Genomic DNA, 54,766 nt, shown 5'->3' with positions numbered 1-54,766 from the left:
CTCAGGCATACGTGGGCCTTGTGAAGTCCCCCTTGCGCATGGAGGAGATCGTGCGGGAGGAGTTGTTCGAGCAAGGCACGGTCGACCACGTCCGCCTGCACGACGCCGCAGCGTCCCGAGCGGTGGTCTTCTCCACGGCCCCGCACGTGGTCTACCAATGGGGCCCGCGCAGCCTCTGGGACGAGGTCGAGGAGGCGCTGGACCGCTGGCGAAAGCACGGAAGTCCCGGCCTGCCCGATCTCGGCCTCGAAATCACCCGGAACGGGCTCCGCGCGGTCAACCACCGCGCCCCAGGCGACAGCTGGACACTGTCCGCACCCACAGGCTCCCCCGCCTCCCCGCGGCCACGGGCATCGTCGCGAAGCACACGTGGGCAGGCGCTGAGAACCTCTCGTCGCGGATGACAGGAACTCCCGGTCCGGCCGACAGGCCCGGACGACTGCTATTTCCGTTCGCACGGACCACAAGGAAGGTGGCCGAGATTCGCGTGCGCCTGGCCGGGCGGGCGTGCAAGCTCGTGCAAGTTCCGTGCGCTGACGGTGCCTTCGGTGCCAAGCTGTTGAGGAGAGATCGTCGGCTTCGAACGAGGAGGACCAGATGGCCCTGCGGATGCTCGGCAAGGACCCGGAGAGCAAGTCGGGCGGCTCACCTACGATTTACCTGGACGAGGCCAAGGACTCCTATCTGGTCCAGGGGCTGAAGGTCGCCGACCAGGAGCGGCTGAGCCAGCTCGACCTTCCCGCACACGAGGATGTCGTGGAGATTCCCCGGCGGATGGTCCAGTTCTTCCAGGAGATGCCAGGGGATGCCGGTGCCGACGTTTGAGGAGCTGCTGGGCTCGGCCAAGGTCTCGGCCGTGCACCTGGAGATGCGCGACGGCTACATGCCCTCCGACCCGGCGTTCGCCGCCTGGAAGCAGGGCGCGCTGACCGACCCGGTGGGTGATGACGCCGACTTCCAGAACTGGCTGCGATGGGTTTCCGACGCCACCGGCCGCGGGGTCGCCATCCGCCGTGCCCGGGTGGTCTCCGTGCCCGAGTCGGACAACATCCGCTTCGAGCACTACGTGTCGGACGCCAACGTGAAGGCCGGCGAGAACATCCGCTGGCTGCCCCGCCGCCGCGCCACCGGCATCCCCCTGCCCGGCAACGACTTCTGGGTGTTCGACAACGAACTGGTCCTGGTCCTGCACTTCGACGGCGACGGCGAGCCGGCCCCCGACTGGATGGAACTCACCCGGGACGAGAGCGTCCTCGGCCTGTGCACGAGCGCGTTCGAGGCCGTGTGGGAGCGGGCGGTCCCCCACACACAGTACCAGCCGACCGTGTGACGAGGTAGCGACAAGAACTGTGGGAGAGTCCCCTTCCTCCGCCGTCCAGGAAGCCCGTGCTGCCCTGGGCAGCCGGCTGTGCCGGATCCGCAAGGCGGGGGGCTTCAAGACGGCACGGGCCTTCGCGGCCCGTGCCGGATGGAGTGAGTCCAAGGTCTCGCGCATCGAACGCGGCCTGACCACACCTTCCGAAGACGACCTGGGCCGGTACGCCGAGCTGTGCGGGGCGCCGAAGGAGCTGGCCGATCTCCTCGCCTCCGCGCAGAACATCGAGGAGATGTACGTCGAGTGGCGGCGCCTCAAGGGTGAGGGTCTGCGTCCGGTTCAGGAAGCGCACGTGCCGCTGTACGAGCGCACTCGCCACTTCCGCGTCTACGAGCCCGGGGTCATCCCCGGCCTGCTGCAGACGCCCGACTACGCCCGCGTGATGATGGGGCGCATCATCCGGTACTGGGGGATCCCGGACGACACCGAGGACGCGGTCGAGGTCCGCATGGGCCGCCAGCGGGTCCTGCGGGACGCGAACCGGCAGTTCGGCATCCTGCTGGAAGAAGCGGCGCTGCGCGCCCGGTTCGGGGACGCGGAGGTCATGGCTCCTCAACTCGGCCATCTCCTGACCGTCTCCGTCCTCCAGCAGGTCAGCATCGGCATCATCCCCATGACCGCGGACCGCACCATGTGGCCGCTGGAGGGATTCTGGATCTTCGACGACGAACGGGTCATCATCGAGCTGGCCACCGCGCAGGTCACCATCAAGCAGCCCAGCGAAGTCGCCATGTACAGCCGCATGTTCGCCGACCTCGCCGACCTCGCCTGCTACGGCAAAGCCGCCCGCGCGCTGATCACCGAGGCCATCGACGCCCTGGAATGAATCCGTGCAAGCGCGTGCAAATTTGTTGAGACCCGGCCGCCGGATTGCCGATGCTGTCCTCACCTCTGACGGACACGACGAACCGGTGGTGACGCGTGACCATCCCCAAGAACTCTCCCCGCTATACCGGCACGACAGCCGTGAGTATCTCCCCGACACCGATTGCGGCCCTTCACGGCAGCGGCTTCGCGGGCCCGGGTGACGGCACTGCCGCACGAGCTCTCACGGTGCACGGGTTCCAGGACCGCCGGTGAGCCGGCTCGCGGCGGCACCGCGATCCGTGATCATGCAACCGACCACACAGTGCCAGCCGCTGGACTGCACCTACTGCTATCTGCCCTTCCGCAAGCTCCGGCACCTCATGCCGCAGGCCGTGGCAGACGCTGTCGCGGCAGCGGTCAACGTCTGGGCAGCTGCCGACTCCCGGTTCGAGGTCGTATGGCACGGCGGCGAACCCCTGGCCGTCGGCCGCGACCACCTGGCGGCACTCATGGCCCCCTTCCAAGGCGCCAAGCACACGGTGCAGACCAACGCCGTTCTCCTCGACGACGCCTGGTGCGCCTTCCTCAAGGAACGGGACGTCGGTGTAGGCATCAGCATCGACGGCCCTCCGTCCATGAACACCCACCGCGTCACCCGCGCCGGGCACCCCGCGTTCCGGCTGATCATGCGGGGCGTCGAACGGCTGCGGCGCCACGGCATCCCGTTCTCCGCCATCGCCGTCGTCTCCGACCCCGACCCGGCCAGCGCGCAGGAGTTCTACGACTTCTTCGTCGAACTCGGCTGCCGCTCGCTCGGGGTCAACATCGAAGAGCACGAAGGCGTCAACACCACCGCCGACAGCCCGCCGGCACGGGCGACGGAATTCTGGGAAGCCCTCACCTGCGCGTGGCGCGCCCACCCTGTACTGGAAGTGCGGGAGATCAGCCGTGTGCTCGGGTTCGCCCGCACCGTGCTGGATGGCGGTACTGCCCCACTGTCGGCGGAGCAGGTGTGGGATCCGCTGCCCACCGTCGCCTACGACGGAGGCGTGGTTCTCCTCTCCCCCGAGCTGGCCGGCTTCCACGACGTGCGGCTCGGGGACTTCACCACCGGCAACGTCATGGACACCGGCCTGGCCGTGCTGCTGGAGCAGGCCGAGGAACGCACCCCGTGGCTGGCGGAGTTCTGGCGCGGCATCGACGCCTGCCGGGCCACCTGCCCGTACATCGCCTTCTGCGGCGGCGCCCACCCCGCCAACCGCTACTTCGAGCACGACGGGCGGATGGACGGTACCCGCACCCGCTACTGCACCGCCTCGAAGATCGCTCTATTCGAAGGAGTCACCCGCCATGCCGATACCTTCGCCCACAGCCACTGACCGCATACACGCCTCGGCCAACGCCCTCCAGGCGCTGATCGACCTGACCCCCGACCACCCCCATCTCGGGCTCGACTCCGAGTTCGACAACCGGTCCACCTGGGACAACACCACGTCAACCTTCGACAACCGTCCCACCTGGGACAACTGGAACAAGAAGCGCTAAGCAGCATCGCCGGGCGGGCCGCACCTACGCGGCCCGCCCGCCCACCACCATTGGAGACCTCCTCGTGCAGACCCGTACCTTCGGCCGCCTTCAGCTCACCCTGCCCGCACTGGACGAGCCCGGCTTGTACCTGTCCAACGTGACGAGCCTGGAATCGGGCCGCGGCCACGTCCAGGACTTCCAGTACACCGACGCCAGCCTGCGCGCCCTCGACCTCGCCGACACTCAGCTGATCACCGGCCGCATCACCAACCTGCGCGCCTCACGCGTCCAGCTCCAGTCCGTGAACCTCCACGCCGTGGACTTCGACAGCTGCGACCTCGGCTCCGTCCAGTGGAGCGAGAGCAAGCTCAGCCGTGCCGTGTTCCGCAACTGCAAGATCATGGGCGCCGACCTCGCCAGCCTGGCTCTGGACGACGTGCTGTTCGAGAACTGCAAACTCGACTACACCGCCTTCTCCCGGATCCGAGCGACAGGTCCCGTCGTCTTCACCGGCTGTTCCCTGGCCGAGGCGTCCTTCACCGGCTGCGACCTCAGCAACACCGTCATCCGCGAATGCTCCCTGCGCGAGACCGAGTTCCGCTCCGGCCGCTACCACGATCTGGACCTGCGCGACACCGACCTCTCCACAGTGCGCGGGATCACCCACCTCAAAGGGATCACCATCGGCCGCGCCCAGCAGCCGCAACTGACCCAGGCCCTGCTGACCGAACTCGCGGTCACCTACGGCGACGGCATCGACTGACACCGGAGGCGCCATGCCGCTGAACATCGCCCTCACCGACCTCGCCGCCTTACAAACCCGCTGCCAGATAGCCAACGTCCGCACGGCGTGCCGCGAACCACGATACGAAGAGCAGGCCGCCGTCCCTTCCGGCCGGTGGCGCCCGCTGCCCGCGGCCATCGGCAGGCAGCTGGCGGCCGAGCCCGGCAGCGCGAGCAGGACACTCGTGGAAATCGTGAAGCCGCCCCCGCCCGCCGGCCCCGACGCGCTGCCGGACTACGGGGCCGAGCTGGGCGGCTCAGACACCACCTACCTCGGCCAGGCCCACAGCAAGCCTGGATCCCTCACCACCACCGGCAACCCCGCGAACGGTCAACTCGTCGGCCTGCACCTGGACAACTGGGACCGGCTGCCCTACGAAGCCAAGGACACCGGCCGCCGACGGCTGTGCCTCAACCTCGGCCCCGGCACCCGCTACCTCATCCTGTGCCTGACGAACGCGAAAGCCCTGTGCCGCGCCGCCCATCCCCACGACTACACCAGCCGCTACCCGCACACAGACGATATCCGGGCCTTCATCACCGCTGGCCACCAACTGCCCTGCATTCGCATCCGCCTGGACCCCGGCGACGGCTACATCGCCCCGACCGAATACCTCCCCCACGACGGCTCCACCGAGCACCAGAACGAGCCCTCCAGCGCCGCCTTCTGGCTCGGACACTGGCCACGAAGCACCCTCCCGCCACTGATGTAGCGAGTGAGCTCTTCCTCTGGGCTCAGTGAGGCGAGGGTGCGACCAGCATTCATGGCCTCGTATCACGGGGCGCCTTGCATCTGTCTCGGCGGTTACCCGACCGCCTCCCAACCCCACGGGCGGGGACCGCGTCGGCCTCGTACGCAGTCAATGCGATATTGCGCCTGCGCAAACGCGGCCGAGTCGTAGTCTGCGGTCTGCAGGGCGAAGGTCACGAGCCGCAGCTCACGGATACCGCGCAGGGTTTCATAGCCCGGCCAGGCCATGACGTCGTACCCGTACAACTCGCAGTACGTGTGGTACTCCTCCTCGGTCAGGCTGCCGAACGTGTCGTACGCCACTGCAGTCGACGTCAAATCCCACTCCGGAGGACCCACCGACGTGCGCTCGAAGTCCAATAGCCGGGCCTCGCCCCCCGATACCGCACAGTTCCCACGCCACGCATCTCCATGGATCACGCACGCTGGACGTCCTGCTGGAAGGGCTTCCCATTCCTGCCTAAGGTCCTCCAGCCGACGAAGAAGCCACTGCCGATCGTCTTCGCCCACCGTTCGCGCTGAGGAGATTCGATTGGCAACTCGGACGAAGGGGTCCAGCTTCCCGACCGGGAAGGAAGGCTTGGGCAGGTCGTGCAACTGCCGTAACAACGGCGCGAGATCGGCCTCCGTGCCAGGTTGATGCGGTGGGAGAAGTTCCCAGAAGGTCGCGGCTCGGCCGCAGGCGTGGACAGGCTGTTCCACAGGCAGCGGCCGAACTGCTGGCACAGCGTTGTCCGCAAGCCACCGCGCGACGGCAACCTCGCGGGTTGCCACGTGCTCCTGACCGACGCGTGAAATGCGAACCACGATCTCGTCAGGCAATCGCCACAGGTCATTCTCACCAAGCCGTATGGGCTTCGCCCCGGCCGCTGGGAGTCCTGCGGCTGCGACGATGGTTTGTAGTACGGCGAAGGACTCCCTTATTCGCGAGGCGATCATGCGATGACGGTAGCGGCTATACGATCCCGCAACGTTGCCACCGCGGGGTTGCGGGCGTATCGCAGAGATGCCTTGGCGAGGCTCTTGACGTCGTGGACCGCCCGCTTCGATCGCAGTCGTCCGACTTCGTCGAGAGCTTTGTGGGCAGTAACCACGGCCGGCTGAGGGTCACCGGTCGCCATCATCAGGGTGGCCAACTTCGTTCCTGAGAGGGCGCGCGAGCGTACGTACGCATCGGTGTGCTGATCGATCGCTGTCTGGAGCCGGTGCGTGGCCATCACGGCTGACTGTCCGGGCAGGACCGCGAGGTCGAATGCAGCGTGTCCGGTGTCTCCGTGGTGCTGCGCATTGTCGTAGTACTCCATCCACACGTCGTCCTCCCCCTCCTGGGCCCGGCTGAAGATCTCGTCCGAACGGCCGATCGCGGTTGTGGCCTCCTGCGGACGTTGCATCTTCGCCCACGCCCTGGCGGTGGCGTTGTGAAGCATCGCTCGTTCGCGAGGGGTGAGGCGATCGGAGCGCACCAATCCATTTTCGGCGTGAGTCAATCCGGTGTCAGGCGCGCCGCACCAGATCGCCTGCCGTGCCAGCCAGTTGAGGGCGCTCGCCCGAAGATGCCAGTTGTCCGCCTGTTCGGCGCACTGCCGACCGAACTGCAGGAGCCGGACTGCGTCCTTATGTTCGTAAGCATCGAACGCACTCGCCCCCATGACGATGGACAGGCGTCCCACTGCGGAGAAGAGTTCCGCTTCCAGCACTGGGGGGTAATGGACTTCGAGCAGGCCCCTGGCCCACGTCAACTGGCCAACCAGAGAGCTGCGGACGATGCCGCCGCCCCCATAGAGATTGTCCCATCTGGCGAGGGTGGTTGAGGCGGCCCTTACCTGTTCGATGTCTTCAGGACGGACGAACTTGGGGAGCGGTGTCTGGCCGAGCTCTGGGACTAGGTCAGCGAATGATCCGGGGGCGACGGCGGCGAGGCTCCCGACGGTGAGGAATGATCGGCGTTCCATGGGTGACGGGCTCCGATCCAGAAGGGCGGGCTGGTCCGCGTCAAGCATGCCCATGGCCTCGGCAGCGATGCGGTCCGTCACATGAGTGGTAGGGGGGCTGTCCGCATTGGCGCGCCTCCTGTCCGCATCCTCTTCTACGAAACGCCACAGTCGCCGCAGGGCTCCGCCTGCCTCCAGCGCATCGTCCAACCTACTCGCCAGCGCGGCGTCGCAAGGACGCTCATTCTTCTCGATGCGCTCGATCGTGGTGCCGCTGAGGTGGACCTTCAGCCCTAACGCTCTTGAGGACATGCCCCTGACGTTGCGCCAGTTCCTGAGTTCCATGCCCCACCAGGCACGTACGGACTTCGTGTCGTCCAAGGGACGTGGTTTCTGCGGCATGCCTTCCCCCTTCGACGCCCTGATGCGGACAACGTTGGTGAACGCGGACTGTCCGCATCACTGCCCAGTAACGCGGGTTCTTCCTGATTCTGTTCAGCTCTAGCCCACTCAATGCCCCACGTCTAGACTTCAGTTCACCGCCTGGGCCTTGACCAGTACGGCGGGCGGGCCATCGTCGAGATCAGTGAGTCCTTGCACGCTCCGGCCCGTACCCCAGGTCAGGGCCTCAGGCCGGAGCGGCGATGTGAGGCAGGTCAGCTTTGGACGAAGCCGTTGTCGCGCAGCGCCCCGGTGAAGTCGTCCCAGGCCGCATGGGTGAAGCTCAGGCTTGGGCCTTTGGGGTTCTTCGAATCCCGCACCTTAAAGGCGTGGGGCTGGTTCGCACACTCCACGCACTCATTTTGGGGATTTCCGCTGTAGCTGCTCTTGAACCACTTGGACTTGGGGTATTCGGCCACGGATATTTCCTCGCTACTTCCGTTTATGCAGGTGCATTTTGCTGACCTCGGCGATCAATTCAGCCGAGGACGTCGTGTCCAGCGCCTCTTGGCGCAGGAAAGTGATGGCGCTTGCGTACTCTTCCAGGGCCTCCGGCTCTTCCAAGAACAGCGAGCCAATTTGGTTCTCAATGAAGACGACGTCCAACGATGGGTCCGGACCGCCGAAAACGATGAAACTGCTTAGCGCCGCGCTGTACGCGCCCGCCGAGAAGGGCAACACTTGGATGCTGATGTCCGGCTCCAAACTCCGGACCAGGAGGTGGTCGAGTTGGCCGGCCATCACCTCCGGTCCGCCTACCTCGCGACGAATCACCGACTCGTCCAGGACCACGTGATATCTGGGCGGTGAGGCGCGATCGAGGATCTGTTGGCGCTGCATACGCACGGCCAGGTAGTCCTGAAGGTCCTGCGGCGGGAGGGTATTCCCTGGCGTCGCCTTGATCGCCTGCGCATAATCCAACGTCTGGAGAAGCCCCGGGACTACGCCCACCGCGTGGTGACTGATGCGGGATGCCTCATTCTCCAGTGCGAGGAGCATCCGCATTTGATCGGGCAACTTGGCAGCGAACGGCACCCACCACGCATCGGTGGCTCTGCTGTTTTTCGCTAGGGATACCAATGCCTCGCGCTCTTCGTCCGGCGCGCCATATACGCGGCAGAGCTGGTCGACCTGATTCCACCGCACGTTGCCCTTGGCTCGTTCGTAGCGGCTAACGGTGGCCTTCGACACACCAGCTCGTTCGCCCGCTTCTTCCGCCGTCATGCCTAGCGCTTCTCGCAGCGCCAGCAAACGAACAGCAAGTTGACGCCGACGTGTTGTCGGCCCGGATGCCTCAGCGGTCTCGGCCGTCTTGGCTGGCATCGTCGGCCTTGTCGTCATGGCAATGCTCCCTTGAACGAGTGCTTCCAGTCTCCGCACGGCCTCGTAGCAGCCACAAGGAAGTTACACGGCGGAACAGCTGGGCCACCACGGCAGTACCACCCCTCCTCGCAACGCTCATGCGGACACTTGCGCCGTGAGCGTTACATGAAGAGAGGTACGAGGCCATACTCCAACTCGATTGCCACAGAGAGATGTTCAGTCGCAGCCGTGAGTGATCTCGCGCTGAGTGTGTGACGCCCCCACGACAAGGAACTTTCGCGATGGCCCAGTACCTGAGCACCCCCAAAGCGGTCCCGCATGACGACGATGCCCCCTCAGCCGACATGCCGGCAGTGTGCGGCTCTCTCGGGTCGCTGGATAACACCCTGGGTATCGGCTCCTTCGCCTCCGAGAGTGCGGAGTCGCCGCGCTCCTTCGCATCCGCCGAGGGCGGTGCGCGGTGACCGCCACCGCAGCCGCTGTCGCAGCGGCCCCGAAGCGACCGATGTCCCAGTTCTGCGGCTTCGCGGTGTCGTTCGCCCCGGACCCGGCCCGCGTCGTCCTCGTGCGCCGGACCACCGCGGCGCGCCTGCGGATGTGGGGTGTCCCCTGTGCGCTGGCCGAGGACATCGTGGTCGCCGTTTCCGAGCTGGCGACCAACGCGGTTCAGCATGGCTTCGGAGATGTCGTGCTGAAGGTTGAGCGCGTCGGCGCCGGCCTGCTGCGCATCGCCGTCAGTGATGGGAATCCGGCCCCGGCCGAACTGCGCTTGGCCGCTGAGGGCGATGTGTCGGGCCGCGGCCTGTTCCTCGTCGCCGCCTTCGCGGAGAACTGGGGCGTCAGCGACGGTGGCAAGACGACGTGGTGCATCTTCCGCCTCCCCTCAGGGAGGCCGTGATGGTCGCCGTCGACGTCGCCACCGCCACCGAACTGCTCAGGCGCCCGGTCTCTTCCCAGGACCAGGCGGTGCGCCGACTCGTTCACAGCCTGTCCCGCTCCCTCGCGGCCGACGGCATCAGCAACGACCTGATCGTCATCCTCGACGAGGTCCTGAGCGACCGGCCCGCCCCCACCGCGGAGCACGGCCATAAAGTCGACGATCTCCTGGTCCGCCTTGGTCTCCCCCTTCCCCGGCGACGGCGCCGTCCGGGGGCGACAACACCGCTGCCTCCGGAGGAGGTTGCGCGGATCACCGACCGGTTCCACCGGGCCACCCGCCAGCTCATGCAAGTGGTCCCGCACCGCGTCACGACGTACCCCGCAGAGGAACTGCGTCACCTGCTCGCCCTGCGCCACATCGAGCCGGCCCCCGCCGAGGCCCTGCCGTACCTACGCCGGTACGCCCTGGCGATCGTCACCCTCCTCGACCTGATGGGAGACGACGCATGACGCTCGCTCCCACCTCAGACGTCGGGTCTGCCCTGAGAAACGGCTCTCCACGGCAGCAGTCCCGACTCCACGCCCGGCGCCGAGAAAACGAGGCTTCAAGTGCTCTGGGAGGCCGTCGGGCCTCGGCGCCGGGCAACCCCGCAGGCCCTCCACCGGAGGGCCTGCCCCTGAACGGTCATCTCCGCGGGGTAGCACCTCCCCCGTCCCCCGCCGAGATGACCTCCAACTGGGCCCTTCGCCCGCCCAGGCCCGCGCTGTCGTGCCGCCGGGCCCGTGCCGGCGAAGGGGCGGCACCGCTGCCGGACGACCCGGCCGTCCTGTGCGACGGCTGCGGCAGCGCGCGCCCCGGCCGCCCTCGGCGGAGGGCGGCCGGCCCACACACACCCGCACCCGTACCTGCACCGCTGAGGAGATTTCCCATGTGTCTGCACCAGCCGCCCTGCCCGGCGGCATCCGCCGTGGACCGGGAGGCCGCGCACCCGGTGGCCCAGCACCCGGAACAGGGGTGGAGCCTGCTGTGCAACGGCGTCCTCCTCTTCGAGGACACCGGCGAGCTGCTGCCGGACGGGCAGGTCATCGCGCCGCACCGTCCCGCCGTCGAGGCGCAACAGGCGAGCACCGCATGAGCCCTAAGCAGTTCTACTGGCAGGAACTGCGTGTTCCGTACATCGCGCCGTGGTCCCGTGAAGTGCGGCGGCCCGGCAAGTTCGAGCGACGCTACGACGGTACCCGCGCCCGCCTCGGCTACACCGACGAGGTCACCAACGTCGATGTCCGCCACGGCGCGCTGTGGGCCCGGATGCCGGCCGTCCGCGGGACCGGCGAACCGACCTTGGACGCCGTACACGCCTTGCGCCAGCGGCAGTGCATGTCCCACATGCTCTGCCAGATCTGCGGCGGAACGACGTACGACGCCAGCTACGACCGGCAGGAGGAGCGCTTCCTGTTTCTGGTCCGCGCCCCGGACGGGCACCCGATCCGCGAGGGCGAGCGGACCACATCCCCTCCGGTGCACGCAGCGTGCGCCAAGGAGGCCGTGCGGGACTGCCCGCACCTGCGCCGGGGATACACGCTGGCGCTGGTGCGATCAGCGCCGCTGTGGGGTGTCGGCGGAATCGTGCACGACCGCACCACCCTCCGACCGCTCCCTCCCTCCGGCGGCGACCCTTTCGACCAGGTGTCCTTCGACGATCCGCGCTTCCGCTGGACTCTCGCGGTGCGCGATGTCGTCACCCTGCACGGCTGCACCACCGTCAACCTGAACAACCTCATGACTGCGGCCTAGAACCACCCGGCCGCCACCACGCGAGGCGCGCCGCCCGCCGACGAAATCACCAACACCCGATCCCAGGGGGAGCGTTGACCAAGCTCGACGATGACGAGATCGTTGTCGCCTCATGGAACTTTGAGCGCAACGGCCAGGACCACAACGGCGACAGCCACCGCCGGGAACATGGCATGCGTGTGCTCAGCGAGCTGGGCATCGACGTCCTGCTCCGCCAGGAGCTGACCGGGGCCCATTTGAAGGGGAAGCGGGCAGCGCTGGCGGAGGCGAGGGTGCTCGGCGGCGAGCACGGGCCGGCCTTCACCTCCTTCCTCGCCCCGCCGAATCCGGACTCGGGCAACGCGACCGGCATCTACACCAACCCGCTGCTGTTCGCCCCGGTCGCAGAGCCCGAGCACGCCAACGGCATGACGATTCCCCTGTGCAGCGCGCTCGTCCGCCTTGTCGGCGCCGAGAAGGAGATCTCCTTCAACTCGACGCATCTTTGCTACTACTGCGGAGACCAGCGCGCGAAGGAATCGCGACGGGTGACCACCCTGCGCTCGCCGGGCAAGGCCACCCTCGTCGCCGGCGACTTCAACTCCGGCGACAAGGGCGTTCATTTCGTCAAGTGGGACAGGGTCCACGACCGCACGCACGTCGAGCACCGCACCATCCACCGCGACGGGCAGTGGGTCACCGACACCCGGCCGGACGAAATCCTCACCCGCCCGCACAACGGGCAGCCGCTGTTCATCGACCTCGCCCGGTACGCCGCGACCGTCCTCGGCCAGCGCGAGGCGCTGGCGCCCACGGCCTCCCTGTGGCGCCGGGATCAAGGGCCGATGCTGCGGATCGACAGGATGTACGCCACACCCGAGTTCGCTGCGGCGCTGAAGCGCGTGCGTGTCGTCATCAACGAGGACGTCCTGGCGGCGTCCGACCACGCCCTCGTCCTGGCCGTCTTCAGCCGCCGCATCCTGCGCCGCGAGCTGACGCTCGCCGCCTGACGGCCGGCCCGTTCCACCACTCCCGTATCCGATCCGACCTCGCCTGACCTGGGACCTCCGTGGAAACCGAACAATGGCTCACCACCCGTTATACCAACCCGAGTTGGTGGGAGCAGACGAAACCGTTCGTGAAGGCCGCGGGCGTCGGTGCTGTTCTCACGGTCCTCACTGTCGCCCTCGGCTACGCCTACTTCACGGGCACACCGGACGCGTCCCCGGCGGTGCCCGCGCCTCGCGGAACGGCGTCGACCACCCCGCCCCCGCACCACTCCGGGCCCATCCACATCACAGGACGCCTGGGCTGACCCCGCCGCTCCAGCCGGCCAGCGTCCCTGGTGCCTCACGAGGGGAGACGACATGCCCGTCGGCCAACGGACCGATGAGCGGAGCGGCTTCGTCCGGGCGCTGAGTGTCCGCCGGAGCCGCCGTCTGTGGGCCCAGGCCGTCCTCGCGCTCACGGTGATCGGCGTGCTGTACGCGATCGGCGCGAGCGGCCCCCACCACTGACCGACGTTTCGCACCCACGAACTTTGCCACCGAAACCAACCTGTAAGGGAGACCATGTCCACCGCGCCCTCACCCGCCCTGCTTCTGAGCGCCGTTCCCGTCTTCCGCAAAAAGACGCGTCTCCACGGCGACCGGCTGCTCCAGTTCGAGGAAAGCGTTGCCGCCGCCTACCGCGGAGACCACTCCATCCGCGCCCTGGTCGCGCACACGGGCCGGTCATACGGCTGTGTACACCGGGCGCTGAGGAATTCAGGCGTCGTGATGCGAAAGCGGGGCGGCGACACACGCTCGGCTAGGCGCACGGAGGCCGCCCGATGAGCGCGAGCACCCTCAAATCAGCCCACTTTGTGGGCGATGATGCCTCAGCGCGCCTCGCCTCGGCGCTGGCGGCCCTGCGCCGGCACATCCAGGATTCCTATTCTCCGGGCGACCGCCTCCCCGGCGATACCGAGCTGGCAGTCACGCTGCGGCAGACCGCCCTGGACGTGCGCACCGCGCTGCGGACCCTGGACACCGAAGGAGTTGTGGCCACGCGTACTCCCGGCATAGCCGGCGCCCTGGTCCTGGCCCCGGACCAGTTGCACCCCCACGACCTGCTGCTCGACCAGACCATCCGTAAACGCATCATCTCCGGCTACTACCGCGCCGACGCGGCGCTGCCCGTCGGCGTCCTGGCCTGGGCGCACGGCCTGAGCAGCAAGGAAGTGATGCGTGGCTGCCGGCGGCTGCTGGACCAGCACTTCCTTCGCCACGACGAGGACGGTGCCTTTGGCCCGGGGCTCTACATCAACCGGCCCACGGCATGGGGCCACGCGACCACCGCGCCCGAACAGGACGGCCAACACCGATGACGACACCCCAAGAACTCCTGCCGGACGATGTCCAGGAAGAGCGCAGCCGTGCGTGCAAGGCGCTGGGCACCGCGCTGAGCGCAGCGGGCCTCATTCCGTTCTGGGAGCGGATCGGTTGGACCGCCGGTGAGCCCGCCGTGTCGGTGAGCTTTGCGGTGCGCGATGGTCTGCTGCCGCTTGCCCCCGATGACGCGAGCGCGTTGCCCGCGCCGGACGTGGCCGGTGCTCTGCAACGTGACCTGTTGGACCACGGCATCCGCGCGCAGGTCACCCTGATTCGCCCCTTCGACCCTGCGCTGCGGTTCGACCTGGAGTCCGCCCAGTGCGCCCACCGCCTCACGGAGCTGCTGATCCGCAGCCTGCCCGAACCGGACGCGGCAGCCCACCGCCTGCGCACCGCCCTGACGACGGCCGGCATCAGCGCGGAGAACCTGTGCATCCGCCGTGGCGAGCGCGATGTCTCGATCGGGAACATCAGCGCCACAGATGCAGTCACCCTCGTCGAGGTGCTGCACGGCGGCGACTGCGGCGTTGCCGGCCTCGACCAGGGCGGCTGGGCCGAGCTGGACACCCTGGCCGAAAGGCTGTCCCGTCTCCTGACGGAGATCGCCGGGCGCCGGGTGGGGGCCTCCGCCGACCCCGTCTGCTCGCGATGCCCCGGCGACCACGAGATCACTCTCGCCACCGTGAGCGCGGAGACAGCTCGGCTGCTGTCTGCCGCCATCGAGCGAGCGGACGAACCCCACCGCTACCTCGTCCAATTCCCCCCTGTCGCCGACGAGTCCGCGCAGGAGGACCGCACCGGTCACCACCGTGGAGTCGCCTCATGAAGCCTCCCTCCGTTGAGTTGACGCAACGGGAAAAGGACGTCCTGATCTGTCTAGCGAGTGGCTACACCATCAGGCAAATGGCGCTGTCGTTCCACGTGTCTGCCTCCGTGCTGAACAGATACACGACCACTCTCCGGCGTAAATTCGATGCCCGCAATTCTCCTGCGCTGGTGCACATTTCCCACGCGCGTGGATATCTCACCGCGGACAACGGCCCGCCCCGGTGTGACCTCCCCGAGGAGGACGTGCGGTATCTGCGGCTGATAGCGGCGGGCGAAACCATGAACACCCACGCGCGCCGCTATGGGCTGCTGAAGCGCATGGGCGCCAAGAACTCCCCCCACGCCGTACACCTCGGCTGGTGCTGGAACTACCTCAACGCCGGCCCATAGCCCGCCAGCCCATGGCCACGGGTGAACCGGCTAGCCGACCACAGACAGCGGCGAGCTTCGACCGTGCCTCCTACCTATCGGCCCTCGCGCACACCCCGTTGATTCGCCGGACCGCCGCTGTCAGACAGTCGCTCCCTGGTTCGACTCGGCAACGACAACTCGCCTGCTCTGGAAGCAGAGACAGGTCTCTAGAGAATGGAAGGCGTTCACGATGAGCGAATCAGACGAAGGTGTCCCTCGGCCGCAGCGGGCAATCGTGACCTCCGCATCCGCCGCATATATTCAACGGGGGGACGGGAAGGTGCTCCTGGTTCACCACGCGGGCACCGGGTACTGGGTTGCTCCGGGAGGCAAGACCGACGAGCACGAGACCCCGTTCCAGTGCTGTGAACGGGAGGCCCGGGAGGAGACCGGAGTGCCGGTCACCCCGGGGCGTCTGCTTGTCGTGCAGTGGCTTCCCGGCGGCCAGTTGGGCACATACAAGAACCCCTACCCGTGCCACCTGTTCCTCTTCGCCGCCACCATCGCCCCGCAGGACGTTGACCGCATCCAGGTCCCCGAACGCGAACTGCTCGGCTGGAAATGGGTCGACCCCGACCACGCCCCCGCTCTCATGGACGGCACCAACGCGGCGCTGTTCACCGCGGCCTTGAAGGTGATGTCCGGCGCCGCGGCAGCACCGGTCTACCTCGAAGGCCGCCACGCGCCCACGGCGGTGCCGGCCGTTGAGTAGCAGCCGCGCCGTCCGGCACAGGGGTGGGGGAAGACGCCTTGTGTGAAGAGCTCGCCGTCGTCGCGCAGCGTTGCTTCGCCGCGTACAGCGACGACCGGCCGGCCAGCGCCTCTTTGGTGCGGTCGAGGCTGACGAACGCGCTGACCGGCACCCCTCCCGTGCTTGCACTCGCCCGCCGTGGTGGGGAGTTGACCGGCTGGAGTGCCGGATTCAGCGGTATGTCCAGCTCTGCCCGGTCCCCCGGTACTCCTCGACAGGGATCGGGCGGACGCCGGGGCGCATCCGGTCCCGGTAGAGCGTGCCATGGAGGTGGTCGACCTCGTGGAGTACAAGGCGGCCGAGCCCGCGCTCGAAGCGTGTGAGGCGCTGGGTTCCGTCGGGTTCGGTGTGGGCGATGAGGATGCTGAGCGGTCGCGGCACCAGTCCCCGTACGTCGAAGTAGGACAGGCAGCCCTCGTACTGCTCGTCTTCGTCGGACGACGTTTCGGCGATGACGGGGTTGAGGAGCACGACGGGGTCGGCGCCGTCCTGGGGCGGGATGATGACGGCGGCGGCGCGGTCGATGCCGATCTGGCAGGCCGCAAGGCCCATGCCCTTCCCGAAGACGTGCAGCCGGCGCACCCGGTCGATGGCCTCGAAGATTTCGGCCACGACCCGCTGGGCCTCGTCTGCTTCGGCGGGGAGGGTGAACGGGCGAGCGGTGGCGTGCAGGAGCGGGTCGCCGTCCTGGACGATGCCGGCGTCGGCCATGGCGGTGCTGGGCGCCAGGGGGTTCATGGGCGCGGGCTCACTCTCTTCGGGGTCGGGGGACTTGAGTCGCCATTCCAGGCGGTACCGGGCGTGGAGTTGGGGATTGCTTGTGGTCCAGGAGAAGACCGTCCGATCCCCGTCCGCTCGTTGTGCGGGTGGCGTGCGCACCGGTACGAAGTCGGCGGTCAGGGAGGTTTCGGTGCCCCAGACGGTGGGTTCGGATGCGGCGGGGAAGGTCAGGGACACGCTCAGTTCACGGGTGGGTACGCGGACCGCGCGCTGGAACCAGGGCCCCCATTTGTCGGCGCTGACGGAATAGGAGTAGGTGATCTCTGCCTCCTGCCCGGGGTAAAGCGGGTAGCGGGCCTGGTTGTTGGCGAAGGTCAGCCACACCTCTTTGAACGCGTCGCGGTCGTGCTTGACGATCCAGCCCATCGCCTCGGGGCCGCAGTGCGCTTCGAGCTGCAGTTCCTCCCATGTCAGCGGCTGTGCCCGGTAGTGGGCGTTGGAGCGTTCGGGGTCGCCCGGGTACCGGTCGACCGCGATCCGTACGAGGTAGCGGGTGACGGGTTCGTCGCCGGTGTTGCGCAGCAGGCGCCGCATCCGCAGGTGGTACGTCGACCCGTCATATCGCAGGTCCGCGGCGTCCTCCAGGACGAGGAGGCCCGTGGGCGCCGGGAGGCCCGCGGGCTTGATCTCGGGGGCGGTGCTTGCGTCGTCGCGCTGCCAGGCTTCCCACACTGCGCCGGCCGCCGCCAGTTCGCTGTCCATGCGGCGTGCGAGGGCGGAGCTGCCGTGCTCACGGCCTGCTTCGAGGTGGCTGACATAGGACGGGTCGATGCCCAGCTTTCTGGCGAGCCCCGCCTTCGAATGACCTCGGATGGAGCGGAAGCGCTTCAGCTCAGCGGCGAACGTCTCCCGCTCGGTCTCGGACTGGTCCCCCATATATCCACTTTCTCAACGGAGTTGAAGGTGAGCGTGAGTGAGTGCCGCTCACGGATGCCTCATCCTGCCCTGTTGCGGCTCACTACTACCAGGCGGCGATGGCGCCGCGCCGGCGCTGGCCGGTCGCCGCCTCCCTTCAGCCGTGCCAACGGCTGCTCGCCCCGTAGTTCCGCTACTGCCCGGCCACCGGCCGGGATCTTGGAAAGGGCACACGATCATGAAGGAAAACCCGCCGCGTCAAGCGGTGCTCATCGCCTCGGGCGGCATGGACAGCACGGTGGCCGCCTACGAGCTCCGAAGCCGGGGCACCGCGGTGACCATGCTGTCCTTCGACTACGGACAGCGCCATCACGTCGAGCTGGACTTCGCGGCGAAGATCGCCGCGTTGCTGGAGGTGCCCCACGAGATCGTGGATCTCACCGGCGTCGGACGTCTCCTGGGCGGGTCCGCGCTGACGGACGACACGGTGCCCGTGCCCGACGGGCACTACAGCGACGAGACGATGCGGTCCACGGTCGTCGCCAACCGCAACATGATCATGCTGAGTATCGCGGCCGGAGTCGCGGTCTCCCGCGGGGCGCACTGTGTGGCCTACGGCGCGCATGCGGGCGACCACACCATCTACCCGGACTGCCGGCCCTTGTTCTACCGGCAGGCCGAGCTGGCCATCCGGGCCGGTAACGAAGGGTTCCTCGCGGACGGTTTCTGCCTGGAAGCGCCGTTCCTGGAGTGGACGAAGGCCGACATCGCCGCCCGCGGCCACCAGCTCGGCGTGCCGTTCGCCCTGACGTGGTCCTGCTACAAGGGCGGCGCCGTGCACTGCGGGCGGTGCGGGACGTGCGTGGAGCGCCGTGAGGCGTTCGCCGCTGCCGGGCTGGACGATCCGACCGCCTACGCGGCCGGCGCGGAGCGCGGTGAGGTCGCATGAGCGGCGGGAGCTGGCGGATCGGCAAGACCTTCCGTTTCGAGGCGACGCGCACGGTGGACGGGCGCTTCGACGGGCATTCGTTCGTGGCCGAGGCGGTCATGGCCTCCCCGCAGCTGTCCGAGGAAGGCTTCGTCGTCGACTTCGGCGCGCTGGCCGGTGTGAAGCGGCACATCGATGAGGTCCTCGATCACCGGTACCTCAGTGACGTCGTGCCGGACGCGAGCGACGAGGGCCTGGGGCGCTATCTGACCGAGTGGGCCCAGCGACACCTGCCCGGTGAGGTCACCGCCGTGCTCGAAGGGATACGGATCCGCACCGGCCGCCCGCCAGCACCTCCGGCCGGCGCCGCGGCGTCTTTCGAGGCGTCCCATCGTCTGGCCGGCCTGCCGGCAGATCACCCGTGCGGGCGGCTGCACGGGCACTCCTACCTGGTGACCATCCCGCCCGGGGGCGCCGATGGCGCGAGGGCTGCCGGCGTGCCGGGGCTCTTGCGCCGCTACCTCGAAACCACGCTCCACGGCGAGGTCTTGAACGACGCCGTGGAGTTCAACCCGACGTCCGAACTGCTGGCCCACCACCTTGTGCGCTGGCTGGAGGACTGGGGGGTGTTCCGCCCTGGCGGGCGCGGCGTGCGGGTGCGGGTGTCGGAGACGGAGACCAGCTGGGCCGAGTTCGAAGGACGGCGCCATGACGGACGTTGAGATCACGCTGCCCTCCGCGGCCGACACGCTGCCGGTCACCGAGAAGTTCGCCGGCACCTTCCAGGGCGAAGGCCCCAGCACGGGCGTGGGCGCCATGTTTGTGCGGTTCGCGGGCTGCAACGAGTCCTGCCGCGGCTGCGACACCCCCTACACCTGGGATGCGAGCCGTTTCGACCTGCGCCGGGAGTCGCGGCGCGAGGTGGTCGGTGAGCTGCTGGCGTGGGCGCTGGGGCGGCCGGAGAAGCTGGTGGTCCTCACCGGTGGTGAACCGCTGCTGCACCGCCACGTGGTTCCGCTCACCCTGGGCCTCAGGGCGGCGGGCAAGGACGTGGAGTTCGAGACCAACGGCACGCTCGTGCCGCCCCGGGAACTGGTCGACGCCGGCGTCCGGTTCAACGTGTCGCCGAAACTGTCGGTGTTCGGGGCCGGGATGCCGCACGGGAAGCGCATCGTCCCCGCGGCCCTGCGGGCGTTCCAGGAGTCTGGCCTGGCCCGGTTCAAGTTCGTTGTGAAGGACCCGTCGGTCGAGCTGGCGGAGATCTCGGCGCTGGAGACGGCGTACGGGCTCGATCCGGTCTGGGTGATGCCGGAGGGCACCACCGCCGATGCGGTGCTGGCCGGGATGCGGGCTCTGGCCGGGCCGGTGAGTGAACGCGGCTGGCACCTGAGTACCCGGCTGCACGTGCTGATCTGGGGTGACGAGCGTGGCCGGTGACCGCATGGCGTGCGAGGGGCTGGTGATCGTGGCCTGCTGCAAGGAGAAGGCCGTGACCTCCGCTCCCGTGCCTGCCCTCGACCTCTACCAGGGCTGGGTGGTCCCCCTGGTCAAGGACCGCGTCACGCGCAGCTCCGCTCATCGTTCCCGCGTTCTGGTGCTCTCCGCGCTCCACGGGCTGATCACCGCGGACACCCTCATCTCCACCTACGAGCAGCCGATGACCGCCGAGCGGGCGGCCATCGTGCGCCGCCGGGCGCCGGGCCGGCTGGCCACCCACCTCGCCCGGCACCCCGCGCGGGAGGCGCTGCTGCTCATGGAGCCGGACTACGTGGAGGCGCTGGGCCCGTTGCCGCTGCCTGTCACCCACGTCATCACCGACCCGATGGCCCGACACGACGACATCCATGCCGTCCTGACCTCCTGGAGCTGGCCGTGACTCCTTCCTCTGCCCGTGTCTTCCAAGGCCGCCGCATCTGGCAGCTGACCCGCAACGACTTCCTGTCCGCAGCCTGTCTCATCGCCCACAACGAGCGCCCTCACACCCCGGACGCGGTGGCCGGCATCGCGCGCGGCGGCGTCGAACTGGCCGAGCTGGTCGCCGAGCAGCTCCACGTCCCCGCGGTCATCGTGCGGGCCCGGCACAACACCAGCGACGAGATCCGGCAGAGCGCAACCGGCCGCGTCGCACTGGACGTTGAGCACAACGAACGCGCCCTCGCCGATCTCCCTCAACGTTGCCGGCTCCTGTTGGTCGACGACATCTGCGGCACCGGCGCGACGCTGGAGGCTCTCGTGGGCTCCCTCGCCCGACGCCCGCAAGCGCCCACGGTCCGCACCGCCGTGCTGTGCCGCAACGAGGGCGCCGCCTTCCCGGTCGATGCGTACGGCTGGGACGTGGCGGACTGGGTCCACTTCCCCTGGGAGAAGGACCCCGGCTCGCCCGCCGAGCCGCTCCCCCCGCTCGCCCGGCTCCGGTCCGCACGGCCGACCGGCCTGCCCCGCTAGGGCATTGCCCGCCCGTCCCTTCCACGGAAAATCAGGAGGCAGGCCACATGTTCGGCCTGGAACCCGGCGACCGCGTGCTCGCCGTCCCGCCCCACCCCGACGATGAAACCCTCGGTGCCGGCGGCACCATCGCCCGGCTGACCGAAGCGGGCATCGAAGTGCACGTCCTCGCCCTGGCCTGCGTCACCCTGCCCCGCTGGGGCGCCGCAACGAACACCGCCCGACGGCGCGCGGAATTCGAGATGGCCTGCGACGTCCTGGGCGTCGCCGGGCGGGACATCGCCTGGAGTGACGATCACCGGGCACGCAACCTCGGCGCGCACCTGAGCGAACTCGTCCGGCTTCTCGAAGCCGGACACGCCCTCTCCCTCGCCGAGCTGCGCCCCGAAGCCATGCTCATCCCGGCCGCCGGCGCCGTGCACCAAGACCACCAGGCCGCCCACCAGGGCTGCTACGCCGCAGCCCGCCCCACCGGCGGCCTGCGGCACGTCCCGCGCCTGGTCCTTGGTTTCCGCGGACCCGAGGACCACGCCTGGAGCCCGCACAGCCCGCACGCCAGTGTGCTGGTGGACATCACCGCCAGCTCCGCGCTCAAGGACAAGGCCCTGAACTGCTACGCCGGCGAGATGCGCGACCCCGGCCACCCCCGCTCCCTGGACCGGATCCGCGCGATCGACACCGCGACCGCCGCGGCCCTGGGCTGCGAGCGGGCAGAAGCGTTCGTCCCGTACCGGATGGCCTGGTGATGGGCGGCCCCCGCGTGCTGGTCGCCCATCAGCCCGCCTACCTGCCCTGGCCGGGGTACTTCTCCCGGCTGATGGACGGCGTGGACGAACTCGTCCTGCTCGACCACGTCCAGTTCAGCGAACGCGGCTGGCAGCACCGCAACCTCGTCCGCAACCCTGCCGGGCCCCAGCCACTGCGGCTGACCGTCCCGGTGCGCCGCCGCTTCGGCCAGAGCATCACGGACGTCGAGGTGGCCGACGAGCCCTGGGCGGCGCGGCACTGGCGCACCCTTACCCAGACCTACGCCCGTGCCCCGTACTGGGGCGATCACCGCAGCGCGCTCCAGGACCTCTACGAAAGGCCGTGGCAGCGGCTGGCGGAGCTGAACCACGCGCTGCTCCAGCTGCTGCTGGACGCCTTCCGCCTCCCCGTGCAGCTGGTCAACTCCTCCGCGCTCAGGCCGCGCGGAGGGCAGACGGCCATGCTCGTCGACCTGTGCCACCGCCGGGATGCCACCGTGCTGCGGGTGGGAACCGGCGCCGCCGCCTACCTCGACCACCCGCTGCTGGCCGAGCACCGCATCCGCGTCGAGACCGCCACCTACACCCACCCCCGCTACGGAAGCGCGCGCGGCTGGATGCCGGGCCTGAGCGCCCTGGACCTGCTGCTCCACGAAGGCCCCAACGCCCCCTCCGTCCTCCGTGCCGGAGCACGGACCAACCCGAAGGCGACCGCATGACACCTCACAGCACAGCCGCCCCCGCCCCGCGGGCACAGGTCGATGTCCCCCTCGTCGCCGGTATCTACCGGCAGTTGCTCCTCGCACTGGGCGAAGACCCCGACCGCCCTGGCCTCAAAGACACACCGGAGCGGGTGGCCGCCTGGTGGTCGGAGTTCCTCGATCACGAACCGGGGCGTACCGACACGGTCTTCGCGCAGGAGTTAACGGCCGGATCCGACCAGCTGGTCGTGGTGCGCGGCATCACCGTCTGGAGCCTGTGCGAGCACCATCTGATGCCGATGAAGCTGGAGATCACGATCGGCTACCGCCCCGCCGGCCAGGTCCTGGGGCTGTCGAAATTCGCGCGGATCGTCGCCGCCCACGCCCACCAACTGCAGGTCCAGGAGCGGATCGTGGACGGTGTCGCCGCTGACACCGGCAAGGCGACCGGTTCCCCGGACGTGGGGGTGGTCGCCGAGGGCGAGCACTTGTGCATGAGCATGCGCGGGGTCAAGCAAGGGCAGGCCCGGACCCTGAGCTACAACCTGGGCGGTGCGTTCGGCGGGGACAGCCCGCTGGGAACGCGCCTGGTGATGCTCGCGGCCCCCGGAGGCCGGGCGTGACGGGGGTTGCGCCCGGACAGGGCCGTCTTTCGCCGGCGACGAGCCCGCGTGTGCTGGTGAGCGGGCCGGTGAGGCCGCAGGGGAACGTACCTGCTGTCCGGGGCCCTTCCACGGTAGCGCCCGCCACGGACCCCGTGGAGTGGATTCGCCTACCGGGAGGGCGAGTTCCGGCCGGAGAATGGCACCGGGCCCAACCGGTTGCCGCCCTGTGGTGGTCCGCGACCCCGCTGACCACGGACGGGCTTCCCCTGACGGGCCTGCGCCTCGATGAAGCCGCCGAGCTGGCCTCCGAGCTGGGGGGACGGATCCCGACGTCGGCCGAGTGGGAATGGATGGCCGGCGGCGGCTCGCGTCGCTACCCCTGGGGCGATGCCGAGCCCGGCTCCCAGCACGCGAACCTGCGCGCGAGCGGCCCCGGGCACACCACGCCCGTGCACGCCCATCCCGCCGGCCGCACGCCACAGGGCCTGTGGGACGTGGCCGGAAACGTCTGGGAGTGGACCGCCGCCCCCTGGCGGCGCGACGGGATCGCGCTGCTGCGCGGCGGCTCCTACCACTCCCTGGCCCAGTACGCCGCCTGCGCCCACGCCAACGACGCCCCACCCGGGCTGCGTTCGCCGGGCATCGGCCTCCGCCTCGTCCGCGACACCCCGCCCGCCCCTCACTCTCCCTGTGAACGGAGCACCTCGTGAACGTCGCCTTCGTCCTGCTGACGTACAACCACGACGAGCCCGCCGGCATCGAGCGCAGCATCGCCTCGCTCACCCGCGGCCTGCGCGGCCTCGGCCACCGCGCGCTGATCATCGCGGCCGGCCCCGGCACTGGCGACGACGGTCCGGACCTGCTGCGCCTTGCCACGATCGCCCTCCCGCGCCCGGCCCGGGAGGAGGACCTGATGGCGCAGCTCGCCGATCCCGGCCCCGCCGCCACGGAAGTCCGGCAGCTTCTGGCCGCCCACGACGTCGACCTGGTGTGCTGGGTGGACGCGGTGTGGGGCCTGGGCTACCTCAGCCCCGCACCGCCCGCGGTACGCACCGCGCTGATGGTCCACGTCCCGCGCACCGACGCTCCCTTCCGCCAGAGCCTTCACCACCGGCCCGACACCGTGCTGACCGTGTCCGCGTTCATGCTCAAGGAACTGGCGGACGCGGGCGTGGACACCCGGTGCTGGCACGCCCTGCCCAACGCTCTGCTGCACACGGCCGAGGCACCGTCCCCAGCCGCGCGCGAAGAACTCCGCCGCCGCGGGCCCGTGCGGATCGTGGCCCGCGCCGAACCCCACAAGGGCATCGCCGAACTTCTCGGCGCCTTCCCCGCCGGCCTGGAGCGGCCGGTGCAGATCGTGCTGGCGGCAGCCGGATTCGAGTACTGGCCCGGCATGCAGGACCAGGTCATGGACCAGTGCCGCGCCCTGGCCGACAACCTGCCCGGCGTCGAGATCCGCCCGGCGCTTCCCTGGCAGGAGGTGCCGCCGTTCCTCGCCCAGGCGGCTGCCACCGTCATCAGCTCGACGAGCCCCGAGACATTCGGGAACGTCGCCGCCGAAGCCCTCTTGGTCGGCACCCCGGTCGTCGGCTACGGACTCGGGCACCTGCCACAACTCACCGGCGCCGCCGGACGGATGACCGCGCTGGAGGAGGGGCCCACCGCCTTGTGGCGCGCGCTGACCGAGCTGCTGGAGGACCACGACGGCTACCACGCCGCCGCCCGGCAAGCCCCGCACCAGGTCGCCGCCCACACCCCGGAGGCGGTCGCGGGCGCATTCGTGCGCGCCACCACCGCCGGGACACGATGAGCGGCGGCCTGGCCGCGCACTCCCTGATGCGGCAGGTGACAAGCGAGCGCGCACTCAAGCGCGCCGCCCGCCAGTGCATGGGCCGCACCGGCGCCCCCGGCGCCGACGGCATGTCCTGGCGGGCCTTCCGCCAGGACATGCCCGCCCGCCTCAACGCCCTCGCCGCCCGCCTGGCCGACCGATCGTGGCGCCCCTCACCGACCCGCCTCGTCGCCTTCCACGCCTGGGGCAAGGACTACCGGGTCGCCGTCCCCACCGTCGAAGACCGCATCGTGCACCGGGCCCTGCGCAACGCGGTCGAACCCGTCCTGGAACGGGACGCCTACCCACCATGGATGTTCGGCTGGCACCGGCGGGCCGGCCGCCCCCTCGCGATCAGCGCCGCCGCCCGTCACCTGGACTCCGGCCTGCCGTGGGTCGCCGACATCGACGTGGCCGCCGCCTCCCGGGGCGTCGGCCTGGAAGACGCCGTCTCCTCGGTGGCCCGCTTCGTCCACGACGGCACCCTCCTGGCCCTGCTGCGCCGCATCCTGGCCGCACTGCCGGACCCACTCGCCCCCGGCAGCGGCCTCAACCCGATGCTCACCAACCTCCGGATGACCCCCGTCGACCATCAGCTCACCGGCCTCGCCGCCGTGCGGATGACCGACAACTACACCCTGTTTTGCCCCACACCGAAGGCCGCCGACGACGCCTACCAGCACCTGACCCGCGCCCTGGCCGCCCACGGGATGAGCCCGGCACCGGGCAAGTCCAAGATCTGGCGGCCCAACCCCGAAGACCTCTACGCCGCCGGCTGACGAACAGACGAACAGGAGCACTCATGCCCCACGGCAACGCGCTGCTGTACTGCGCGGTGAACGGCATCGCGAACAACACCAACGGCATCGGCCGCCAGACCAAGACGTTCCTGGCCACCCTCGCCCACCACCACCCGCGCCTCACCCAGGCGGCCGGCCCGTTCACCCCTTATCTCGCTGTCCCGGAACCCGGACCCGCGACCTGGGGCTACAACCCGGCCGACCTCGCCCACGCCCGCCAGGTCGTCGAAGGGCTCGGCGGTCGTGTCATCGCCCTGCCCTACGACACCCACCGGCCCATGTGGCGGCCCGCCGCCTGGCAGGCCCTTTCCGAGCAGGCCGCGACCGCAGCCCGCGGCCTTGCCCGCACCCACGAGCGGGTCCTGGCCATCGGCGTCGACACCCCCTTCGCCGGACTGGCCCACAGCGTCCAGCCCGGCGAGCGGATCGACGTCCTGCTGGCCCTGTTCTCCACCGCGCAGATCACCGAACGCCCCCAACCGGACCCCGACCGCCTCGCCTGGGAACAGGACGCGCTGAGCGCCGCCTCCCGCAACACCCACATCTGGGTGGCCGGCATCGGCACCTACCTGACCCGCCACCTGCAGCAGGGCTACGGCCTCGACCCCGGCCGGCTCCTGCCCTGGCCCTCCGGCCTGCATCTGGCCTCCGCCGACCTCACCGCGCCCACCGCCTTCTATGCCGAGCAGACCGTACGCAGCTTCGGCATCCCCACCGACCGGCCGGTCATCGCCGCCGTCGGCCGCACCGACCACACCAAGGGCCTCGACCTGCTCATCGACGCGGTCGAGCCCCTGCGCGACCACGTGCACCTCGCGATGATCGTGGTGCCCACCGACGACGACCGCGCCGCACTCCTGACGCGCTACCAGGCCCGAGCCGCCGAACTTCAGCTCTCCGCCACGCTCATCGGCCGCTACAGCCGTACCTTGCCTCGCGCCCTGGCCGCGCTGCCCGCGACCCGCGTCATGGCCGTACCCAGCCGCGGGGAGACCCTCGCCAACATCGTCTTCGAAACCGGCCTGTGGGCGCAGCACCATGGCGCCATCGTCCTCGCCCCGGACCGCGACGGCTTCCCGGAACAGATCACCGACGGCCACAACGGACTCCTCTACGCGCCCGATACCCCCGGAGCCCTCACCAGCGGGCTGCGCCGCGCCCTGACCCTGCCCGACCAGCAGCGCGGGCAGATGCGGGAGAACGCCCACCGGCGGGTGCACGCCGAACGCGACGCCGCCACCCACCTCGCCACGCTTCTGACCAGCGCGTGGCGCCCGGCCGGCCAGAAGCTGGATAAACTCGTCGGTCATCCGCTACCGGATGCCCGTACGCCGCGGTCACAGGCCCCCACCAGCACGCCAGCACCCCGGGAGACCGCCTCATGACCGTGCCCCTGCTGCTCGTCGACGGCCACCACCTGCTCCACCGGGCCTGGTTCGGGTTCGCCGCCCGCATCTACAACCGCGACAAGACCATCGACCGCACCGGTGTGTTCGGATTCGCTGCCCTCCTGCGCAAGGCGCAGACGCAGCACGCGGTCGGCTTCGAGATCTTCGCCGTCTTCGACTCCGAAGACGGCGCCCTGCCGCGCGCCGCCACCGACAGCCAGTACAAGGCCGACCGGCCCGCGCCCGAGCCCGGCCTCATCGCATCGCTCGCCCTGGTCAAGGCCGCGCTCGACCACAGCGGTGTCCGCTGGATCGAGCAGGACGGGTGCGAGGCCGACGACGTCATCGCGACCCTCACCCAGGCCGCCCGCGCTGCCGGCCGGGCGGTCGACGTCATGAGCGGCGACAAGGACTTCATCCAGCTCCTGGACGACCCGGCCGTGCGGATGCTGAACACCGGCGTGAAGGACGAACGCCGCTACACCACCGCCGCGCACATCCCGCCCCGCTACGGCGTCACCCCCCGGCAGTGGCCGGACTACCGGGCCCTGACCGGCGACCCGGCCGACAGCATCGCCGGCGTACGAGGCATCGGCCCCAAGACCGCCGCCCGGCTCCTCACCGGCCACCGCAGCCTGGAGTCCGTCCCCGCCGCCGAACTGCGCCCAGCCTGGGCCCAGCAGTGGGGGCGCGCGCGGCAGTGGCGCGAGATGATCAGACTCGACCGCAAGATCGACCTGCCCGACGGGCTCCTGACCGCCACTGCGACCGCCCCGCTCCCCGCGGCCCCGGCCGTTCTCGAAACGCTGGACCTGTGGTGAGCGGCCCGTTGATCGCCGTCTGGGACTTCGATGGCACCCTCGGCCACCGCCGCCACGGCACCTGGGCCGAGTGCCTCCTGGAGATCCTCGATGTCCAGCAGCCCGACCACACCTGGACCTTCCCCCAGATCTTCGAGGCCCTCGCCCGCGGGTTCCCGTGGCACGAACCCCGCCTGCCCCACCCCCACCTCAACGCGCCGGACGCGTGGTGGGACCACGTCACGCAGGTGGTCGCCACCGCGCTCACCGGCCTCGGCATGGACAACGAGGAGGCGACCACAGCCGCGCACGCCACACGTCGGACCTACACCGACCGCACCGCATGGAGCCTCTACCCCCAGGCTCTCGATGTCCTCGACACCCTCACCCAGGCCGGATGGCAGCACGCCCTGCTGACCAACCACGTCCCCGAACTCCCCGACATCCTCGACAGTTTGGGCCTCACCTCCCGTCTGCGCGCGGTCGTCAACTCGGCCGCGAGCGGGCACGAAAAGCCCCACCCCGAAGCCTTCCGCCTCGCCCGCGCCGCCGCCCCGCCCCACGCCTGCCTCGTGATGATCGGTGACAACCCCGACGCGGACATCAAGGGAGCCACCCGCGCCGGCATCGACGCCATCTGGGTCCGGCGCGACGAACACACCGACGTCCCCGACCTCGCGTCCGCCGGACGCCTCCTCCTGCGACAGGCCCTCCTGCCGCGGCAGGAGGGCCAAGATGTCCGGGAAGTGCCGCCCTTGCCCACAACTTGCCCCGCGGCCAACGTGATCCGGTAGCCTCACTCCCGTCCGCAACGCGGAAGCCCGGAAGTGCCCCGGCCTGGCGCACCGGAGCACCCGTATGCCCAGCACCGCCCAAGCCGACTGCCTGACCGCCTTCGGCGCCCTCCGCGACGGCGCTCCCGCGAGCGCCTTCGAGATCGGGGAAGGCTGCAACCGCTTCCCGCCCTCCCCGGTCCTCGGCCGCTACCTCGCCGACGTGATGTACCGCCTCGTCCAACGCGGCGCGTTCTCCAGCTACGCGGACCCTTTCCATGGAGGCACCCGGGCCGCGGTCGCCGAACTCCTCGGCGCACACCTGCACATCGGCCTGGAACCGGCCGACGTCTTCTTCCCCCGCGGCGGCACCGAAGCCATCAACCTGGCCATCGCCCACCTCGCGGCCACCGGCCACGGGCTGACCCTGCCCCTGCCGAACTACTACGCCTTCGACCAGTCCGCCGTCCGCTGGGGCGCCCCCGTCACCGGCTACTACCGGCACGACGGCACCCTCCACTCCACCGGCGCCACAGCGGAGCGCTCCTGCCTGGTCGAGGTCATGCCCAACGGCATCACCGGCGTCCGCCACAACCTGCCCGCCGGGCCCGCCCCCGACTTCACCTTGCTGGACGTCCCCTTCCAGATCAGCGCCACCGGACAACCCCCGGGCGTGAAGCTGCGAGAGCGTCTGGCCCGCCTGGACCTGCGGGCGAGCGCGCTCATCATCACCGCGTCGAAGGACCTCTCCGTCCCCGGCCTGCGCGCAGCCGCCGTCATCTCCAAGAACACCGCCCTCATGGCCCACCTCGGCCGCGACAACTTCGAACGCATCGCCACCAACAGCAGCCCTGTCGCTGAGATCGTCATGACGTTGTACGCGTCCCTTCTCCCCGTTCTGGAATCCCCCCAGGACGAGGCCATCCAGCTGGCCGTCCGTCGGGCGCAGGACACCGCGAAACGGGCCGGCCTGCCGGACCTGCCGGGTCTCCTGGACTACCAGCGGCTGCGCCGGCATCTGGCGGCGATGTCCAGCCGGTTCCGCCGCAACATGGACCGGCTCGACCGCACGGACTCGCCGGTGACAATCGTCCACCACAGCCCAACCGCCGGGGATCCGACAGCCGGGTACTCGGCGTTCGCTGAACTCCGGGAGAAACAAAGCGACTTCCTGCGCTGGGTGCGACACAGCGGCCGGCAAGGGCTCCGGCTCAACCCCGCCGTCGTCCACGGCGGCACCACCGCAGCCTGGCAAGCCCTCTACCCGGGGCGGCAACTCCTGCGGATGAACCTCTCCGAACCGCCCGCCGAACTCGACCACGGCCTGAACCTCATCCAGCAGCAGCTGCTCTCCACCCCGCAACACGCCACCACCTACTCCTGACACCCCTCGTGGACCACCACCAGACGCTCTGACGCCACACCACGACAACCAGCCCCGAGCTCGACGGAGAGACGCTTGATCATCTGCCTCAACGGGCCTTTCATCGGCGGCAAGAGCACCACACCCCTCGGACACCTCCAGCGCCTCCTGGGCAGCCACGGCGAGGTCTTCCTCGACGAGAAGGGCACCAGCCGATGACCTCCCCCGCCGAGCAGCTGTCCCTGCTCGCCCCTGCCGCGCCCGCACGCCAGCCAGCCGACGACGCCGTGCGGCTGCTGCTGTTCAACGCCCAGCACGCCTCCCCCGAACGCTCCCGCCGCCAAGCCGCCTGGCTCGCCGCACAGGACGACGCCGACATCGTCGTCCTCACCGAGGTCTCCCCCACCCACGCCGGCCACGCCCTCGTCACCGCACTCACCGACCGCGGCTACGCCACCGTGATCGCCCCGCAGCCCCACACCCCCGACTACCGCACCGTCATCGCCTGCCGCACCCGCGACGCGGAATCCGTCGAGACCCCGGTGGCGCACCTGCCCCACCGGGCCCCGGCAGCCCGCGTCACCATCGGCGACCACACTGTCGGAATCCTCGGCCTGTATGTGCCCTCACGCGGCCCCAAAGAGCGCCGCAACCAAGCCAAGCGGGCGTTCCAGGAAGCCGTCACAGAGGCGCTGCCAAAGCTGCCCGCGCTCTTCCCCCGAATGCCGTTGATCGTCGCCGGCGACCTGAACGTCATCGAACGCGGCCACCAACCCCCGCACCGGGTGTTCGGCGAGTGGGAGTACACGTTCTACGACAGCTTCAAGGACGCCGACCTGACCGACACCTTCCGCCGCCTCCACCCAGCCCAAGCAGCGCACTCCTGGTACGGACGCAGCGGAAACGGCTTCCGCTTCGACCACACCTTCATCTCCACCGCCCACACCGGCTCCCTCCTCACCTGCGGCTACCACCACGAAGCCCGCGAGGCCGGCCTCACCGACCACGCCGTCATGACACTGCACATGGACCTCACCCACCCGTCGTGAACACCCCTCACGCACGTGCGGACAACACGTCACGCCAAACCGCGAACATCGGCGTTCCGGTCACCGGCGCCCCGAAAGGCGATCCTCACCCAGCAAAGGTCGGTTCACCCAACACACATGCCCTGCCGCTCGCCTGCAAGCTCCATGCCACGTCCGAATGACACGCGTTCGAAGAAGCGAGTTCCTCGTTGAACACCCTGACACCTCCTCTCCCTCCGAAGGACGCCATGCACCCCACTCCTGATCCCACGCGCCACCCTTCTCCACGCGAACGGCGACTCGCCACGAACACATACCGGCTTGACGACGCCGGTCGCATGACCGAGCAGTCCGTGCCCCTGCCCTCACCGTTACGGCAGCCCGCCCAGCGCCTGTCTCCCGCGGAGTGGTGGTGGGGTGAGCCTCCCGCTGCCCGGGTTCCGGCCTTCGCTCGGTCCGTCGGGGTGCAGGGGTGGTGCGCATGAGGTGGTTGAGGAAGCCGGCGCCGGCGGAGAGCGCGATCTCGGATGCGGAGCGGGAGTTGTACGGCGGCAGGCTCCGCTGGGATCAGTCGTTCGTGCACCATGAGGGCGCACTGACCCGGATGGGGTTCGGGCAGATGGCCTCGGCGCTGCCGCGCATGATGGGCACGGTGCTGCGCACCGGATGGCGGGTGGACCGGCGGGCGTTGGCCGGTGTCGTGGCGGCGCAGGTCGGGCAGGGGGTGACCGCCGGGTGGGGTCTGGTGGCGGTGAACGGCATCCTGACCCAGTTGTTCGCCGAGGGGCCGACGGCGGACAAGTTGCGCGAGGCGCTGCCGTCTCTGGTGGTGCTGGCGGCGATGTCGCTGCTGGCGGCGGTGCTGACGGCGTGGTCGACGGCGATGTCCGGCCGGCTGGAGCCGCAGGTCGAGCGGGCCGTTTCCGCTCAGTACTACCGGGCCGTCACGCGGGTGGAGGTGGCGGCGACCGAGCGTCCTGAGGTGCAACGTGTCCTGGAGGCGGGGAAGTTCGGTACGGACTCCGCGCGCAACATGCTCAGGCTCTCGGTGGGGGTGGTCAACGTCCTCATCGGCATGGTGGCGGCTGCCGTCGTCCTGGCCTCGTTGCACCCGGTGCTGCTGCCGATGCTGCTGGCCATCGCGCTGCCCAAGGGGTGGGGCGCGGTGCGCTCGGCCCGCCGCGACTACACCTCGCGGCTGAACTGGGTCGATCACCGGCGCGCGGTGGCCTCGCTGCTGGCGTATCTGACCAGGCCCCATGCCGCGGGTGAGATCCGCGTGCACGCGGCCGGTACCAAGTTGCTGCGCGGGTATGAGGAGATGTCCCGGCAGTCGGAGGCCGAACAGCGGCGGCTGGCGCGGGCGCAGGCCACCACCGACCTGGTCGCCGGAGGTTTCTCGGGTCTGGCGTCCTTGGGCTGCTACGGGGTGCTGTGGTGGCTGCTGACCAGTGGTGGACTGCCGCTGGCTGTCGGTGGCACCGCGGTGGTGGCCATCCGCAACTCCACCGCACGGCTGACCTCCCTGGTCCAGCAGGTCAACCGGCTCTACGAGGAGATGCTGTTCCTCACCGACACCCGGCACGCCACCGAACTGGCCGAGAAGCACGCCATCCCGCAGTCGGGCACGCCCCTGCCGGACCTGGTGCGGGCCATCCACGCGGAGAACGTCTCCTACACCTACCCCGGGGCCTCGTCCCCCTCGCTGAAGGGGGTGAGCCTGACGGTCCGGCGGGGCGAGGTGACGGCGCTGGTCGGCGCGAACGGCTCGGGCAAGACCACCTTGACCAAGATCCTCGCCGGACTGCTGCTCCCCACCAGCGGGAACGTGTGGTGGGAAGGGGCGGACGGCGAGCGGGTCGAGATCCGCGAGGCCGACCGTGCGCAGGTCTTCGCCGCCGTCGGGCTGCTCGCGCAGGACTTCCCTCACTGGGAGATGACGGCCGCCACGAACGTGGCCATCGGCGCCGGTGACCGCCCCCGCAACATCGACCGCGTCAAGGAGGCCGCACAGGACGCCGATGTGCGCGCGCTGATCGAAGGGCTGCCGCACGCCTGGGACTCGATCGTCTTCAAAGGGTACGAGCGCGGTGTGCAGCTCTCCGGCGGGCAGTGGCAGAAACTGGGAAACGCCCGCAGCCGGTACCGCAATGCGCCCTTCTTCCTTGTCGACGAGCCCACTTCGGCGCTGGACCCCCATGCGGAGATCGAAGCGTTCGAAGGGCTGTGGGCCCTGGCCGACAGCGGTCACGCGGTCGTGCTGGTCACGCACCGGCTCGCCGCGACCGCGAAGGCGGACCGCATCCACGTACTCGACCAGGGACTCATCGTCGAACACGGCACCCACACCCACCTCATGGACCGCGCGGGCGGCCTCTACCGGGAGATGTTCCAAGCCCAGGCCGCCCAGTACGGGCTCGCCCTGCCCACGGGCGATGCGCTACCGGCGCAGCGAAGCGACGCCGACCGGTATGGGGGCGCGGCCGGCTCTGCGGCGACCATCCGGCGCCTCGCCCAGCGGTTCACCGCCCATGACGAGGCGAGGGGGTTGAGCGCGCCGGAGCAGTGGACGCTGCAGGTCCTGAAGTTGGCCGAGGAGACCGGCGAGGCCGCGCAGGCAGTCATCGGCGCGCGCGGCACCAACTCCCGCAAGCCCGCCGCTTCCTGGGACGACGTACACGCCGAGGTCGCGGACGTCGCCGTCACCGCCCTGGTCTCGCTGGCCCGGATGCGCCCCGGCGACGCCGAGCACTACCTGCACCAGCAACTCGCCCTCAAAGCAGCACCGTTCCTGTCGGACGGCGCCGCTTCACAGCCGTGAGCGCGACCGCGTCCGACCGGTATTCGAGGAACGGAGCATGATGGGCACCACCGACGCCGGGCACATCTCCGATCCCCGCGACGATGTGGACCGGCACGGTGATCCTGTGCCGGCCGCCCGTGCTGCTGCTGGTGACCAAGGTCGGCCGCCTGACAGCCATGCTCCTGGCCGGCCCCTCGAACACGCAGGAGGCAGCATGACGCCGCGAGTAGACGTGGTCGTTTTGACCATGAATGACCGTCCCGAGGAGGAAGCCCTCGCTCAGAAGACACTGCTGGCCCAGGCCGGGGTCGAAGTGCGGGTGTGCGTGGTCGGCAACGGGTGTGTTCCGCAGGTCGCGCCGCCCGGGGCGCTCACCGTCGCTCTGCCGGAGAACGTCGGCATCCCCGGCGGGCGCAATGCGGGCGTCGACGCGCTACGCGCGGCCGGCGACCCGGCCGCGTACGTGTTCTTCCTGGACAACGACGCCTGCCTGCCACGCCCCGACGTCCTCGCCCGCCTCGTCTCCGCGGCTGAGCAGCACCCCGAAGCCGCCTACATCCAGCCCCGGTTGACCGGCCCGGACGACACGACCACGCCGCGCCGCTGGGTGCCCCGGCTTCGGGCAGGCGATCCGGGGCGGCCCGGGACCATCACCACCATGACCGAGGGCGTCGTCCTCATCCGCCGAAGCGTCTTCGATGAGCTCGGCGGGTGGGAAGGCACCCTTTTTCTGTACCACGAAGGACTGGACCTGGCGTATCGGTGCTGGTCAGCGGGCTACACCGGCTGGTACGCGGCCGAGATCCGGATGCACCACCCCGTGACCAGCCCGGCGCGGCACCAGCTCTTTCACCGGCTCGCCGCCCGCAACCGCATCTCGGTCGCCTACCGCAACCTCCCCGGCCCGCTGATCCCCGTGTACCTGACCGTCTGGTCCGCCATCACCCTGGCGCGCGCCTTCCGCAGCGGCGGAGTGCGTGAGTCCCTCGTCGGTATGCGGGAGGGCTGGGCTCGCCGAACCGAGCAGCAGCGCGCGCCCATGAGCTGGCGCACTGTGTGGCGGCTGACCGCCGCCGGCCGCCCACCTGTCATCTGAACCCGGCATCAGACCGTCCGTCACCGGAAAGGGCCCCGTGACAGGCACCGGCCCGCCCCCGTTACCGAGCCCCGGCCATCCTGTCGAGCGCCGGTAGCGTCCAGGGCTGCGCGCCCTCATGCCGCTCGCCGCCGCCACGCACACGATATCCGTCACGACGAACCCGGGCTCAACTTCGGAGGAAGCATGCAGTACCCAATATCCGACGGTTCACCTCTCGTAACCCTGGTCACCTACAACACCCTTTTCGGCGGCCGGGCAGAGGAGGGCCTGGGGAACGACGACAGCTGGAAGGCTGCCGCCCCCTTCCTGAAATCCCTCAACGCCGACATGTACGCCCTGCAGGAGTGCAACTTCTGGGAGCTGCTCGGCGAACGGCGCCTTGAGCAGGCCCGTTCCGCGCTGGGCATGAACACCGGCTTCCTCGCCGAGGCGAACGAAACCACGGCCGGGCACCGCTTCCACACCGCGATGTTCTTCAACGCCCGCTGGGACATCGTCGCGAAGGGCGCCGATCGGGGCCGCTACCACCACGTTCTGGGGTGGGCCACCGCCCGCCTCGACCACCGCCCCACCCCGTGGAGCTTCCGCAACCTCCACCTCGACCCGTTCTCGCCGGGCAACCGCGCCAGGGAAGTCGAGCCGCTGGCGACCCTCGCCGCGCCCGGCCGTCTGTCGGTACTGCTCGGCGACGGCAACCTGCCCGGCATCGGCCACCCTGAAGTGGACTGGAGCCGCCTGCCCAAGCACCTGCACCGCGCCCGGGTCGTACGCGATGAAGACGGAGTGCTCAGGACCCACCAGGATGCCGCCGACGTGCTGGAGGGCGCCGGATTCGTCGACGTCGCCCACCAGATGGACGACCACCGGCCCACAGGCGGTTTCGAGTCCTGGGACATCGAGCGCCGCCAGGACCTCGTCCTGCTCAGCCCTGCCCTCGCACCCGCCATCGTCGACTACACCGTCCACGACGAGCCCATCCGCCAGGGCTGGAGCGACCACGGCGCGGTGTCCGCCGTGCTCGACTGCCGCCTGCTCCCCGAAGACCGCACCGCCGCCGCGTAACCGATAGCCCGAACACGGGCTGCCTCCATCACCTCTGCAACGAGAAGGACTGCTATGCAGATCTCGACGGGCGAACTCCCCGGAAGCGACCGCCGTCCCTCCGAAGACCGCATCGTCCACGACGCCGGCCTCGGGACCGTCGTGGTCCTCGACGGCGTCAGCACGGTGTCCGACGACACTCCCCGCGGCGGCTGGTACGCCCAGACACTCGGCAAGGAGATCCTCGCCGAACTGCGCCGAGACCCGCACCTCACCCTCAGCGCCGCGCTGCACGCGGCCCTCACCACGGTCACGACCGAGCACGGCCTGGTGGCCGGCGCCTCGCCGGCGGCTACCGTGGCGATCGTGCGGCACCGGGCGGCTGTCCACATGGTCGACGCCCTGGTCCTCGCCGACACCCCCGTGATCGCCGTCCATCGCGACGGCCGTGCCGAGGCCCTGCGCGACGACCGGCTCGAACGGCTCGTCCGGACCGCCCCTGAATGGCAGCAGTTCGAGAAGCAGCTGTGCGGCGGCTGCGGCTTCGGCGCCCCCGAGCACCAGGAACTGACCGTGCAGCTGCGCGGCCATCAGATGCAGCACATCAACAAGTTCGACGACCCGTGGGCGTACTGGGTGGCCGAGGCAACCCCAACGGCTGCGCACCAGGCCGTGGTGCGCTCGTGGCCGGTCGCCGACCTCGACCATCTGCTGGTGTTGACCGACGGGGTGAGCGCCGCGGTCGACTCGTACGGGCTGTGGCCCTCCTGGGCCGAGATGGCCAGCGCCGTCGCGGCCGGCGAGCCGCAGAAGGTGGTCGAGGCCATCCACGCCTACGAGCACGAGCAGGATCCGCACGGCATCCGCCACCCGCGGTACAAAATCAGCGACGACAAGGCACTCGCCAGCATCTCCTTCGCGGCGATCAGGCAGTCCGGTTGCGGCAGCCCATCGTGCCCCGCTGAGGAGGCGTGATGCGGGACTTCTGGGAGACCCACCGCTGGCCACCAGGCGAACGGCGCGCCCACTGGCACATCCTGTTCACCGACGAGCCGGCCGTGCACGACTACGCCCGCGCCCACGCCCCGCTGCTCGATCACCATCCGGAGCTGAACCCGGTGCCGATCGAGTGGCTGCACGCGACCCTCCAGTCCATCGGTCCGCTCTCGCCCGCCGCTGCCACGGCGGTCGCCGAGGCGGCGCGATCAGCGCTGTGCGAGACCGAGCCGTTCGAGATCGAGATCGGGCCGGCACAGGCCGTCCGCTACGGTGTCGTCCTCGCACTCTCCCCGGAGACGGCGATCTCCCAGCTCTTCTGGACCCTGCGGCGCGCTACGGAGAGCGTCATTGGCACCAAGGCGATGCCGCCCGCGCCCAAGGTCTTCCGGCCTCATATGGCCCTGGCTTACAGCGGAGCCCAGTGGGACCACGACGGCCTGTCGCACGCGCTGGTGGCACTCCGGCCGCCGCGCCCCCGGATCACGGTGACCCGCGTCGTCCTGGTCCACCAAGCACAGACCTGGCGCGACAAGTACCACTGGACCGTCATCGCCAAGATCCCGCTCGGCAGATCGCCCCGCCCATGTTCACGCCAGTAACGTGGGCCTCACCCCCTCAACCAGTCGCTTGATCGACCGGGCAGTTCCTAGGGGAGGGCGCCGGCGCGGGCATCGCCCCGGGCGACGAGGTGATCGTGCCGGCGCTGAGGTTCCACGCCACGGCCACCCCGCTCTTCCGCCTCGGTGCCTGCCCCGTGCTCGCCGATGTCGGCTCCCGCGGCCAGTTCGGCCTCGACGACGCCGCCCGCCGCATCACCCCGCGGACGAAGGCTGTTGTCGCCGTCCACCTGTGGGGCCTGCCCGAGGACGTGGACGCTCTGGCCGCCTTCTGCACCCGGCACAGCGTGATGCTGCTGGAGGACGGCTCTCATGCCCACGGCGCCACCTGGCGCGGGCAGCCGGTCGGTTCCTTCGGCCGCGCCGCTGCCTTCAGCCTGAACGGGCCCAAGCCCCTCTCCGCCGGGGAGGGCGGGTTCGTCGCCACCGACGACACAGAGCTGTACTTCCGCGTGCTGCTGCACGGCCAGTACAACAAGCGGTGCCGCCGCGAAATCCCCGCCGCCCGCGCCCTCGCCCGTACGCGGTCACCGGAATGGGTCTCAAGCTGCGGATCCACCCCCTGGCAGCCGCGCTGGCGCATGCCCAACTTCCCCGGCTGGAGGGCTATCTCGTCGGCCGAGGAGCGGTTGCCACCCGGATGCTGCGGGCTCTGTGCCACGTGCCAGGCATCGATGTGCCGCAGCCGCCGGCCCCTGCCCGTCCGGCCTGGTACGCGCTGCTGCTGCGCTACCACCCGGACCAGCTCGCCGGCCTGCCCGTCGAACGGTTCCTCGAAGCCGTCCACGCCGAGGGGGGCACGCGAAGTCGACCTGCCCGGCTCCACCCGCTCTCTCGGCGATCACCAACTGTTCCACACCCCCGGAGCCCTCCTGCCCGGCTACGCTGACCACCAGGGCCCCGCCGCCGACAGCTACGCCAACGCCCGGCGCGTGCACGGCAGTACGGTGAAGCTTCCGTTGTGGCACCGCGACCAGGACCTCCACCTCGCCGAGGCGTACACCGCGGCCATCATCAAGGTCGCCGACCACCACAAGGATCTCGTGAAGTGAACGCACCCGTCGACGCCGCCCTGCTGGGCGACCTCCTGAACGGCGCCGATGCCGAGGGCATCACCAAGCATGTCGTCGGCGCCGTCATCCCCACCGCAGAAGGCAAGGTGCTGCTGCTGCACCGCGCCGACGACGACTACCTCGGCGGCCTGTGGGAGCTCCCTTCCGGCGGCGTCGACGCGGGCGAGACCCTGGCCGAAGCCCTACACCTGGAAGTCACCGAGGAGACCGGCCTGACGATCACCACGATCGGCACCTACCTCGGCCACTTCGACTACCTCTCCAAGAGCGGCAAAGTGACCCGCCAGTTCAACTTCACCGCCACAGTCACCCACAAGAGCGACACGGTCAAGCTCACCGAACACGATGCACACCTATGGGCCGACCGTACCGAGCAGGAACGGGTCTCCAGCGCCGTACGGTCCATCCTGGCCACCTGGCGCCGGACCGTCGCGTGACGACTACAGACCCCCACGACGCGGCAACAGCCCTCGGCTCCCTACGGCCCGTTCGGGCCCGCATCACCGGACCAGGCAGCGGCAACCTCGAACTGGTGCAACGGCTCACCCGACAGGAACTCGAAGACGCCAACAGCCCGGCGGTCCCGCGCCCGCGGGAACCGAACGCCAAGGTCGACACCAGAACCGCACCCGAGTACGACCCACCTGGCACCGACACTCAACATGCCGTACTCCAGGCGGAGTTGCCTGCGACGTCTGTACGTTGACCGTTATGATTCCGTTCGCATTCGAGCATGGACAAGGGCCCTGGACCGAGGGACTCACCCTGCTTCACGCCTACGCCATCGCCGACCTCAACCGCAACCCGGAGCTCGCCGAACTCGTCGCCGGAGTCCGCGCTGCGACGGCGGGTGACCCGCTCTCGCACGTCGGGGACGACTGGTTTCACATCACGCTCTACCAGCTGTCGGAGAAGCCGGCCGAGCAGATCACCCCGTCCGAGCGGAAGGCCATCATCAACGAGCTGGAGAGACATCTGCAGAACGTAGAGCCGTTCTCCATCACCGTCGGGAGCATCCTCCCGTACCCCACAGGACTGATTTTCGACCTCTCGCCCGACGAGCCGCTGAACGCCCTTCGCACGACCGTCACTCGGGCCTTCACGGCGGCGCGGGGCGGTAAGGCCACCACCTACAAGACTGGCGTTCTCCATCTGACCGAGTCGTACGCCACAGCCAAGGTCACCCTGGAACACTGCCACGCCATCCACCGGCGCGTACGCCGAGTCCGACCCAGCCACGCACCCCTACGCGTTGATGCGGTCGAACTCGTCGATGTGACCGCCGGGCTGACCGAGAAAACGATCACGTGGGACTCCCTCGCCCGCATCCCCCTCGGCACGAACTGACAAAGAGAGAATGAAAAGCATGGCGAAGTGCAAGAAGTGCGGTGAGCACAGCCGTTGGCTTCGCTCCTGCTCCCAGTGCCGTTCCTGGCCGGACCGGGCGGACACGGTCGCGGATGCCGCCGGGCTGGCAGCAGAGGCGGGACTGTTCGGGTGGATCGGGCGGGGGCTCATGGGAGTAGCGCGGCTGGTGCTGCGTGCGCTCGATTGACCGGCCCACGCGGACTCGGTCTGCCAGGCGGGCCGTTCCGAGGAGTTCCCTGTCGGCGCCTGCACGCGAAGAGGGCCGAACCCGTTCCCCTTTGGCGTGAAATGCGCGAGCCCGCCCTTTCCCCACCGGTCCGTACGACCCGTCCGTCACCACAACGGAGGTGGACCGCCACCGGCATCCGGTAGTTGGTTCCCCCGGAAGAAGAAGCAGGGCAGCCCTTCCACCCTGAACCACGAGACGCAACTAACGCTGGGCGTGGCGCGTGGCCTCCTCGCGCAGGTCCTGGAGTTGGGCGTGCACGCCGTCGGCCAGGAGGCGGCCGTCGGGGCTGTTGCGGACATCGGGCTCGGCGAGAGCGTGGGCGACCTGAATCCACAAGAGTGCGAGGGGGGAGGCCCCGTGTCGCCGCGGCAGTTTCGGCTCCAGCCCCTGCACCAGGGCCTGCACGACATCGTCTGCTTCCGGGGCGATGGAGTTGATCAGCGCGATCTCTTCTGGATTCGGGCCGGTGTACCAGGGTGCCGCACGGCGCGCCTTGTCGGCCTCACGGTGCTTCCGGAGTTCGGGGCGAAGCCGGCGTGCGGCGTACGCGGGGTCCGCGGCGCACAGGATCAGCCGCTTGAGGAGACTGCGGCCGGCGCCGGGCCCCGCGGACTGCGCGGCAGGGGATGTCGCGGTGGCGCCGCAGCGGCAGTGCACCGTGAGCGGGTCGCCCCAGCGTCCCTCGATCAGGAGGCTTTCGTAATTGCCGCAAGTGGGACAGGTGAGGTATTCCAGCCCCACTTCGTGTTCGTAGTCGCTCGGTGAAGCTTCAAAGTCGTCAGCAACATGAGCGTTCAGCCGGGCCGCGCCCGCATCCCGCCGCAGGATCAACACGTTGCCGACGTTGATCTGCCATTCGTCGCTCTCGGCAGTCGGCGGCCCTTCGGCCGGTTCCCGCTCCAGGCAACCGCTTGGCGGCAGTACGCGGCCGTGGCCTCCGTCGCCTCCGGGGGGACTGGCCGGGGCCAGCAGCGCTGTATCCGCATCCCCGCGGCACCTCGCGGTATAGAGGATCACCGCCATCATTCGCGTCGCCGAGCATGCCGCGGTCTGCCGTTCCGCCACCGTCAGGCGCGCGCACTCCTCGTACAGCTCTCCGCCATCCCGCCAGATCGACGCCACGCGACGGAATTCCGGTGCCTCAGGCCCCGGCACGAGAAGCCCCGGTGCCGCAGCGTCCCAGAGAAACCGGGGAGGTTCGTCACGGTTGAGTTCGGCCGCCATGCCGCACACGCATTCCACCAGACGTACCGTGGTGGCTGTGTTGGCGGCGACTGTCCAAGCCAACGGTTCCGTGCACTCGCCGCATTCGGCGAGCACCGCTCCCATCAGGTCAGCGAGCAGCCCCTGGTCGACTTCCCGCCCCTCGGTATCTGTCGGCAGGCCCAACTCACCCTGCAATTGAACGGCCTCGTGACGATGCTGTGCCATCGCCGCCCCCATATCGTCGCGTCCTTCCATCCTATGGGCCCCAGCCTCTGCTCCGGCAAGAGCTCTCGGGCCGCCACGGCATGGCGAACAGGCACGGCCGTCTCGCCAACGCCCTTCTACCACTGGCTTGTTGCGACGCCCGGGAAGGCAGTTCGTGGTGCCGGCTGCTGAGCACCGGGCCTTCGCCGTCCGCCTCGTAGCGCGGCGAACGGCGGGCCCGCTTCGGCCGGCCGGCGTCGCCCTGCCCTCCTCACCCCGGGTGAAGCTCCCGTTCGGCCGCCAGGGCGCAGGGCAGAAGGGCGTCCGCGCATGCGATCTCATCGGCCGGTGCCTGAAGGTTAGGGTCCTGACATGACTGTGCACCCGCTGGCTGACCATGCTGCTGCTCTGCGGTCCGCGTCGTTGTCATTCCTTCGGTCGCCGGAATCCCGGGATTTCTGGGCATATGTGCGCCGCCACGGACACACGTGCACCATGCCGGCGAGCTGGGGCGACCTCGCACCCGCGCAGCAGAACGAACGGCTGATCAAGGCGGAGGACCGCCGGGTGGCCCGCGGCACCACGTTCGCGCTGGATGGGCCGGTGGCCGCGGCCGTGCGGACTGTTGCGCGGGACACGGAACTACGGCTGCCGGTCACCGCCGACGTTCTCCCCGCCCCCTCGGGAATGCTCGTGAGCAAGGCCCCGCTGTGCAGCATGAGCGGTGGCCCGATGGTGGCGGTGACCTGGGGGCCGCCCATGGAGGGATTCGGCCCAGGCGTCCACCTGACGTGGTGGGCCCCCATGCCCGCCGGCTCCCCAGCGCCGCTGGCCATGGACCACGACCTGCACCTGCCGTACCTGCCGCTGCTCGACGCCCGGCTGTGGGAACGGGAAGCGGACCTGCCGTCCGACCAGCGCAACTTCCAGGTCCCGCTGCGAGCCGTCGTGGCCAGCTGGTACGCCCTCTCGGGGGCCGGCACCGACCTGGCTGAACACCGTCCCGCGCCCGCCCTCGGGCGGGCCCTGGCCGGCCACAAGGCCCAGCGTCCCGGCGTCCTGGTCGCAACAGCAGCCTCCCCGGCGGTGGTCCGCGACGCCATCGCCGACCGCGCCGCAGCGGCCACCAGCCGGGTGAGTGCCCCTCTCGACGCCTTCGACGACACCTCGCCCCCGGCCCTGTCCTACGGCGTCTTCGCGCCCGAGCGCGACGCCCAACTGGACCCGGGACACCGGCCGATAGCGCACGCGTATCGCGAGGCGGCCGGGTACTGGAACCGGATGGAGACGGAAGTCCTGCAGGCATACCCCGGGGTGTTCGATCAGCTGGAACAGCTGCGGGTACGTGAGCACGGCACGTGGCCGTCGTGGTGCTGGATGCCGAGCGGCAGGGTGGCGGCGTACCTCAAGCACCTGCACGGCATTCCGACGAAGGCGGCGGCGTGGGACGGGCCACGCATCGCGGCGCTGGGCGCGTGGCGCAGCAGCGGACGGACCACCGTGATGCCGACGTCAGACGTGCTGCCGCATGCGCCCGTTGATGCTCCTCCTGCGGAACTGCCGCAGCAGATGCCGGTCATGGGGCTGGGGCTCGTGATCCCGGATGGCAGCCGCGCACCCCACCTGGTGCTCGCCTGCGGGGACTGGACCGACCCTGCAGCAGGAAAGGCAGAAATCGTTCTGCTGACCGACGGAGGCGAGCGTGTCCCATCGTTCCGATACATGACGAGGTCGACGCTGTTCCCCGTCGGCGACACACTCACCGACGCGGTGAAGTTCACGCAGGACCACTACGACCGGGCCGCCGTCCTCAACGGTGAGACGCCAGCGCCGACTACCGTCCTGGAGTGCCAACTGCAGGCAGCCTCCCTCGGCCACTACACAGGACGGCTCGCCGCCGCCTGCAGGCCAGGTGCCCGTCTCCTGGACGCCGGCTGGGTGACCGGACTCAAGGAGTCAGCAGCGCCCTGGCCGCCCGAGCCGAGTGGTCGGTCCGAGATGCAGATGTGGGTGCTGACGCAGGAGGAAGCGCCCGCGTGACCGCGGTCCGGCACCTCGTCGACGTGCTGACGCCGCGCGACGCTACGCCGTTCCGTCACGTCGGGGGGATGGTGGTGATCGACCACAGTGTCGTGGCGAGCCCGTGGATCGCTGTTTCGGTGTCCTGCAGCTGCTGGACCAGCCCGTTGGGGACGTGCTTCAGCTCCCACGCCGCCGAATCCTCCGCGGCCTGCGCCGTCCACAGCGGATCCAGCTCGTCCACAGCGGACTGAAGTTCCTCGGCGAGCCCGGCGTAGCAGGTGAGCACGAGGTCGAGCGGAGCAACCGTGCCCCGCTCCGTGCGCGGAATCATCTTTGCCGCATCCCGGAGCACCGGCGCCAGGCCCAGGAGCCAGCCGGCCCGCTGCAGCCACGACGGATGGCCGGGCTCCGCCGGGCCGGGACGGGCGGGGTAGCCGTATGCCGGTGGCGGCCCGCCGGCCAGGCCCGTGGCGCGGGCCGCCTCGTGATCGTGGACGGAGATGCGCCACTTTCCCGCGTGCAGGTCGTCCCGGGCAGCGTTGCTCACGTGCTGCGCCGCCCGCAGCGTGTCGCGCCATGTGCCCTGCTCTGAGCGCGCCTCCGGGTCGGCCCGCACCCCCCGCAGCGCGGAGCCGATACGCGCCCGCGCCGGCAGGATCCCGTAGGCAGCGGGCCCGCCATCATGAGGCCGCAGCACCCCCAGGAGCCCTCTCGCGACCTCCGCCGTTCGCCCGGAGGGCGGCAGTGCACCGTCGTGCGGGCCCAGGGACGGCAGTGGGCCATTGCCGAGGCCCCCGTCCGCCATACGCTGGCAGACCGCTATGACGTCGGCGACCGTGGTGTCGTCCACCGTACGTCCCGCCTCACGCGCCGCCCGCCACACGACCACCGCCAGCAGCGTCCGCTCCTGGACCCGGGCGGTCGGCGCCGCCTGCCCGTCGGCTTCCGGATGACGCCGCTGGTGCCACAGCTGCAGGGCTCGCGCCTGCTCCAGCGCCCGCGGCCAGGATCCGACCCCGTGATGCCGGTCCACCCGGGCCTGCCACCGCGCGGCGCCGCCGTCACTCCCCATACTCCCCATCCCGCCACGCTACCCGGGCCACCTTCCAGCACTCCGGCTGACTGGGGGCTGAGGAACATCGGAACGGAAACCGGCGCTAAGGACTCGTCACCCCTGGTGAGCGGCTGATGGGGCGTCGGCGGCGGGGCAGTTGTGAGGTCTTCCTACAGATAACGCCCTATTATCTGCGGCATCGCCGATCATGACCTGCGGCGACGCCCTCGGGCCGCTGCGCGAGGCGACCCTGTTATCTGCGGCAAGGGAGAAGCGGTGCCGACCGTCGTCCAGCTGCCGACCGGGAAGGCGCTGACTGTCCGGGCGGCGGCCGACGCCTTCCTCGGCTCGCTCGGCAACCCGAACACCTCGCGGAACTACGGCATCGTCGTCGGCAAGACGGCCGACCGCCTCGGCGAGGACCGCCCGCTGGCCGCCGTGGCGGACGACGAAGTCGGCGAGGCGCTGGAGGTGCTGTGGAGCGCCGCGGCGGCGAACACCTGGAACGCGCGCCGCGGTGCGGTGCTGTCCTGGGCAAGCTGGTGCGCCGAGCGCGGCTACGATGGGCCGACGGTGCCGGCCTGGGCGAAGCGGATGCCGCCGCCGGACTCCGACACCCCGGCCCGCTCGAAGCTGGCGATCGACCGGCTCATCGCCCGCCGCGACGTCCACCTGCGGGAGAAGACCCTGTGGCGGATGCTCTACGAGACCTGCGCCCGCTCCGAGGAGATCCTGGACGTCAACATCGAGGAGCTGGACCTCGCCGGCCGCCGGGCCCCGGTGAAGACGAAGGGCGCCCCCGCGCGGCGCCGCGGTGCGCGGGCCCGGGAGGACTTCGCGCTGGAGACCGTGTACTGGGACGCGGGCACGGCCCGGCTGCTGCCCCGGCTGCTCAAGGGCCGCACCCGCGGGCCGGTCTTCGTCACGCACCGCCGCCCCGGCACCGGCAAGGTCCTCGCGCCCCGCGACGTCTGCCCGGACACCGGCCTGGCGCGGCTGTCGTACGGGCAGGCCCGCGCCCTGCTGGACGAATACACCGCCGTGCACGGCCCCGGAACGGGCTGGGACCTCCATGAATACCGGCACCCCGGGCTCTCGCACCTCGGGGAGCAGGGCGCCTCCCTGCTGATGCTGATGGCGAAGTCCCGGCACAAGAAACCCGAAAACGTCCGCCGGTACTTCAAGCCGTCCCCGGAAGCGATCGCCGAGGTCACCAGCCTGCTCGCGCCGAACCGGTGAGGACAACCTGCGGGCTGGCGCCTGCTGAGAGACGGCCAGCCCCTCGGGGGTCATCTCTCAGCAGGAGTTGCCCACGGCGTCGCGCGTGGCGTTCACCGCGTCGGCGAGGGCGGCGCGGCGCTTGTCGTCGTCCTTGATGATCCGGCCGATCTGCACGTCGGTGACTCCCAGGGCTCGGGCGGCGCGGGTGTTTCCGCCCCACTCGGTGCCCGCCTGGTCGCGCACCAGCTCGGCGTAGGTCCGCTGCCACAGGGCGTCCTGGCGGGCGACCAGGCGGCGGCGGTGCTTGATGTGCGCGGCGGCGCGGTCCGGTTCGGCCGGCAGGGTCAGCCGGAGGATGGCCGCGTACTCGTCGAGGGCTTCCTGGTCCCGGTCGAGGGCCGAGGTGTCGCCGTCGTACTGCTCGGGGGCGTCCTGGCGGTCCTGGATGCGGTCGATTTCGTCGCTGAGCTGCTCGGCGGCGGCTTCCGGGGTGAGGTGCTCGACCGTCCAGCCCTCCTCGTTGAGAGGGGTGTTGTCCCAGGCCCACCAGATGGTGCGGCTGTCGGGGTCGAGGACGAGGTGATGGAGGTCCTCGTCGAGCAGCGCGGTCAGCTCGGGCAAGGGGGAGGCGTTCGGGCCGATGTGCCGCGCGAGGTGGACCTCGACGGCCTCCCAGTCCGGGTGGGTGGTGGTGCCGAGCAGTTCGGTGGTGGTCACGGTGATCCCCTTCGTCGTGGCGTCGCACCACGAAAGTAACGTACCCCCGTCGAAAAAATCAACGGGGGTACGTCGAAATCTTCCCGCTCGCGATGCGGGCCGGAGATCCGCACCGGGCCCCGGCGCAGCCGGTCCAGCTCCGAGACCCGGGCGCCCGGCGGCACCGTCAGCAGCGAATCCAGCACCGCCCGCTGCCCCGCGCTCAACAACCCGTACAGCGTCTCCCACAACCGCTGGTTCGCCGCCTCCCGCACCGCGGCGACCAGCCGGGCCAGCGTCGTCACCCCGGCAGCAGCACCCGCCGCTCCCGCAGCCAGCCGGCCGCCGCGTCGAACAGCGCCTTCGGGCCCTCCCCGGTCGTCCACGCCCGCGCGTCCACCCACGCCCGCAGCTCCGCTTCCACGCCCGCGAACTCCCGGTACCCCAGGGCCCGGCGCAGCTCCCGGACGTGTTCGAGGCGGGTGTTCTCCCGCTCGCCGTACGCCTTCAGCACCGACGCGTCGTCAATACCGAGCTGCTCGGCGAGGTAGTCGACTACCTCCGCCGGCACGTCGAGCGGATCGTCGAGGAACACCCCGAGATACCGCGCCGTCGTGAGCTGAGCGGCGAAGCCCAGGCGGTTGTGGGCCCGCCGCTTCCCCTCGACGAGCGCCCGGTTCGCGTCATCGAGGAAGAAGAACTTCTCCAGCTCCGCGCGGGACGGCGCCCCGCTGTACGCCGCGTACTTCGCGGCCTGCTCATCCGTCAGAAACTCAACCGGCACCCCGGACCTCCAGACAGTCGATCAACACGACCGCTGAAGATTCCGACGCCCAAGATTCCCAGGTCAAAGCCCTCCCGCCCCCGAGAAGGGCTTAGCGCCGGTTTCCGTTCCGATGTTCCTCAACCCCCTGACTGGCCCCGCGCACCGCTCCCGCCCCTGACGCCCCGCGTTGCCCCAGAGCCAGAATCAGCCAATATGTCCATATGGATGACAAGACACGCGGGTTGGATGCTTCCGTAGACCTCGCCTGCCGTCGCCTCGAACAAGCCGGCGAGGGCGCCGCGTCCGCCCCCATACCTGAAGGTCCGGGAGCGGTGGCTGCGGCGATATCGGCGGTGCGGGACCGGATAGGTGCGCCGGCGTCGTACGGCGGCGCTGTGCGCGGGCCCTGCGTGCGCTGGTTTCTCGGCGACCGCGCTCTCGTGCTGGCGAGCGGGGCCGAAGGGCTGCAGCTGGCGGTACTGGACGCAGGTCGCCTGGCGGAGGCCGACCGCGCCGCGTTCGACGTGGACGTGCATGATCTGGACTTCACCCGGTTGCCGTACGTCTGGCAGGTGGAAACGCAGGAGCCGGTATCCCGGCCTCCCGCGGCACCGTCGGTGCCCGTGGCCGCGGACTGGCTGACGCTGGAGGCATCGCTGGACGCCGTCCTGCGCAGCCTCGCCGAGCAGGTCCCCCAGCAGTTCACCACCGCGGAGCACCTGGGCTTCAACATCGCGACCGGAACCCGGAAGGTCGGGGTCGCGAGCGGCGGCGACGGACTGACGGTCATGGTGGACGACCGCAAGCCCCCGGGCCCGACCCCCGCAGAGGAGATGCGGCGGCGGGGGTGGGACCGAGACCTCGTCGGCTGGTGGGAGCACGCCGTGCTGGAGGCCGACGAGGTCGCCCACGCCGCCGGCATGCTGATCACCGAACTGCGCCACGACGGTGCGGACGCCCCGCAGGGCCTCCGCACCGACGATGTCGACTGCACCAGCGGCTATCTCCTGCTGCCCGGACTGGCCGTCGCCGGCATCTGACGACGCCCACCCGCGAAGCAGGCCGGGCACGCCGCCGGCGCCGCACTGCTCACGCCGCGCGGCCCACCGACCCAGGCGCTACCTCCCGGGCGCCGGCCATGCCCTCATCCCAGGCGACCGGGGTCTCGTCTTCGTCATCGATCCACACCAGGATCACCATGCGGCAGGCGGGGGCCGCGGCCGGGAAGAGCGTCTGGCATTCCAGGGTGACGGGGCGCCCGCCGTGGACCGCCAAGGACGCGCGGTAGCGCAGCGGGCCCCGCCCCTCGGAGACAGCCGTCCCCTCCTCCCACCGCCACGCCAGGTACGGATCGGAGAGGATCTCAGAAACGAGGGCGTTGACCTGGGGGTCCTTCTGGTGCTGGAACAGGGTGAATCTCAACATCGCGAGGTACTGCTCGGCCTGCATCTTCCAGTCAAGGATGACGTGCTTGGCCTCCTCGCTGAGCAATGCCCAGCGCATCAAATTCGCGCCGGGCTCCGTCACCCACGAAAGCCAGCTGGCCATCGCGGAATTGTAGCCGACCACGTTCCACATGGCATCGAGCAGCCAGGCAGGGTGGGGCATCTGCTGGTCCAGGACGAGCTGGAGAGAGCGGCGCGTCGGGGTGTCGAGGTCCAGGACGCCCGGCAGGATGGCACCGCCCATGCTGTGGAGGATGAGGGCCTGCAGCTCGTCGTGGTCGAGAAGGAACTTCGCGCCGATCGCGTCGCACTGGGCGCGGTGAAGGCGGACCGTCCGGCCGGCCTCGACGTCCTGGTACCAGCGCTGCGATCGGCCTGCCGCTTCGCCGACCTCCTGCTGGGTGACGGTCCGGCCCGTCCGTGCGCTCGCCCTCTCCCGCCAGGCCCGCAGCAGTCCGCCGAGTCCCATCAGAGGCCCGGGTGGCGGCACCGACTGTTCCGCACGCAGAGCCGCTGCGTCACCTGAGGGTCTCATCTTCAATTCCTTCCTGCTGCGGTCACGGTCACTGCTTTCTCCCCGAGCGACAGGCCGGCGATCGGATCGCAGCCTGCCGGTAAAGCGGCGACACCGACCTTACGTAATGCGAATTCGATCTTGACCACCACATCAAGATCATTATCGGAGCGACACCCCGCCCCGCGGGATCGCCTCCTGACGGCTTAATTTCACACGGCATCGACACGGCGAACTCCGCCTTCAGGTGCGATCCGGACATTACGAGCGGAAATTTTTTGCGCATCGGCGAATACGCAAAAAATTGCGGCTTGCCGGTTTCGACTGACACTTCACGGCGAATCACAAGCGATAAACACGCTTCCACTTCACCCCGCAGCCGCCAACGACACTATCCAGCAAGGCGATTGACGACAGAGCATGCGCGCGGACCCAACTCTAAGGGCTACATCTACGCGCGTTGAATCCGTTTTCGATCACGTTGACTACCTGGCTTCCATGCCGCTTAAATCGTCCTTACCCGCTGGTCAACGGACCCGCGGACCGGAAAGGGAGTGAGGGCGCACGTGTGGCCACCGGTGAGGTTCCCGGTAACCGCCCAGGCATCCCCGGGCTCCGCCTGTCATCGCCTTCGCGGCGTGAGATGCATTTCACATGCGAATTGGCGGTGGTGACGACTTGTGGGGAACCCTTGAGCTAAGTATGGATCTTCTCGCGGTCTCCGCATATGTTCTTGGTCGCTCGCCAGGCAGCCCGCCTGCGTGCATCGACCGAGGAGGGACATGCGGGACGCACCATCTCGCCGGACCGGATAGTCCCCGATAGGCGAACGGCGTCTGAGAGCTGCAACTCCCAGACGCCGGACGCGAATTAACCCTCCAGCCCACAGGGCCGGAGATCTCACCACCGCACCGGACCTTTAACACGGGGCACACCGGCGCGGTTTCACTGCACAGGAGAGTTTGACATGCCGACCGCCCTGCGCGAAAGGCCGAAAGTCCCGGCCTGCGCGGCAGCAGGTCCCCCCTCCCCCACGGCCACCTCGACGCCGGCAACACGTCCGACTCCGGGCCGGCGCCACGGGGGTGACGCCTGATGGCGCGCATCCGCACGATCAAACCCGAAGCGTTCGAGTCCGAGTCGCTGGCCGAGTGCTCGGTCACCGCCGAGCGGACCTTCTTCGGCCTGCTCACCCTCGCCGACGACAACGGCCGCTTCCGCGACCACCCGGCGATCATCGCCGGACGGCTGTGGGCGCTGCGCGCGGAGCACACCCCCGCGCACGTCGCCCGCGACCTCGACGAGCTGGCCGCGGCGAAGCTGATCTGCCGGTACACCGGCTGTGACGGGCGCGCCTACCTGCACATCGTCACGTGGGAGCGGCACCAGAAGATTGACCGACCCTCAGCCTCGCGTCTGCCCCGCTGCGCTGAGCACCAGGCGGAGCACAAGTGCGGAGGGTGCGCCGACGTGCACTGCCCCACCACGGTCCCGGCGCCTGCCTCGACGAACCCTCGTCGAGGGTTCGATCACCCGGTAACGCCCGATTCACCCCATGTTCCGTCGCCGCCCTCCGCCGAGCCCCCCGGCGAGCCGGACGGCACGCACGAGCCGGCGGAGCTGGAGGGGCCTGCCTCGGACGCGCCGGAGAAAACCGCAGGTGAGACGGGTTTCGTCGAAGCCTCGTCGAATCCTCGCGAGGGCTCGTCGTCTGGATCTAGGATCTTGGATCCTGGATCTGTACCTACGGGGCGCGAGGCGCCCGCGCCCGGCCCCGCCTCCGGATCGGTGTCCGCCAAGGAGCTGGTGGCCGAGTACCTGCGGGGCTGTGCCCGCCGACCGCCGAAGAACGAGATCGGGCACATCGGACGGCAGGTACGCGGCCTGCTGGACGAGGGCTTCGAGGCCGAGCCCATACAGGCGGCGCTGGAGCAGCTGCGGACCCGGGGCCTGCACCCGAGCATCCTGCCGAGCCTGGTCAACGGTGTCCTGAATGCCTCGCGCCCGTCCTCCGCCTCCGGCGCGGGGCCCTGGGCCAGCACCGGATCCACCTACACGCCGTATCTCAACCCGAGCCCCGCACCAACCACGTTTGGAGGCCGCCTGTGACCCGCGCCCGACTCGCCGATCCCCAGCCCGTGGTCTCCGGCCGGCTCCGCGCCCGCCTGGAAGCAACGCTGAGCGCACGCGGCATCGACCTCTCCGAGCCGCCGCTGCCGGAGGCCCCGGAGCCGGTCCCGGCCGTGGAAGCGGCCCAGAAGCGGATCCCGTTCGACTTCCGCGACGCTGTTGCCGACCACCCGGGCGTTGCGCAGTGGGTGCGCACCATCGCCGCAGCGGCCACGTCGCCGTACGCCGGCAGTCTCAACCCGGCCTACGGCGGGGGCGGGCGGCGGGTGATCGCCCGCGGGCCTTCGCTGCTGCTGTGGGGCAGCACGGGGACCGGCAAGACGCACCAGGCGTACGGGGCGATCCGGTCGCTGACCGCCGCCGGGTGCGCGGTGCGCTGGCACGCGGTCAAGGCCGCGGACCTGTACGGCCAGATGCGCCCGCGCCCCGGTGTCGACGTCGAGTGGATGCTGCGCGACATCACCCGGGTTCCCCTGCTGCTCCTGGACGACCTGGGGGCTGCCAAGAGCTCGGAGTGGACCGAGGAGCTGACCTTCCGGCTCCTGTCCTGGCGCGGCGAGAACCACCTGCCGACGCTGGTCACCAGCAACCTGCCGCCGGTCCAGAGCGCGGGTATGCCCGCCCGCCGCGAGGTCCTGCGCGACAAGGTCGGGGACAGGATCCTGTCCCGCCTGTCCGGCATGTGCACCGATATCGAATTCACCGGCCCGGACCGCCGCTTCCAGCGCCGCTAACTGCCGGACCGTCCCCGATTCCTCCTGCGCGGCATTCGTCGCCGCGCCCTGCCTGCCTCGCCGCCTGGCCCGCCATCCGCTCCCGCGGGTGTGCCGCGCTGCCGCCGGCCTCACGAGGCATATTCCGGAGACCCCTTGCGTTACATCACCACCGACGATGCCCTGCCTCCGGCTCTGCGCGGCATCGCCGACCACAGCTGGCACGCGCGCGGCGTGTGCCAGGGCATGTCCCCTGCAGAAGCTGACCGGCTGTTCTTCCCCACCCCCCGCGGCCACCGGGCCATAGCCGAGGCGAGGGAGGTCTGCGGGCGGTGTCCCGTCCGCACGGAGTGCTTCAACTACGCGCTGGACAACGCGATCCCCGAGGGCATCTGGGGCGGCCTGACCGCCTCCGAGCGGCTGGCCTGGCGCAAGAAGGCCGCGGACCGCCTCGACTACACCCGCGTACGCGCGGCATTCCGAGGGCGCGATGTCCATCTGAGCACCCCGGAGCGCAAGACGGTCGTCCGTCACGCCTACGCGCGCGGCTGGAGCGCGGAGCGCCTGGCCTACGTGCTGGGGATCGACCTCGACTGGGCCCGCGACCAGCTGCGCGAAGAGCGGGAGGCCATCGACAACCGCGACAGATACGCCCTCCACCAGGAACCCGAGCCCCAGGAACAAAAGCGCACCCCCCAGGCCCCGAACACCCCGGGCACGGGCAACGCGCAAGGCCCGCACGACGGTACCCCCCACGACACGCCTGTGCCCGTCGACCGCCAGAAGCACACCCCGGAGCTGATCGCCCAGCTCGGAAAGGCCGCATGAACCACGCCGTCAACGGGCCCCTCGCCATCGCCCCCGTCGGCCGCTGGGACCGGCTGGCCATCGTCGCCCTCGGCACCGCCGCCTGCGCCCTGAGCTACGACGCCCTGCAGCAGATGGCCGTCGCCATCCACGTCCGCGGGTGGCTGACACTCCTTTACCCACTCGTGATCGACGGGTTCATCGCCTACGGCGTCCGCGCTCTGATCCTCACCCGCGCCGCACCGATGCGCGCCCGCCTCTACGTCTGGGTGCTGTTCTCCGCCGCCACCGCGGCAAGCATCTGGGCCAACGCCCTGCACGCCATCCGTCTCAATCAGACGGTCAGTGCCACCGGCGCGGGTCTGCGGCTGGGCGACGTCACCGTCGGCATCCTGTCCACGCTTGCCCCGCTCGCCCTCGCCGGCGCCGTCCACCTCTACATCCTGATCACCCGGCACCACCCCCACACACACCCGCAGACCGCGACGAACGGGGACCGCACCGCCCCGGTCCCCACTCCCGACCAGCCCGTTGGGGACGGCCGCCACACCGCGAACGGCGACCGGCCCGGGGACCACATCGGGGACCGTGTCGGGGACGGAGCGACTGCGGGGGACCGTCCCGAAACGCCCCGCCCGGGACCGGCTGACGCCTTGGCCGGAATCGGGGACCAAGCCCAGTCCCGCGATGCCGGGGACCGGCACCCCGCCGCGCACGGGACCGCCGGTCCCGCCCAGTGCGCGGAAGACGAGTCCGATGCTGGCGCCGTTGCGGGCAGCGCAGCACACGCAGCTGCGGTCCCTGGCGACGGGGACCGGGACCGGGAAGGCACGGTCCCCGGGACCGACACCAACGGGGACCGTCCCCACACCGTCCCCGGGACCAACAGGGACCGTCCCCACCCCGCACCCGGGACCGACCGGGACCACACCCCGGACACGGTCCCCGGGACCGACACCAACGGGGACCGTCCCCACACCGTCCCCGGGACCGACAGGGACCGTCCCAACACGGTCCCCGGGACCGACGGGGACCACACCCCGGACACGGTCCCCGGGACCGACACCAACGGGGACCGTCCCCACACCGTCCCCGGGACCGACAGGGACCGGCGCCATGCGGTCCCCAGGTCCAAGGCCAGGTCGAAGGGGAGCGGGGGACGGTCGTCCCGAGGGGCGCGGGGCAAGCGGCCCCCGTCCCGGCCACGGCTCTCGGAGGACGAGATCGTCGCCCGGGTCCTGCCTCACGTGCCGGCCGCGCTGGAGCAGACCGGCAACGAGGCCATCACGCGCGTGCAGCTGCGGCAGATCATGCGCGCCCAGAACATCTCCACCCGCAACGAGAACCTGCCGCCCGTCCTGGAGCGCCTGCGCCGCGAGACCGGCCCCAACACCACAAGGAGCAGCACCCGATGAAGACCTGCCACCGCTTCGCACGCATCCGGGCCGACTACGAGCAGGAGGCGGCGTACCTGCGCAACTACGCCGCCCGCAACCAGAACTCACCCCGAGGGAAGACCAGCACGAAGCACGCTTACCTCACGCGGCAGCGCATGGCACGGGCGCTGAGCAGTCACGTCACCCACTGCCTCGAATGCGGCTGAACCGCGAGTAAGCGCAGCTCACGCGCCTGAACCGCCCTGTTCCGCGGGGGGGGGGGGGGGGGGCGCGCCCCCCCCCCGGCCCCCCCCCCCCCCCCCCCCCCCACCCACCCCACCCCCCCCCCCCCCCCCCCGCGCCGCCCCCCCCCCCCCGCCCGGG

The 54,766-nt window shown here is 70.1% G+C and carries 64 protein-coding genes and 2 pseudogenes (1 of these 66 cut by a window edge); 55 read left to right on the top strand and 11 right to left on the bottom strand.

Going from position 1 to position 54,766, the window contains the following annotated elements:
* The 8 genes from ACIBK8_RS33105 to ACIBK8_RS33070 form a co-directional block, all read left to right on the top strand.
* Positions 1-404 carry the end of a hypothetical protein gene (locus ACIBK8_RS33105; protein ID WP_399046083.1) on the top strand. It extends 790 nt beyond the left edge of the window, so only the last 404 of its 1,194 coding nucleotides appear in the window; its start codon lies off the left edge, out of view; it ends in the stop codon at positions 402-404.
* 193 nt (positions 405-597) lie between these two features.
* Positions 598-825 (top strand): hypothetical protein, encoded by a 228-nt coding sequence (locus tag ACIBK8_RS33100; protein ID WP_399046081.1) that lies wholly within the window; start codon positions 598-600, stop codon positions 823-825.
* Positions 806-1,330 (top strand): DUF6879 family protein, encoded by a 525-nt coding sequence (locus ACIBK8_RS33095; RefSeq protein WP_399046079.1) that lies wholly within the window; start codon positions 806-808, stop codon positions 1,328-1,330. The genes ACIBK8_RS33100 and ACIBK8_RS33095 overlap by 20 nt, the downstream gene beginning before the upstream one ends.
* Before the next feature lie 19 nt (positions 1,331-1,349).
* Entirely contained in the window at positions 1,350-2,201 is an 852-nt protein-coding gene (locus ACIBK8_RS33090; RefSeq protein WP_399046077.1) for a helix-turn-helix domain-containing protein, read from the top strand.
* A 286-nt stretch (positions 2,202-2,487) separates the two neighbouring features.
* Complete coding sequence (locus ACIBK8_RS33085) at positions 2,488-3,561, top strand: radical SAM protein (protein WP_399046075.1); 1,074 nt, start codon at positions 2,488-2,490, stop codon at positions 3,559-3,561.
* Positions 3,533-3,727 carry a multiple cyclophane-containing RiPP AmcA gene (amcA, locus tag ACIBK8_RS33080; protein ID WP_399046073.1) on the top strand — a complete coding sequence of 65 codons (195 nt, stop codon included), beginning with the start codon at positions 3,533-3,535 and terminating at the stop codon, positions 3,725-3,727. The genes ACIBK8_RS33085 and amcA overlap by 29 nt, the downstream gene beginning before the upstream one ends.
* A gap of 64 nt (positions 3,728-3,791) precedes the next feature.
* Complete coding sequence (locus ACIBK8_RS33075) at positions 3,792-4,472, top strand: pentapeptide repeat-containing protein (RefSeq protein WP_399046072.1); 681 nt, start codon at positions 3,792-3,794, stop codon at positions 4,470-4,472.
* A 13-nt stretch (positions 4,473-4,485) separates the two neighbouring features.
* On the top strand, positions 4,486-5,205 hold the full coding sequence (locus ACIBK8_RS33070; protein WP_399046070.1) for a hypothetical protein: 720 nt from the start codon (positions 4,486-4,488) through the stop codon (positions 5,203-5,205).
* A gap of 92 nt (positions 5,206-5,297) precedes the next feature.
* On the opposite strand, the gene ACIBK8_RS33065 is transcribed toward ACIBK8_RS33070, so the two are convergent.
* From ACIBK8_RS33065 to ACIBK8_RS33050, 4 genes are all read right to left on the bottom strand, one after another.
* Positions 5,298-6,182, bottom strand: coding sequence for a phosphotransferase family protein (locus ACIBK8_RS33065; RefSeq protein WP_399046068.1), 885 nt, complete (start codon positions 6,180-6,182; stop codon positions 5,298-5,300).
* On the bottom strand, positions 6,179-7,555 hold the full coding sequence (locus tag ACIBK8_RS33060) for a helix-turn-helix domain-containing protein (protein ID WP_399046067.1): 1,377 nt from the start codon (positions 7,553-7,555) through the stop codon (positions 6,179-6,181). Before ACIBK8_RS33060 ends, ACIBK8_RS33065 begins: the two co-directional genes overlap by 4 nt.
* 275 nt (positions 7,556-7,830) lie before the next feature.
* The gene (locus ACIBK8_RS33055) at positions 7,831-8,034 is read right to left on the bottom strand and encodes a DUF397 domain-containing protein (RefSeq protein WP_399046065.1); all 204 of its coding nucleotides are present in this window, start codon (positions 8,032-8,034) and stop codon (positions 7,831-7,833) included.
* A 13-nt stretch (positions 8,035-8,047) separates the two neighbouring features.
* A complete protein-coding gene (locus tag ACIBK8_RS33050; protein WP_399046063.1) occupies positions 8,048-8,956 on the bottom strand; it encodes a helix-turn-helix domain-containing protein in 909 nt (302 codons plus the stop codon).
* Between the two features lie 487 nt (positions 8,957-9,443).
* Between ACIBK8_RS33050 and ACIBK8_RS33045 the strand changes: the two genes are divergently transcribed.
* The 13 genes and pseudogenes from ACIBK8_RS33045 to ACIBK8_RS32985 all read left to right on the top strand — a co-directional run bounded on the left by ACIBK8_RS33045 (position 9,444) and on the right by ACIBK8_RS32985 (position 15,914).
* Entirely contained in the window at positions 9,444-9,836 is a 393-nt protein-coding gene (locus ACIBK8_RS33045) for an ATP-binding protein (RefSeq protein ID WP_399046062.1), read from the top strand.
* The gene (locus ACIBK8_RS33040; RefSeq protein WP_399046061.1) at positions 9,836-10,327 is read left to right on the top strand and encodes a hypothetical protein; all 492 of its coding nucleotides are present in this window, start codon (positions 9,836-9,838) and stop codon (positions 10,325-10,327) included. The genes ACIBK8_RS33045 and ACIBK8_RS33040 overlap by 1 nt, the downstream gene beginning before the upstream one ends.
* Before the next feature lie 419 nt (positions 10,328-10,746).
* Positions 10,747-10,953 carry a DUF5999 family protein gene (locus ACIBK8_RS33035; RefSeq protein WP_399046060.1) on the top strand — a complete coding sequence of 69 codons (207 nt, stop codon included), beginning with the start codon at positions 10,747-10,749 and terminating at the stop codon, positions 10,951-10,953.
* Positions 10,950-11,612 (top strand): hypothetical protein, encoded by a 663-nt coding sequence (locus ACIBK8_RS33030; RefSeq protein WP_399046058.1) that lies wholly within the window; start codon positions 10,950-10,952, stop codon positions 11,610-11,612. The genes ACIBK8_RS33035 and ACIBK8_RS33030 overlap by 4 nt, the downstream gene beginning before the upstream one ends.
* Positions 11,613-11,686: 74 nt before the next feature.
* Positions 11,687-12,601: an endonuclease/exonuclease/phosphatase family protein gene (locus ACIBK8_RS33025; protein ID WP_399046056.1), complete on the top strand. Its 915-nt coding sequence runs from the start codon at positions 11,687-11,689 to the stop codon at positions 12,599-12,601.
* Positions 12,602-12,660: 59 nt separating this feature from the next.
* Positions 12,661-12,906, top strand: coding sequence for a hypothetical protein (locus ACIBK8_RS33020; RefSeq protein WP_399046054.1), 246 nt, complete (start codon positions 12,661-12,663; stop codon positions 12,904-12,906).
* Positions 12,907-12,958: 52 nt separating this feature from the next.
* The gene (locus ACIBK8_RS33015; RefSeq protein ID WP_399046053.1) at positions 12,959-13,108 is read left to right on the top strand and encodes a hypothetical protein; all 150 of its coding nucleotides are present in this window, start codon (positions 12,959-12,961) and stop codon (positions 13,106-13,108) included.
* 54 nt (positions 13,109-13,162) lie between these two features.
* Positions 13,163-13,426 carry a helix-turn-helix domain-containing protein gene (locus ACIBK8_RS33010; RefSeq protein WP_399046052.1) on the top strand — a complete coding sequence of 88 codons (264 nt, stop codon included), beginning with the start codon at positions 13,163-13,165 and terminating at the stop codon, positions 13,424-13,426.
* Entirely contained in the window at positions 13,423-13,959 is a 537-nt protein-coding gene (locus tag ACIBK8_RS33005) for a GntR family transcriptional regulator (RefSeq protein WP_399046050.1), read from the top strand. The genes ACIBK8_RS33010 and ACIBK8_RS33005 overlap by 4 nt, the downstream gene beginning before the upstream one ends.
* The gene (locus tag ACIBK8_RS33000; RefSeq protein WP_399046049.1) at positions 13,956-14,789 is read left to right on the top strand and encodes a hypothetical protein; all 834 of its coding nucleotides are present in this window, start codon (positions 13,956-13,958) and stop codon (positions 14,787-14,789) included. Before ACIBK8_RS33005 ends, ACIBK8_RS33000 begins: the two co-directional genes overlap by 4 nt.
* Positions 14,786-14,956, top strand: a pseudogene (locus ACIBK8_RS32995) (LuxR C-terminal-related transcriptional regulator); the annotation flags it as partial. The gene ACIBK8_RS33000 and the pseudogene ACIBK8_RS32995, both read left to right, overlap by 4 nt.
* A 3-nt stretch (positions 14,957-14,959) precedes the next feature.
* On the top strand, positions 14,960-15,181 hold the full coding sequence (locus tag ACIBK8_RS32990) for a hypothetical protein (protein ID WP_399046092.1): 222 nt from the start codon (positions 14,960-14,962) through the stop codon (positions 15,179-15,181).
* Between the two features lie 211 nt (positions 15,182-15,392).
* Positions 15,393-15,914, top strand: a complete 522-nt coding sequence (locus tag ACIBK8_RS32985) for an NUDIX domain-containing protein (RefSeq protein WP_399046048.1) — start codon at positions 15,393-15,395, stop codon at positions 15,912-15,914.
* A 210-nt stretch (positions 15,915-16,124) separates the two neighbouring features.
* Here ACIBK8_RS32985 and ACIBK8_RS32980 read toward each other — a convergent pair whose 3' ends face one another.
* The gene (locus tag ACIBK8_RS32980) at positions 16,125-17,609 is read right to left on the bottom strand and encodes a peptide deformylase (protein ID WP_399046046.1); all 1,485 of its coding nucleotides are present in this window, start codon (positions 17,607-17,609) and stop codon (positions 16,125-16,127) included.
* 217 nt (positions 17,610-17,826) lie between these two features.
* Between ACIBK8_RS32980 and queC the strand changes: the two genes are divergently transcribed.
* The 26 genes from queC (at position 17,827) to ACIBK8_RS32850 (ending at position 39,978) form a co-directional block, all read left to right on the top strand.
* Entirely contained in the window at positions 17,827-18,537 is a 711-nt protein-coding gene (gene queC / locus ACIBK8_RS32975; RefSeq protein WP_399046044.1) for a 7-cyano-7-deazaguanine synthase QueC, read from the top strand.
* Positions 18,534-19,238, top strand: coding sequence for a 6-pyruvoyl trahydropterin synthase family protein (locus ACIBK8_RS32970; RefSeq protein ID WP_399046042.1), 705 nt, complete (start codon positions 18,534-18,536; stop codon positions 19,236-19,238). Before queC ends, ACIBK8_RS32970 begins: the two co-directional genes overlap by 4 nt.
* A complete protein-coding gene (locus ACIBK8_RS32965; RefSeq protein ID WP_399046040.1) occupies positions 19,225-19,953 on the top strand; it encodes a 7-carboxy-7-deazaguanine synthase QueE in 729 nt (242 codons plus the stop codon). Before ACIBK8_RS32970 ends, ACIBK8_RS32965 begins: the two co-directional genes overlap by 14 nt.
* On the top strand, positions 19,943-20,392 hold the full coding sequence (locus ACIBK8_RS32960) for a DUF6884 domain-containing protein (RefSeq protein ID WP_399046039.1): 450 nt from the start codon (positions 19,943-19,945) through the stop codon (positions 20,390-20,392). The genes ACIBK8_RS32965 and ACIBK8_RS32960 overlap by 11 nt, the downstream gene beginning before the upstream one ends.
* Positions 20,389-20,961: a phosphoribosyltransferase gene (locus ACIBK8_RS32955; protein ID WP_399046038.1), complete on the top strand. Its 573-nt coding sequence runs from the start codon at positions 20,389-20,391 to the stop codon at positions 20,959-20,961. The genes ACIBK8_RS32960 and ACIBK8_RS32955 overlap by 4 nt, the downstream gene beginning before the upstream one ends.
* A 47-nt stretch (positions 20,962-21,008) precedes the next feature.
* Positions 21,009-21,707 carry a PIG-L deacetylase family protein gene (locus ACIBK8_RS32950; RefSeq protein ID WP_399046036.1) on the top strand — a complete coding sequence of 233 codons (699 nt, stop codon included), beginning with the start codon at positions 21,009-21,011 and terminating at the stop codon, positions 21,705-21,707.
* Complete coding sequence (locus ACIBK8_RS32945; protein WP_399046035.1) at positions 21,707-22,426, top strand: WbqC family protein; 720 nt, start codon at positions 21,707-21,709, stop codon at positions 22,424-22,426. The genes ACIBK8_RS32950 and ACIBK8_RS32945 overlap by 1 nt, the downstream gene beginning before the upstream one ends.
* Entirely contained in the window at positions 22,423-23,031 is a 609-nt protein-coding gene (folE, locus tag ACIBK8_RS32940; protein ID WP_399046033.1) for a GTP cyclohydrolase I, read from the top strand. The genes ACIBK8_RS32945 and folE overlap by 4 nt, the downstream gene beginning before the upstream one ends.
* A 134-nt stretch (positions 23,032-23,165) precedes the next feature.
* The gene (locus ACIBK8_RS32935; RefSeq protein WP_399046031.1) at positions 23,166-23,723 is read left to right on the top strand and encodes a formylglycine-generating enzyme family protein; all 558 of its coding nucleotides are present in this window, start codon (positions 23,166-23,168) and stop codon (positions 23,721-23,723) included.
* Complete coding sequence (locus ACIBK8_RS32930) at positions 23,720-24,826, top strand: glycosyltransferase family 4 protein (RefSeq protein ID WP_399046029.1); 1,107 nt, start codon at positions 23,720-23,722, stop codon at positions 24,824-24,826. The genes ACIBK8_RS32935 and ACIBK8_RS32930 overlap by 4 nt, the downstream gene beginning before the upstream one ends.
* A 26-nt stretch (positions 24,827-24,852) precedes the next feature.
* Positions 24,853-25,626 (top strand): RNA-directed DNA polymerase, encoded by a 774-nt coding sequence (locus ACIBK8_RS32925; RefSeq protein WP_399046090.1) that lies wholly within the window; start codon positions 24,853-24,855, stop codon positions 25,624-25,626.
* 23 nt (positions 25,627-25,649) lie between these two features.
* A complete protein-coding gene (locus ACIBK8_RS32920) occupies positions 25,650-27,032 on the top strand; it encodes a glycosyltransferase family 4 protein (RefSeq protein WP_399046027.1) in 1,383 nt (460 codons plus the stop codon).
* Positions 27,029-27,856 carry a 5'-3' exonuclease H3TH domain-containing protein gene (locus tag ACIBK8_RS32915; RefSeq protein WP_399046025.1) on the top strand — a complete coding sequence of 276 codons (828 nt, stop codon included), beginning with the start codon at positions 27,029-27,031 and terminating at the stop codon, positions 27,854-27,856. Before ACIBK8_RS32920 ends, ACIBK8_RS32915 begins: the two co-directional genes overlap by 4 nt.
* A complete protein-coding gene (locus tag ACIBK8_RS32910; RefSeq protein ID WP_399046023.1) occupies positions 27,853-28,629 on the top strand; it encodes an HAD family hydrolase in 777 nt (258 codons plus the stop codon). Before ACIBK8_RS32915 ends, ACIBK8_RS32910 begins: the two co-directional genes overlap by 4 nt.
* Before the next feature lie 64 nt (positions 28,630-28,693).
* On the top strand, positions 28,694-29,992 hold the full coding sequence (locus ACIBK8_RS32905) for a hypothetical protein (RefSeq protein WP_399046022.1): 1,299 nt from the start codon (positions 28,694-28,696) through the stop codon (positions 29,990-29,992).
* Positions 29,993-30,067: 75 nt separating this feature from the next.
* Positions 30,068-30,190 carry a hypothetical protein gene (locus tag ACIBK8_RS32900; RefSeq protein WP_399046021.1) on the top strand — a complete coding sequence of 41 codons (123 nt, stop codon included), beginning with the start codon at positions 30,068-30,070 and terminating at the stop codon, positions 30,188-30,190.
* Entirely contained in the window at positions 30,187-31,020 is an 834-nt protein-coding gene (locus ACIBK8_RS32895; RefSeq protein ID WP_399046020.1) for an endonuclease/exonuclease/phosphatase family protein, read from the top strand. Before ACIBK8_RS32900 ends, ACIBK8_RS32895 begins: the two co-directional genes overlap by 4 nt.
* Positions 31,021-31,480: 460 nt before the next feature.
* Entirely contained in the window at positions 31,481-33,820 is a 2,340-nt protein-coding gene (locus ACIBK8_RS32890) for an ATP-binding cassette domain-containing protein (protein ID WP_399046019.1), read from the top strand.
* A gap of 196 nt (positions 33,821-34,016) precedes the next feature.
* Positions 34,017-34,898, top strand: coding sequence for a glycosyltransferase family 2 protein (locus tag ACIBK8_RS32885; protein ID WP_399046018.1), 882 nt, complete (start codon positions 34,017-34,019; stop codon positions 34,896-34,898).
* A 186-nt stretch (positions 34,899-35,084) separates the two neighbouring features.
* Entirely contained in the window at positions 35,085-35,963 is an 879-nt protein-coding gene (locus ACIBK8_RS32880; RefSeq protein WP_399046017.1) for a hypothetical protein, read from the top strand.
* 54 nt (positions 35,964-36,017) lie between these two features.
* Entirely contained in the window at positions 36,018-36,917 is a 900-nt protein-coding gene (locus tag ACIBK8_RS32875; protein ID WP_399046016.1) for a protein phosphatase 2C domain-containing protein, read from the top strand.
* The gene (locus ACIBK8_RS32870; protein WP_399046015.1) at positions 36,917-37,540 is read left to right on the top strand and encodes a 2'-5' RNA ligase family protein; all 624 of its coding nucleotides are present in this window, start codon (positions 36,917-36,919) and stop codon (positions 37,538-37,540) included. The genes ACIBK8_RS32875 and ACIBK8_RS32870 overlap by 1 nt, the downstream gene beginning before the upstream one ends.
* Positions 37,541-37,611: 71 nt before the next feature.
* Entirely contained in the window at positions 37,612-38,610 is a 999-nt protein-coding gene (locus ACIBK8_RS32865) for a DegT/DnrJ/EryC1/StrS family aminotransferase (RefSeq protein WP_399046088.1), read from the top strand.
* The gene (locus ACIBK8_RS32860; RefSeq protein ID WP_399046013.1) at positions 38,607-39,068 is read left to right on the top strand and encodes an NUDIX hydrolase; all 462 of its coding nucleotides are present in this window, start codon (positions 38,607-38,609) and stop codon (positions 39,066-39,068) included. The genes ACIBK8_RS32865 and ACIBK8_RS32860 overlap by 4 nt, the downstream gene beginning before the upstream one ends.
* Positions 39,065-39,337 (top strand): hypothetical protein, encoded by a 273-nt coding sequence (locus ACIBK8_RS32855; RefSeq protein ID WP_399046012.1) that lies wholly within the window; start codon positions 39,065-39,067, stop codon positions 39,335-39,337. The genes ACIBK8_RS32860 and ACIBK8_RS32855 overlap by 4 nt, the downstream gene beginning before the upstream one ends.
* A gap of 5 nt (positions 39,338-39,342) precedes the next feature.
* On the top strand, positions 39,343-39,978 hold the full coding sequence (locus ACIBK8_RS32850; RefSeq protein WP_399046010.1) for a 2'-5' RNA ligase family protein: 636 nt from the start codon (positions 39,343-39,345) through the stop codon (positions 39,976-39,978).
* A 451-nt stretch (positions 39,979-40,429) separates the two neighbouring features.
* On the opposite strand, the gene ACIBK8_RS32845 is transcribed toward ACIBK8_RS32850, so the two are convergent.
* Positions 40,430-41,659: a hypothetical protein gene (locus ACIBK8_RS32845; protein WP_399046009.1), complete on the bottom strand. Its 1,230-nt coding sequence runs from the start codon at positions 41,657-41,659 to the stop codon at positions 40,430-40,432.
* A gap of 474 nt (positions 41,660-42,133) precedes the next feature.
* Between ACIBK8_RS32845 and ACIBK8_RS32840 the strand changes: the two genes are divergently transcribed.
* Positions 42,134-43,678: a hypothetical protein gene (locus tag ACIBK8_RS32840; RefSeq protein ID WP_399046007.1), complete on the top strand. Its 1,545-nt coding sequence runs from the start codon at positions 42,134-42,136 to the stop codon at positions 43,676-43,678.
* A gap of 55 nt (positions 43,679-43,733) precedes the next feature.
* Here ACIBK8_RS32840 and ACIBK8_RS32835 read toward each other — a convergent pair whose 3' ends face one another.
* Complete coding sequence (locus ACIBK8_RS32835; RefSeq protein ID WP_399046006.1) at positions 43,734-44,741, bottom strand: hypothetical protein; 1,008 nt, start codon at positions 44,739-44,741, stop codon at positions 43,734-43,736.
* A 249-nt stretch (positions 44,742-44,990) separates the two neighbouring features.
* On the opposite strand from ACIBK8_RS32835, the gene ACIBK8_RS32830 reads away from it, so the two are divergent.
* Entirely contained in the window at positions 44,991-45,953 is a 963-nt protein-coding gene (locus ACIBK8_RS32830; protein WP_399046005.1) for a site-specific integrase, read from the top strand.
* A 57-nt stretch (positions 45,954-46,010) separates the two neighbouring features.
* Here ACIBK8_RS32830 and ACIBK8_RS32825 read toward each other — a convergent pair whose 3' ends face one another.
* Positions 46,011-46,652 (bottom strand): hypothetical protein, encoded by a 642-nt coding sequence (locus ACIBK8_RS32825; RefSeq protein ID WP_399046003.1) that lies wholly within the window; start codon positions 46,650-46,652, stop codon positions 46,011-46,013.
* Positions 46,653-46,735: 83 nt separating this feature from the next.
* A pseudogene (locus tag ACIBK8_RS32820) lies at positions 46,736-47,415 on the bottom strand (DUF4158 domain-containing protein); the annotation flags it as partial.
* Between the two features lie 314 nt (positions 47,416-47,729).
* On the opposite strand from ACIBK8_RS32820, the gene ACIBK8_RS32815 reads away from it, so the two are divergent.
* Positions 47,730-48,437 (top strand): hypothetical protein, encoded by a 708-nt coding sequence (locus ACIBK8_RS32815; protein ID WP_399046001.1) that lies wholly within the window; start codon positions 47,730-47,732, stop codon positions 48,435-48,437.
* Between the two features lie 49 nt (positions 48,438-48,486).
* On the opposite strand, the gene ACIBK8_RS32810 is transcribed toward ACIBK8_RS32815, so the two are convergent.
* Together ACIBK8_RS32810 and ACIBK8_RS32805 are read right to left on the bottom strand one after the other, a co-directional pair.
* The gene (locus ACIBK8_RS32810; RefSeq protein ID WP_399045999.1) at positions 48,487-49,377 is read right to left on the bottom strand and encodes a helix-turn-helix transcriptional regulator; all 891 of its coding nucleotides are present in this window, start codon (positions 49,375-49,377) and stop codon (positions 48,487-48,489) included.
* Positions 49,378-49,379: 2 nt separating this feature from the next.
* Positions 49,380-49,508: a hypothetical protein gene (locus ACIBK8_RS32805; protein ID WP_399045998.1), complete on the bottom strand. Its 129-nt coding sequence runs from the start codon at positions 49,506-49,508 to the stop codon at positions 49,380-49,382.
* A gap of 943 nt (positions 49,509-50,451) precedes the next feature.
* On the opposite strand from ACIBK8_RS32805, the gene ACIBK8_RS32800 reads away from it, so the two are divergent.
* The 5 genes from ACIBK8_RS32800 (at position 50,452) to ACIBK8_RS32780 (ending at position 54,609) form a co-directional block, all read left to right on the top strand.
* Positions 50,452-51,465, top strand: coding sequence for a hypothetical protein (locus ACIBK8_RS32800; RefSeq protein WP_399045997.1), 1,014 nt, complete (start codon positions 50,452-50,454; stop codon positions 51,463-51,465).
* Positions 51,462-52,220: an ATP-binding protein gene (locus ACIBK8_RS32795; RefSeq protein ID WP_399045995.1), complete on the top strand. Its 759-nt coding sequence runs from the start codon at positions 51,462-51,464 to the stop codon at positions 52,218-52,220. Before ACIBK8_RS32800 ends, ACIBK8_RS32795 begins: the two co-directional genes overlap by 4 nt.
* 135 nt (positions 52,221-52,355) lie before the next feature.
* Positions 52,356-53,027, top strand: a complete 672-nt coding sequence (locus ACIBK8_RS32790; protein ID WP_399045994.1) for a WhiB family transcriptional regulator — start codon at positions 52,356-52,358, stop codon at positions 53,025-53,027.
* Complete coding sequence (locus tag ACIBK8_RS32785; RefSeq protein WP_399045993.1) at positions 53,024-54,421, top strand: DUF2637 domain-containing protein; 1,398 nt, start codon at positions 53,024-53,026, stop codon at positions 54,419-54,421. The genes ACIBK8_RS32790 and ACIBK8_RS32785 overlap by 4 nt, the downstream gene beginning before the upstream one ends.
* Complete coding sequence (locus tag ACIBK8_RS32780; RefSeq protein WP_399045991.1) at positions 54,418-54,609, top strand: hypothetical protein; 192 nt, start codon at positions 54,418-54,420, stop codon at positions 54,607-54,609. The genes ACIBK8_RS32785 and ACIBK8_RS32780 overlap by 4 nt, the downstream gene beginning before the upstream one ends.
* Positions 54,610-54,766 lie beyond the last annotated feature (157 nt).

Origin of the sequence: Streptomyces sp. NPDC050161, assembly GCF_044460025.1 — a bacterium.
In the GTDB taxonomy this organism is placed as follows: Bacteria; Actinomycetota; Actinomycetes; order Streptomycetales; family Streptomycetaceae; genus Streptomyces.
Note: the sequence above shows the minus strand (reverse complement) of the source record. Positions and strands in the feature narration are given on the sequence as shown.

Coding starts and splice junctions, on each gene's coding strand:
- ACIBK8_RS33100 (WP_399046081.1), top strand. CDS start 598: ATGGCCCTGCGGATGCTCGGCAAGGACCCGGAGAGCAAGTCGGGCGGC.
- ACIBK8_RS33095 (WP_399046079.1), top strand. CDS start 806: ATGCCGGTGCCGACGTTTGAGGAGCTGCTGGGCTCGGCCAAGGTCTCG.
- ACIBK8_RS33085 (WP_399046075.1), top strand. CDS start 2,488: ATGCAACCGACCACACAGTGCCAGCCGCTGGACTGCACCTACTGCTAT.
- amcA (WP_399046073.1), top strand. CDS start 3,533: ATGCCGATACCTTCGCCCACAGCCACTGACCGCATACACGCCTCGGCC.
- ACIBK8_RS33070 (WP_399046070.1), top strand. CDS start 4,486: ATGCCGCTGAACATCGCCCTCACCGACCTCGCCGCCTTACAAACCCGC.
- ACIBK8_RS33065 (WP_399046068.1), bottom strand. CDS start 6,182: ATGATCGCCTCGCGAATAAGGGAGTCCTTCGCCGTACTACAAACCATC.
- ACIBK8_RS33050 (WP_399046063.1), bottom strand. CDS start 8,956: ATGACGACAAGGCCGACGATGCCAGCCAAGACGGCCGAGACCGCTGAG.
- ACIBK8_RS33045 (WP_399046062.1), top strand. CDS start 9,444: ATGTCCCAGTTCTGCGGCTTCGCGGTGTCGTTCGCCCCGGACCCGGCC.
- ACIBK8_RS33040 (WP_399046061.1), top strand. CDS start 9,836: ATGGTCGCCGTCGACGTCGCCACCGCCACCGAACTGCTCAGGCGCCCG.
- ACIBK8_RS33035 (WP_399046060.1), top strand. CDS start 10,747: ATGTGTCTGCACCAGCCGCCCTGCCCGGCGGCATCCGCCGTGGACCGG.
- ACIBK8_RS33030 (WP_399046058.1), top strand. CDS start 10,950: ATGAGCCCTAAGCAGTTCTACTGGCAGGAACTGCGTGTTCCGTACATC.
- ACIBK8_RS33015 (WP_399046053.1), top strand. CDS start 12,959: ATGCCCGTCGGCCAACGGACCGATGAGCGGAGCGGCTTCGTCCGGGCG.
- ACIBK8_RS33010 (WP_399046052.1), top strand. CDS start 13,163: ATGTCCACCGCGCCCTCACCCGCCCTGCTTCTGAGCGCCGTTCCCGTC.
- ACIBK8_RS33005 (WP_399046050.1), top strand. CDS start 13,423: ATGAGCGCGAGCACCCTCAAATCAGCCCACTTTGTGGGCGATGATGCC.
- ACIBK8_RS33000 (WP_399046049.1), top strand. CDS start 13,956: ATGACGACACCCCAAGAACTCCTGCCGGACGATGTCCAGGAAGAGCGC.
- ACIBK8_RS32985 (WP_399046048.1), top strand. CDS start 15,393: ATGAGCGAATCAGACGAAGGTGTCCCTCGGCCGCAGCGGGCAATCGTG.
- ACIBK8_RS32980 (WP_399046046.1), bottom strand. CDS start 17,609: ATGGGGGACCAGTCCGAGACCGAGCGGGAGACGTTCGCCGCTGAGCTG.
- queC (WP_399046044.1), top strand. CDS start 17,827: ATGAAGGAAAACCCGCCGCGTCAAGCGGTGCTCATCGCCTCGGGCGGC.
- ACIBK8_RS32970 (WP_399046042.1), top strand. CDS start 18,534: ATGAGCGGCGGGAGCTGGCGGATCGGCAAGACCTTCCGTTTCGAGGCG.
- ACIBK8_RS32965 (WP_399046040.1), top strand. CDS start 19,225: ATGACGGACGTTGAGATCACGCTGCCCTCCGCGGCCGACACGCTGCCG.
- ACIBK8_RS32950 (WP_399046036.1), top strand. CDS start 21,009: ATGTTCGGCCTGGAACCCGGCGACCGCGTGCTCGCCGTCCCGCCCCAC.
- ACIBK8_RS32945 (WP_399046035.1), top strand. CDS start 21,707: ATGGGCGGCCCCCGCGTGCTGGTCGCCCATCAGCCCGCCTACCTGCCC.
- folE (WP_399046033.1), top strand. CDS start 22,423: ATGACACCTCACAGCACAGCCGCCCCCGCCCCGCGGGCACAGGTCGAT.
- ACIBK8_RS32925 (WP_399046090.1), top strand. CDS start 24,853: ATGCGGCAGGTGACAAGCGAGCGCGCACTCAAGCGCGCCGCCCGCCAG.
- ACIBK8_RS32920 (WP_399046027.1), top strand. CDS start 25,650: ATGCCCCACGGCAACGCGCTGCTGTACTGCGCGGTGAACGGCATCGCG.
- ACIBK8_RS32915 (WP_399046025.1), top strand. CDS start 27,029: ATGACCGTGCCCCTGCTGCTCGTCGACGGCCACCACCTGCTCCACCGG.
- ACIBK8_RS32905 (WP_399046022.1), top strand. CDS start 28,694: ATGCCCAGCACCGCCCAAGCCGACTGCCTGACCGCCTTCGGCGCCCTC.
- ACIBK8_RS32895 (WP_399046020.1), top strand. CDS start 30,187: ATGACCTCCCCCGCCGAGCAGCTGTCCCTGCTCGCCCCTGCCGCGCCC.
- ACIBK8_RS32890 (WP_399046019.1), top strand. CDS start 31,481: ATGAGGTGGTTGAGGAAGCCGGCGCCGGCGGAGAGCGCGATCTCGGAT.
- ACIBK8_RS32885 (WP_399046018.1), top strand. CDS start 34,017: ATGACGCCGCGAGTAGACGTGGTCGTTTTGACCATGAATGACCGTCCC.
- ACIBK8_RS32880 (WP_399046017.1), top strand. CDS start 35,085: ATGCAGTACCCAATATCCGACGGTTCACCTCTCGTAACCCTGGTCACC.
- ACIBK8_RS32875 (WP_399046016.1), top strand. CDS start 36,018: ATGCAGATCTCGACGGGCGAACTCCCCGGAAGCGACCGCCGTCCCTCC.
- ACIBK8_RS32870 (WP_399046015.1), top strand. CDS start 36,917: ATGCGGGACTTCTGGGAGACCCACCGCTGGCCACCAGGCGAACGGCGC.
- ACIBK8_RS32850 (WP_399046010.1), top strand. CDS start 39,343: ATGATTCCGTTCGCATTCGAGCATGGACAAGGGCCCTGGACCGAGGGA.
- ACIBK8_RS32845 (WP_399046009.1), bottom strand. CDS start 41,659: ATGGCACAGCATCGTCACGAGGCCGTTCAATTGCAGGGTGAGTTGGGC.
- ACIBK8_RS32840 (WP_399046007.1), top strand. CDS start 42,134: ATGCCGGCGAGCTGGGGCGACCTCGCACCCGCGCAGCAGAACGAACGG.
- ACIBK8_RS32835 (WP_399046006.1), bottom strand. CDS start 44,741: ATGGGGAGTATGGGGAGTGACGGCGGCGCCGCGCGGTGGCAGGCCCGG.
- ACIBK8_RS32810 (WP_399045999.1), bottom strand. CDS start 49,377: ATGAGACCCTCAGGTGACGCAGCGGCTCTGCGTGCGGAACAGTCGGTG.
- ACIBK8_RS32800 (WP_399045997.1), top strand. CDS start 50,452: ATGGCGCGCATCCGCACGATCAAACCCGAAGCGTTCGAGTCCGAGTCG.
- ACIBK8_RS32785 (WP_399045993.1), top strand. CDS start 53,024: ATGAACCACGCCGTCAACGGGCCCCTCGCCATCGCCCCCGTCGGCCGC.
- ACIBK8_RS32780 (WP_399045991.1), top strand. CDS start 54,418: ATGAAGACCTGCCACCGCTTCGCACGCATCCGGGCCGACTACGAGCAG.